General features: G+C 72.5%; 43 protein-coding genes and 3 pseudogenes (2 of these 46 cut by a window edge). 22 read left to right on the top strand and 24 right to left on the bottom strand.

The genetic code is table 11. The features are described from left to right. The 5 genes from OJ962_RS02240 to OJ962_RS02220 all read left to right on the top strand — a co-directional run. Positions 1–3,694, top strand: the 3' portion of a protein-coding gene (locus tag OJ962_RS02240; protein ID WP_202953231.1) for a HAMP domain-containing protein. 2,069 nt of this gene lie to the left of the window's left edge; only the last 3,694 of its 5,763 coding nucleotides appear in the window; its start codon lies off the left edge, out of view; it ends in the stop codon at positions 3,692–3,694. Continuing rightward, complete coding sequence (locus tag OJ962_RS02235; RefSeq protein WP_270006149.1) at positions 3,681–4,514, top strand: CheR family methyltransferase; 834 nt, start codon at positions 3,681–3,683, stop codon at positions 4,512–4,514. Before OJ962_RS02240 ends, OJ962_RS02235 begins: the two co-directional genes overlap by 14 nt. Next, positions 4,511–5,065 carry a chemotaxis protein CheB gene (locus tag OJ962_RS02230; RefSeq protein ID WP_202953230.1) on the top strand — a complete coding sequence of 185 codons (555 nt, stop codon included), beginning with the start codon at positions 4,511–4,513 and terminating at the stop codon, positions 5,063–5,065. Before OJ962_RS02235 ends, OJ962_RS02230 begins: the two co-directional genes overlap by 4 nt. Next, a complete protein-coding gene (locus OJ962_RS02225) occupies positions 5,062–7,497 on the top strand; it encodes a SpoIIE family protein phosphatase (protein ID WP_202953229.1) in 2,436 nt (811 codons plus the stop codon). The genes OJ962_RS02230 and OJ962_RS02225 overlap by 4 nt, the downstream gene beginning before the upstream one ends. 141 nt (positions 7,498–7,638) lie before the next feature. Beyond that, a complete protein-coding gene (locus OJ962_RS02220) occupies positions 7,639–8,403 on the top strand; it encodes a SigB/SigF/SigG family RNA polymerase sigma factor (protein WP_202953228.1) in 765 nt (254 codons plus the stop codon). A gap of 36 nt (positions 8,404–8,439) precedes the next feature. Here OJ962_RS02220 and OJ962_RS02215 read toward each other — a convergent pair whose 3' ends face one another. Further along, a complete protein-coding gene (locus OJ962_RS02215; RefSeq protein WP_202953227.1) occupies positions 8,440–11,382 on the bottom strand; it encodes a M64 family metallopeptidase in 2,943 nt (980 codons plus the stop codon). A 159-nt stretch (positions 11,383–11,541) separates the two neighbouring features. Here OJ962_RS02215 and OJ962_RS02210 point away from each other — a divergent pair, with 159 nt between their 5' ends. After that, on the top strand, positions 11,542–18,381 hold the full coding sequence (locus OJ962_RS02210; protein ID WP_202953226.1) for a S8 family serine peptidase: 6,840 nt from the start codon (positions 11,542–11,544) through the stop codon (positions 18,379–18,381). A 21-nt stretch (positions 18,382–18,402) separates the two neighbouring features. On the opposite strand, the gene OJ962_RS02205 is transcribed toward OJ962_RS02210, so the two are convergent. Further along, positions 18,403–18,756: a hypothetical protein gene (locus OJ962_RS02205; protein WP_270006148.1), complete on the bottom strand. Its 354-nt coding sequence runs from the start codon at positions 18,754–18,756 to the stop codon at positions 18,403–18,405. Positions 18,757–18,822: 66 nt separating this feature from the next. On the opposite strand from OJ962_RS02205, the gene OJ962_RS02200 reads away from it, so the two are divergent. Beyond that, on the top strand, positions 18,823–19,230 hold the full coding sequence (locus OJ962_RS02200) for an STAS domain-containing protein (RefSeq protein ID WP_202953224.1): 408 nt from the start codon (positions 18,823–18,825) through the stop codon (positions 19,228–19,230). Positions 19,231–19,385: 155 nt separating this feature from the next. Here the strand turns inward: OJ962_RS02200 and ilvD are convergent, their stop codons facing one another. After that, complete coding sequence (gene ilvD / locus OJ962_RS02195; RefSeq protein WP_202953223.1) at positions 19,386–21,248, bottom strand: dihydroxy-acid dehydratase; 1,863 nt, start codon at positions 21,246–21,248, stop codon at positions 19,386–19,388. 17 nt (positions 21,249–21,265) lie between these two features. Here ilvD and OJ962_RS02190 point away from each other — a divergent pair, with 17 nt between their 5' ends. The 3 genes from OJ962_RS02190 (at position 21,266) to OJ962_RS02180 (ending at position 24,365) form a co-directional block, all read left to right on the top strand. Beyond that, a complete protein-coding gene (locus OJ962_RS02190; RefSeq protein ID WP_202953222.1) occupies positions 21,266–21,811 on the top strand; it encodes a TetR/AcrR family transcriptional regulator in 546 nt (181 codons plus the stop codon). A gap of 20 nt (positions 21,812–21,831) precedes the next feature. Beyond that, a complete protein-coding gene (locus tag OJ962_RS02185; protein WP_202953221.1) occupies positions 21,832–22,755 on the top strand; it encodes a universal stress protein in 924 nt (307 codons plus the stop codon). A gap of 134 nt (positions 22,756–22,889) precedes the next feature. Continuing rightward, entirely contained in the window at positions 22,890–24,365 is a 1,476-nt protein-coding gene (locus OJ962_RS02180) for a multicopper oxidase family protein (protein WP_202953220.1), read from the top strand. Here OJ962_RS02180 and OJ962_RS02175 read toward each other — a convergent pair. Then, positions 24,362–25,456, bottom strand: a complete 1,095-nt coding sequence (locus OJ962_RS02175; RefSeq protein ID WP_202953219.1) for a helix-turn-helix transcriptional regulator — start codon at positions 25,454–25,456, stop codon at positions 24,362–24,364. The two genes, OJ962_RS02180 and OJ962_RS02175, sit on opposite strands and share 4 nt — an antisense overlap. Before the next feature lie 161 nt (positions 25,457–25,617). Here OJ962_RS02175 and OJ962_RS02170 point away from each other — a divergent pair, with 161 nt between their 5' ends. Then, positions 25,618–26,958 (top strand): FAD-binding oxidoreductase, encoded by a 1,341-nt coding sequence (locus tag OJ962_RS02170; RefSeq protein WP_202953218.1) that lies wholly within the window; start codon positions 25,618–25,620, stop codon positions 26,956–26,958. A gap of 3 nt (positions 26,959–26,961) precedes the next feature. Here the strand turns inward: OJ962_RS02170 and OJ962_RS02165 are convergent, their stop codons facing one another. Both OJ962_RS02165 and hisD read right to left on the bottom strand, forming a co-directional pair. Then, complete coding sequence (locus tag OJ962_RS02165) at positions 26,962–28,224, bottom strand: branched-chain amino acid ABC transporter substrate-binding protein (RefSeq protein ID WP_202953217.1); 1,263 nt, start codon at positions 28,222–28,224, stop codon at positions 26,962–26,964. Positions 28,225–28,243: 19 nt separating this feature from the next. After that, positions 28,244–29,551 (bottom strand): histidinol dehydrogenase, encoded by a 1,308-nt coding sequence (hisD, locus tag OJ962_RS02160; RefSeq protein ID WP_202953216.1) that lies wholly within the window; start codon positions 29,549–29,551, stop codon positions 28,244–28,246. A 76-nt stretch (positions 29,552–29,627) separates the two neighbouring features. Here hisD and OJ962_RS02155 point away from each other — a divergent pair, with 76 nt between their 5' ends. Both OJ962_RS02155 and OJ962_RS02150 read left to right on the top strand, forming a co-directional pair. Continuing rightward, the gene (locus OJ962_RS02155) at positions 29,628–30,554 is read left to right on the top strand and encodes a LysR family transcriptional regulator (RefSeq protein ID WP_202953215.1); all 927 of its coding nucleotides are present in this window, start codon (positions 29,628–29,630) and stop codon (positions 30,552–30,554) included. A gap of 16 nt (positions 30,555–30,570) precedes the next feature. After that, entirely contained in the window at positions 30,571–31,929 is a 1,359-nt protein-coding gene (locus OJ962_RS02150) for a calcium-binding protein (protein ID WP_202953214.1), read from the top strand. A gap of 4 nt (positions 31,930–31,933) precedes the next feature. On the opposite strand, the gene OJ962_RS02145 is transcribed toward OJ962_RS02150, so the two are convergent. After that, positions 31,934–35,245, bottom strand: a complete 3,312-nt coding sequence (locus OJ962_RS02145) for a choice-of-anchor M domain-containing protein (protein ID WP_202953213.1) — start codon at positions 35,243–35,245, stop codon at positions 31,934–31,936. Between the two features lie 70 nt (positions 35,246–35,315). Between OJ962_RS02145 and OJ962_RS02140 the strand changes: the two genes are divergently transcribed. Next, positions 35,316–35,762 carry a Fur family transcriptional regulator gene (locus OJ962_RS02140; protein WP_202953212.1) on the top strand — a complete coding sequence of 149 codons (447 nt, stop codon included), beginning with the start codon at positions 35,316–35,318 and terminating at the stop codon, positions 35,760–35,762. Positions 35,763–35,765: 3 nt separating this feature from the next. Here the strand turns inward: OJ962_RS02140 and OJ962_RS02135 are convergent, their stop codons facing one another. From OJ962_RS02135 to OJ962_RS02085, 9 genes and pseudogenes are all read right to left on the bottom strand, one after another. Next, the gene (locus OJ962_RS02135; RefSeq protein WP_202953211.1) at positions 35,766–38,720 is read right to left on the bottom strand and encodes a M64 family metallopeptidase; all 2,955 of its coding nucleotides are present in this window, start codon (positions 38,718–38,720) and stop codon (positions 35,766–35,768) included. Between the two features lie 41 nt (positions 38,721–38,761). Beyond that, positions 38,762–39,613: an anchored repeat-type ABC transporter permease subunit gene (locus tag OJ962_RS02130; protein ID WP_202953210.1), complete on the bottom strand. Its 852-nt coding sequence runs from the start codon at positions 39,611–39,613 to the stop codon at positions 38,762–38,764. Beyond that, positions 39,610–40,327, bottom strand: a pseudogene (locus OJ962_RS02125) (anchored repeat-type ABC transporter ATP-binding subunit). The gene OJ962_RS02130 and the pseudogene OJ962_RS02125 overlap by 4 nt, the downstream one beginning before the upstream one ends. Beyond that, the gene (locus OJ962_RS02115) at positions 40,324–41,094 is read right to left on the bottom strand and encodes a choice-of-anchor M domain-containing protein (RefSeq protein WP_202953209.1); all 771 of its coding nucleotides are present in this window, start codon (positions 41,092–41,094) and stop codon (positions 40,324–40,326) included. The pseudogene OJ962_RS02125 and the gene OJ962_RS02115 overlap by 4 nt, the downstream one beginning before the upstream one ends. Continuing rightward, positions 41,082–42,591 (bottom strand): annotated as a pseudogene (locus tag OJ962_RS34285) (anchored repeat ABC transporter, substrate-binding protein). Before OJ962_RS34285 ends, OJ962_RS02115 begins: the two are co-directional and overlap by 13 nt. Positions 42,592–42,603: 12 nt before the next feature. After that, positions 42,604–43,206, bottom strand: a complete 603-nt coding sequence (locus tag OJ962_RS02100) for a TIGR03773 family transporter-associated surface protein (protein ID WP_202953207.1) — start codon at positions 43,204–43,206, stop codon at positions 42,604–42,606. Between the two features lie 24 nt (positions 43,207–43,230). Continuing rightward, positions 43,231–44,252 (bottom strand): annotated as a pseudogene (locus OJ962_RS02095) (TIGR03773 family transporter-associated surface protein). Beyond that, a complete protein-coding gene (locus tag OJ962_RS02090) occupies positions 44,236–44,676 on the bottom strand; it encodes a Fur family transcriptional regulator (protein WP_202953205.1) in 441 nt (146 codons plus the stop codon). Before OJ962_RS02090 ends, OJ962_RS02095 begins: the two are co-directional and overlap by 17 nt. Positions 44,677–44,735: 59 nt before the next feature. Next, positions 44,736–45,101 carry a hypothetical protein gene (locus OJ962_RS02085; RefSeq protein ID WP_202953204.1) on the bottom strand — a complete coding sequence of 122 codons (366 nt, stop codon included), beginning with the start codon at positions 45,099–45,101 and terminating at the stop codon, positions 44,736–44,738. Between the two features lie 90 nt (positions 45,102–45,191). Between OJ962_RS02085 and OJ962_RS02080 the strand changes: the two genes are divergently transcribed. Then, entirely contained in the window at positions 45,192–45,362 is a 171-nt protein-coding gene (locus OJ962_RS02080) for a hypothetical protein (RefSeq protein ID WP_202953203.1), read from the top strand. Here the strand turns inward: OJ962_RS02080 and OJ962_RS02075 are convergent, their stop codons facing one another. Both OJ962_RS02075 and OJ962_RS02070 read right to left on the bottom strand, forming a co-directional pair. Beyond that, complete coding sequence (locus tag OJ962_RS02075; protein WP_202953202.1) at positions 45,363–46,142, bottom strand: TIGR03943 family putative permease subunit; 780 nt, start codon at positions 46,140–46,142, stop codon at positions 45,363–45,365. Further along, positions 46,142–47,488: a permease gene (locus tag OJ962_RS02070; RefSeq protein WP_202953201.1), complete on the bottom strand. Its 1,347-nt coding sequence runs from the start codon at positions 47,486–47,488 to the stop codon at positions 46,142–46,144. The genes OJ962_RS02075 and OJ962_RS02070 overlap by 1 nt, the downstream gene beginning before the upstream one ends. A gap of 184 nt (positions 47,489–47,672) precedes the next feature. Between OJ962_RS02070 and OJ962_RS02065 the strand changes: the two genes are divergently transcribed. Genes OJ962_RS02065 through OJ962_RS02050 form a run of 4 tightly spaced genes read left to right on the top strand, consistent with a single transcriptional unit; the run spans position 47,673 to position 51,057 of the window. Beyond that, complete coding sequence (locus OJ962_RS02065) at positions 47,673–48,497, top strand: metal ABC transporter permease (RefSeq protein WP_202953200.1); 825 nt, start codon at positions 47,673–47,675, stop codon at positions 48,495–48,497. Further along, positions 48,490–49,515: a metal ABC transporter substrate-binding protein gene (locus tag OJ962_RS02060; protein WP_202953199.1), complete on the top strand. Its 1,026-nt coding sequence runs from the start codon at positions 48,490–48,492 to the stop codon at positions 49,513–49,515. The genes OJ962_RS02065 and OJ962_RS02060 overlap by 8 nt, the downstream gene beginning before the upstream one ends. Next, positions 49,494–50,249, top strand: a complete 756-nt coding sequence (locus OJ962_RS02055) for a metal ABC transporter ATP-binding protein (RefSeq protein WP_202953198.1) — start codon at positions 49,494–49,496, stop codon at positions 50,247–50,249. Before OJ962_RS02060 ends, OJ962_RS02055 begins: the two co-directional genes overlap by 22 nt. Then, positions 50,242–51,057 (top strand): metal ABC transporter permease, encoded by an 816-nt coding sequence (locus OJ962_RS02050; RefSeq protein ID WP_202953197.1) that lies wholly within the window; start codon positions 50,242–50,244, stop codon positions 51,055–51,057. The genes OJ962_RS02055 and OJ962_RS02050 overlap by 8 nt, the downstream gene beginning before the upstream one ends. On the opposite strand, the gene OJ962_RS02045 is transcribed toward OJ962_RS02050, so the two are convergent. Together OJ962_RS02045 and OJ962_RS02040 are read right to left on the bottom strand one after the other, a co-directional pair. After that, on the bottom strand, positions 51,043–51,981 hold the full coding sequence (locus OJ962_RS02045) for a M48 family metalloprotease (RefSeq protein WP_202953196.1): 939 nt from the start codon (positions 51,979–51,981) through the stop codon (positions 51,043–51,045). The two genes, OJ962_RS02050 and OJ962_RS02045, sit on opposite strands and share 15 nt — an antisense overlap. After that, a complete protein-coding gene (locus OJ962_RS02040; protein WP_202953195.1) occupies positions 51,978–52,358 on the bottom strand; it encodes a BlaI/MecI/CopY family transcriptional regulator in 381 nt (126 codons plus the stop codon). The genes OJ962_RS02045 and OJ962_RS02040 overlap by 4 nt, the downstream gene beginning before the upstream one ends. 191 nt (positions 52,359–52,549) lie before the next feature. Between OJ962_RS02040 and OJ962_RS02035 the strand changes: the two genes are divergently transcribed. Beyond that, complete coding sequence (locus OJ962_RS02035) at positions 52,550–53,467, top strand: methyltransferase domain-containing protein (RefSeq protein ID WP_202953194.1); 918 nt, start codon at positions 52,550–52,552, stop codon at positions 53,465–53,467. Between the two features lie 50 nt (positions 53,468–53,517). On the opposite strand, the gene OJ962_RS02030 is transcribed toward OJ962_RS02035, so the two are convergent. Both OJ962_RS02030 and OJ962_RS02025 read right to left on the bottom strand, forming a co-directional pair. Continuing rightward, positions 53,518–54,720 (bottom strand): MFS transporter, encoded by a 1,203-nt coding sequence (locus OJ962_RS02030; protein WP_202953193.1) that lies wholly within the window; start codon positions 54,718–54,720, stop codon positions 53,518–53,520. Further along, a complete protein-coding gene (locus tag OJ962_RS02025) occupies positions 54,717–55,460 on the bottom strand; it encodes a DeoR/GlpR family DNA-binding transcription regulator (RefSeq protein WP_202953192.1) in 744 nt (247 codons plus the stop codon). Before OJ962_RS02025 ends, OJ962_RS02030 begins: the two co-directional genes overlap by 4 nt. Before the next feature lie 298 nt (positions 55,461–55,758). Here OJ962_RS02025 and OJ962_RS02020 point away from each other — a divergent pair, with 298 nt between their 5' ends. Next, positions 55,759–56,235 (top strand): DUF2243 domain-containing protein, encoded by a 477-nt coding sequence (locus OJ962_RS02020; protein ID WP_202953191.1) that lies wholly within the window; start codon positions 55,759–55,761, stop codon positions 56,233–56,235. Here OJ962_RS02020 and OJ962_RS02015 read toward each other — a convergent pair. Continuing rightward, positions 56,189–56,842, bottom strand: a complete 654-nt coding sequence (locus OJ962_RS02015) for a YcnI family copper-binding membrane protein (protein ID WP_202953190.1) — start codon at positions 56,840–56,842, stop codon at positions 56,189–56,191. The genes OJ962_RS02020 and OJ962_RS02015 overlap by 47 nt on opposite strands. 45 nt (positions 56,843–56,887) lie before the next feature. Then, positions 56,888–57,106, bottom strand: a complete 219-nt coding sequence (locus OJ962_RS02010) for a hypothetical protein (protein ID WP_202953189.1) — start codon at positions 57,104–57,106, stop codon at positions 56,888–56,890. Positions 57,107–57,147: 41 nt separating this feature from the next. On the opposite strand from OJ962_RS02010, the gene OJ962_RS02005 reads away from it, so the two are divergent. After that, a protein-coding gene (locus tag OJ962_RS02005; protein WP_202953188.1) for a type 2 periplasmic-binding domain-containing protein crosses the window boundary here: on the top strand, positions 57,148–57,671 show its 5' portion. It continues 148 nt past the right edge of the window; the window shows 524 of its 672 coding nt (coding positions 1–524); it begins with the start codon at positions 57,148–57,150; the stop codon falls past the right edge of the window.

Below are 57,671 nucleotides of genomic sequence, written 5' to 3'. Positions count from 1 at the left end.
CGTCGACGCGCGCGGCGAGGTGCTCGAGCTCAAGGAGACCATCAACACGATGGTCGACCAGCTGCGCGCGTTCGCGTCCGAGGTCACGCGCGTCGCGCGCGAGGTCGGCACCGAGGGCAAGCTGGGCGGCCAGGCCGAGGTCGAGGGCATCTCCGGCACGTGGCGCGGGCTCACTGAGAACGTGAACCTGATGGCGACCAACTTGACCGATCAGGTGCGCAGCATCGCCGGCGTCACCACCGCGGTCGCCCGCGGGGACCTCACGCGCAAGATCACGGTCGACGCGCAGGGCGAGATCCTCGAGCTCAAGGACACCATCAACACGATGGTCGACCAGCTGTCCTCGTTCGCCGACGAGGTCACGCGCGTCGCGCGCGAGGTCGGCACCGAGGGCAAACTGGGCGGCCAGGCCGAGGTGCAGGGCGTCTCCGGCACGTGGCGCGGGCTGACCGAGAACGTCAACCAGCTCGCGGACAACCTCACGAGCCAGGTGCGCAACATCGCGCAGGTCACCACGGCGGTGGCGCTCGGCGACCTGTCGCAGAAGATCACGGTCGACGCGCAGGGCGAGATCCTCGAGCTCAAGCGCACGATCAACACGATGGTCGACCAGCTCTCGTCCTTCGCCGACGAGGTGACCCGCGTGGCACGCGAGGTGGGCACGGAGGGCAAGCTGGGCGGCCAGGCCGAGGTCGAGGGCGTCTCGGGCACGTGGCGCGGCCTGACCGAGTCGGTCAACCAGCTCGCGTCCAACCTCACGACGCAGGTGCGCGCGATGGCGGACGTGGCCTCCAGCGTCACCCAAGGCGACCTCACCCGGCAGATCACGGTGGAGGCCTCGGGCGAGGTGGCCGAGCTCAAGGACCGCGTGAACCAGATGATCGCGAACCTGCGCGACACCACCCAGCAGAACGCCGAGCAGGACTGGCTGAAGACGAACCTCGCGCGCATCAGCGGCGCCATGCAGGGCCAGCGCGACCTGCAGACGGTCAGCCGCATGCTGATGTCGGAGATCTCTCCGCTCGTGAACGCCCAGCACGGCGCGTTCTTCATGGTCGCCGAGGAGCGGCTGCGGCTGATCGCCTCCTACGGCTACAACCGCCGCAAGAACCTCTCCAATGAGTTCCACTTCGGCGAGGGGCTGCCCGGCCAGGCCGCGCTGGAGATGAAGAGCATCCTCGTCACGAACGCGCCGCCGGACTACGTGAAGGTCACGTCCGGGCTCGGCGAGGCGCTCCCGGTCAACATCATGGTCCTGCCGATCCTGTTCGAGGAGCAGGTGCTGGCCGTGATCGAGCTCGCCTCGATCAACCCGTTCGCCGAGGTCAACCTCAGCTTCCTGGACCAGCTCAGCGAGACGATCGGCGTCGTGCTGAGCACGATCATCGCCAACAACCGCACCGAGGACCTGCTCGAGGAGCAGCGCCGGCTCGCGCAGGAGCTGCAGTCCCAGTCGGAGGAGCTGCAGAGCCAGCAGGACGAGCTCAAGCGCTCCAACACCGAGCTCGAGCAGCAGGCCAAGTCGCTGCGCGCGTCCGAGGAGCTGCTGCAGACCCAGCAGGAGGAGCTGCGCCAGACCAACGAGGAACTGCAGGAGAAGGCCGCGCTGCTGGCCCAGCAGAACCGCGACATCGAGGTCAAGAACGCCGAGATCGAACGCGCCCGCCTGTCGCTGGAGGAGCGCGCGGAGCAGCTGAGCCTCTCCTCCCGCTACAAGAGCGAGTTCCTGGCCAACATGAGCCACGAGCTGCGGACGCCGCTGAACTCGCTGCTGATCCTGAGCAAGCTGCTGTCCGACAACCCGGCCGGCAACCTCACCGACCAGCAGGTGGAGTTCGCGCGCACGATCAACCAGGCCGGCACCGACCTGCTCACCCTGATCTCCGACATCCTCGACCTCACGAAGGTCGAGGCGGGCAAGATGGAGGTCAACCCGGCGCCGCTGGACACCGCCGAGGTGCTCGACGGCCTCGAGCGCTCGTTCCAGCCCGTGGCCGAGGAGAAGGGTCTCGAGCTCGTCATCGAGGCGGCCGCCGACCTGCCCGTGGTCATCTCCGACGACCAGCGGGTCGCCCAGGTGCTGCGCAACCTGCTGGCCAACGCCGTCAAGTTCACCGAGCGCGGCAGCGTCAAGCTCACGCTGGAGCCGGCCCGCGAGCCGTACGCGGTCGCGTTCACGGTCACCGACACCGGCATCGGCATCCCGCAGGACAAGCTGATGCTGATCTTCGAGGCCTTCCAGCAGGCGGACGGCACGACCAGCCGGCGCTTCGGCGGGACCGGCCTCGGCCTCTCGATCAGCCGCGAGATCGCGCGCCTGCTCGGCGGCGAGGTGCGCGTCTCCAGCACGGAGGGGGAGGGGTCGTCGTTCACGCTCTTCCTCCCGGCCGAGCTGCCCGCGATCGCCGAGCCGGTCGAGCTCGAGCCCGACGCCTACGAGGAGCCGCTCCCGCCGGCGCCCGAGCCCGCCGGCCAGCCCGAGGCGCTCCCGGACGACCGCGAGCAGGTCAGCCAGGGCGACCGCGTCGCGCTGATCGCCGACACCGACGTCGACCGGGCCACGCAGCGGCTCGACGACGCCCGCGCCGCCGGCTTCAAGGGCCTGGTGGCGATGCGCCCGGCGACGACGCTCGCGCTCGCGCAGGAGCACCGCCCGGACGTGATCCTGCTCGGCCTCGGGGCGGGCGAGGAGCCCGAGACGCTCGGCCGCCTCAAGCGCGACCCGCGCACCCGCCACCTGCCGGTGCTCGTCCTCGCCGACGAGGGGCGCCGCCATGACCTGCTCGCCCACGGCGCCGCCGGCTTCCTCCCGCACGACGCGGGCCCCGAGACGCTGGCCGACGCGCTGCGAGAGGCGTCACAGCTCGGCGGTCAGCGGGTAAGGACGGTGCTCGTGGTCGACGACGACGACACCGAGCGCGGGAGCATCGCCGCCCTGATCGGCGGGGAGGACGTGCACGTGGAGGGCGTGGCCTCCAGCGAGGAGGCGCTGCAGCGGCTCGACGAGACCCGCTTCGACTGCATCGTGCTCGACCTCAAGCTCCCGAAGGCGTCCGGGTTCGCGCTGCTCGAGCGCGTGAAGGTGGACGAGCGCCACCGCAACGTCCCGGTGATCATCCACACCGGCAAGGCGCTCACGCGCCGCGAGGAGACGCGCCTGAAGCGCTACGCGGAGTCGATCATCGTCAAGGACGCCGGCTCGGCTGAGCGGCTGCTGGACGAGACGACGCTCGCGCTGCACCGCCCGCCGGAGTCGCTGGACGCCGGCAGCCGGCGGATGCTCGAGCAGATGCGCGACGCCGACGCCGCGCTCACCGGCCGCAAGGTCCTGATCGTCGACGACGACGTGCGCAACGTGTTCGCGCTCACGAACGCGCTCGAGATGCACGGGATGCAGGTCAGCTACGCCGAGAACGGCCGCGAGGCGCTGGAACGGTTGCGCACCGACACCGACGTCGACCTGATCCTGATGGACATCATGATGCCGGAGCTCGACGGCTACCAGACGATGGAGGCGATCCGGCAGATGCCCGCGTTCGAGCGGCTGCCGATCATCGCGCTCACGGCGAAGGCGATGAAGGGCGACCGCGAGAAGAGCATCACGGCCGGGGCGTCGGACTACATCACCAAGCCGGTGGACGTCGACCAACTCGTCTCGCTGATGCGCGTCTGGCTCTACGGTGACCGCGACTGATCACGACCGCGAGCTGGAGGGCCTCGAGCTCGACCTGCTGCTGGAGGCCGTGTACCGGCGCTACGGCTACGACTTCCGCGGCTACGCGCAGGCTTCGCTGCGGCGGCGGCTGTGGCGGCGGGCCGACCTGGAAGGGCTGCGCTCGCTGTCGGGCCTGCAGGAGCGCATCCTGCACGACCCGGGCTGCATGGAGCGCCTGCTCGCGGACCTCTCGATCAACGTCACCGCGATGTTCCGCGACCCGGGCTTCCACCGCGCGCTGCGCAGCGACGTGCTGCCGGAGCTGCGCACGCACCCGTTCGTGCGCGTGTGGGTCGCGGGCTGCGCGACCGGCGAGGAGGTCGTCTCGGTCGCGATCGCGCTGCGCGAGGAGGGCATGCTCGACCGCACGCGCATCTACGCCACCGACATGGACGCCGACGTGCTCGCCCGCGCCCGCACCGGCTCGTTCGCGCTCGAGAAGGTGCGCGACTACACGCGCAACTACATCTCCGCGGGCGGGACGGAGGCGTTCAGCGCCTACTACGCCGTGGCGGGCGAGCGCGCCGTCTTCGACCCCGAGCTGCTGCGCCCGGTGGTCTTCGCCCAGCACAACCTGGCCACGGACGGCTCGTTCAACGAGTTCAACGTCGTGCTCTGCCGCAACGTGCTGATCTACTTCGGGCGCGATCTGCAGGACCGCGTGCTGCGGCTGTTCGACGAGAGCCTGCCGCGGCGCGGGGTGCTCGCGCTCGGGCGCAAGGAGACCCTGCGCGGGACCGCGATCGAGGATCGCTACGAGCCGGTCGTCGAAGCTGAGAGGATCTACAGGCGGACATGACCGGGTACCGGCTGATCGTCATCGGTGCCTCCTGGGGCGGCCTGCACGCCGTCGGGGAGATCCTCGCGGGTCTGCCCGCGGACTTCGAGCCGACGGTGCTCGTCGTCCAGCACCGCGCCGAGGACGCCGAGGACCTGCTCGCCGGGCTGCTGGACCGGCGCGGGCCGCTGCACGTGCGCGAGGTCGAGGACAAGGACGCGCTGCACAGCGAGTGCGTTCTGGTCGCGCCGGCGGGCTACCACGTGCTCGTCGAGCCGGACCACTTCGCGCTTTCCACGGAGGCCGAAGTGCGCTTCAGCCGCCCTTCGATCGACGTCACGCTCGAGAGCGCCGCCGACGCGCTCGGCCCCGCGGTCGTGGGCGTCGTGCTCACGGGGGCCAACGACGACGGCGCCGAAGGCCTCGCCGCGGTGCGCCGCCGCGGCGGATACGCGATCGTGCAGAACCCGGCGACGGCCGAGGCGTCGACGATGCCCGCCGCCGCCCGCGGCTCGGCGTCCGTGGTCGCCGAGCTGCCCGATATCGCCGCGCTGCTGCGGGAGCTCGCATGACCGATCTGCCCGCCGTCCTGCTCGTCGACGACCGCGAGGAGAACCTGATCGCACTGCGGGCGGTCCTGGAGCCGCTCCCGTGCCGCCTGGTCTCGGCGATGTCAGGGGAGGAGGCGCTGAAGGCGCTGCTGCTGCAGGACTTCGCGGTCGTGCTGCTCGACGTCCAGATGCCGAACATGGACGGCTTCGAGACGGCCGAGCTGATCAAGGGCCGCGCGCGCACGCGGACGCTGCCGATCATCTTCGTCACCGCAATCTCCAAGGAGCGCGAGCACGTCTTCCGCGGGTACGAGACCGGCGCCGTCGACTACGTGTTCAAGCCGTACGACCCGGAGATCCTGCGCTCGAAGGTCGCCGTCTTCCTCGAGCTGGACGCCAAGTCGCGCGCGGCGGCCCGCAGCGAGGCGATCCTGCGCGCCGCGTTCGAGGACGCGCCGATCGGGATGGCGCGGCTGGACCTGGAGGGGCGCGTCGACGAGGCCAACCGGGCACTGGCGGCGCTGCTCGGCCAGCGGCCCGCCGATCTGCGCGACCGGCTGCTGGACTCGTTCGTCCACGGGCAGGACCGCCGCCTGGTCGCCGACGGAATCGCGCAGCTGGACGCAACCACAGCGTTCGAGTGCGAGGCGCGGCTGCTCGTGTCGCGCGACGAGCCGGTTCCGTGCCAGCTCAGCTGCTCGCGGGCGCGCCCGGGCGCGGGCATGGCGGACGTGATCGTCGTCCAGGTGCAGGACCTGCGTGAGCGCCGCCGCGCCGAGGCCGAGCGGGCCGAGCGGGTGCGCGCGGACGCGGCTCGCGTCGAGGCCGAGCGCACCGCGGCGCGGCTGGCGGCGATCCAGCGCATCAGCGACGCCGCGCTCGGGACGCTCGCGTTCGACGACCTGGTGCGGGAGCTGCTCAAGCGGATCGTCGAGGCGCTGGAGGCCGACACCGCCGCGGTCGTGCTCAACGAGGCCGACGGGACGGTCGTCGTCTACCAGGCGGGAGAGGCCTCCGCGCCCGTGCGCCGGCGCGCCCGCAGCGAGGCCGAGACGCCCACGAACGGCATCCAGGTCGGCTCGCTGCTCGCCGGCGCCGTCGCCACCACGCTCGAGGCGCCGCTCGTGGTCGACGGGCAGACGATCGGCGCGCTGCACGTCGGCACGCTGTTCGCGCGTTCGTTCAGCTCCGAGCACGAGGCGCTGCTGCGGCTGGCGGCCGATCGCGCCGCGACGGGCATCCAGCGCGCGCGCCTGTACCAGCGCGAGCACGGGATCGCGCAGGAGCTCCAGCGCAGCCTGCTGCCCGCGGCGGTGCCGCAGCTGCCCGGCTTCGCCACCGCCGCCCGTTACTTCGCCGCCGGGGACGGCTCCCAGGTCGGCGGCGACTGGTACGACGCGCTGGTCCGGCCCGACGGGCGGCTGCTGCTGCTCGTCGGCGACGTCGCCGGCCGCGGGATCGCCGCCGCCGCCACGATGGGGCAACTGCGCAGCGCGCTGCGCGCCTACGCGCTGGACGGGCACCCGCCCGCGGCGCTGCTCGAGCGCCTGAACGCGTTCCAGGTCGGCCTGCGCGACCGCGGCATGACGACGGTCTCGATCGTCGAGGTCGACCCGGGCAGCGGCGCGCTGCGCTACGCCAAGGCCGGGCACCCGCCGGCGCTGCTGGTCGACGCCGAGGGTCACGTCAAGTGGCTGCGCGAGGCGGCCGGCCCGCCGCTCGGGGCGCTCGACGATCCCGTCTTCACCGAAGGCACCGAGACGATCGAGGCGGGCGGCACGCTCGTGCAGTACTCCGACGGGCTCGTCGAGCTGCGCGGCGAGCCGCTGGACGTCGGCTTCGACCGGCTCGCGGCGGCGACGATCGCGGCGCCCGACGGGATCGACGAGCTCACCGACGGCGTGCTCGCCGGCACGCTCGCGAACCCGTCCGCCGAGGATGACGTCACGCTGCTCGTCCTGCGCCGCGACGGCGTCCGCCTGCGGCCCGTGGGCGAGCCGTTCCCGCGCCGGCGCACCGGCCTGCTCGCCCGCCAGCTGCGCGCCGGCTCGTGGCCGCACGAGCGCGTGCGCTCCGCCGCGGTCGAGCTTCCCGGCGGCCTGCAGGCCAGCGCGGCGGCGCGCGGCGTGGTCGCCGACACGCTGGCCGGCGTCGCCTCGCGCGGCGAGCTCGACGACCTGTTGATCATCGTCACCGAGCTGGTCAACAACGCGGTCGTGCACGGCGGCGCGACCGACGCCGGCGATCGCGTGCTCGTCCACGTCGCCGCCGCCGACGAGCGCCTGCGCGCCGAGGTCTCAAGCCGCGGCGCGCCGTTCGAGCTGCGCCCGCCGTCCGCCGTCGAGGAGCCGGGCGGGTTCGGCCTGCTGCTCGTCGATCAGCTCTCCAGCCGCTGGGGCGTCGACGGCGGCGACGACTTCTGCGTCTGGTTCGAGATCGACCGGTCCAACTAGCGCGCGGCGCGTAACGCCGCCGTACATTGGGCAGACCCATCGCTCCTCCCGCCTTTCGGACGGGATGAGACGGCGATCCGTCACTGTCGCATCTACGACATGGCCCGTCTAGTTCTCCGGCTGGCCGGACATGGCGGGAGTATGGCCCCAACTGCAGTATCCGGCCCAGAGCGCGTCCGTGCCCGCGACGAGGTCGCCGCCCTGTTCGAGCGCTACCGCGCCGAAGGCGACCCGTACGCGCAGGAGCAGCTCGTCGAGCGGTTCCTGCCGCTTGCACGGCATCTGGCCCGCAAGTACATCTCCGGCAACGAACGGGAGGACGTCGAACAGGTTGCGGCGCTCGGCTTGCTGAAAGCCATCGATCGCTTCGACCCCGGTCGCGGCCTCGCGTTCACGTCGTTCGCCGTCCCGACCATCCTGGGCGAGGTCAAACGCTACTTCCGCGACCTCGGCTGGACCGTGCGCGTGCCGCGCTCCGTCCAGGAGCTCGTGCCGCGCGTGGAGAAGGGCACGGAGGAGCTGACCGCCAAGCTCGGCCGCACGCCGACCGCAGACGAGGTGGCCGAGCGCTGCGGCGTCTCGGTCGAGGACGTGCTCGAGGCTCGCGGCAGCGCGAGCGCGCACCGCGCCGACTCGCTGGACCGTCCGGTGGCGGAGGAAGGCGAGGCCTCCCGCGGCGACCTGATGGGCGACGTCGATCCAGGCTTCGCGCACGTCGAGCAAGCCGTGGACGTACGCCGCATGCTCGCCTCGCTGCCCGAGCGGGAGCAGAAGATCGTGCGCCTGCGCTTCGAGGGCGACCTCACGCAGCGCGAGATCGCCGAGCACGTCGGCCTCTCCCAGATGCACGTGTCCCGGCTGCTCCGGGACGCGCTCACGCTGCTGGCCGAGCAGGCCCCGCGTTGAACGGGCGCCGGCCGAGGCCGGCGCCCGTAGCTCCCTTTACGGCTGGGTGGTGCTCAGCGTGAAGGTCAGCGTCTTGCTGTAGGTCCCGGTGCGCAGCGGGTCCTTGTCTTTGATGAGCTGCTTGTAGGTCACGTCGACCTTCTCGTTGGAGACCGGTCCGGTCCACATGGACTTGGAGAGCTCGACGCGCAGCGGCTCGGCGAGCGTGAACGCGCCGTTGGTCAGGTGACCCGGCTCGGACACGGTCAGCGCCGCGTTGCCGGCGGTGGAGATGACGTTGGCCTGCCCCGTGGTCGTGTAATCGCGCGTGACGCCCGGCACGAACGTCGGGAACGCCGGCACGCTGGCGAGCGTGAGCGAGAGCGTGGCCGGGACGGTGCCGCTGATCGGCAGCTCGGGGGAGACGGCGGTGGCGGCGCAGCCGTTGGAGGCGCCGGTGATGCGGTTGGCGGCGCCGAAGTCCTTGACGGCGGCGCTGTTGTTCGCGCACTCGAACGTGCCGTTGACGGTGTTGCCGGCCACGACCGGCCCGTAGGCACCGGCGAGCCGGCTGTAGCGCTCGTTGGCGGTGACCTGCGTGTTGCCGGTCAGCGACAGCCCGCCCTTGAACGCCGAGCCCGCGAGCGTGACGTCCTTGGTCGAGTTCGCGATCTTGGTCGCGCCGGTGACGGTGGAGCCGATGACCTGGACGGCCTCGGCGCCGTTCGCGTCGAGCGTGCCGCCGACCGTCGTGTTCTTGAGCAGGAGCGAGGCGCCCGCGGCGACCGTCACGGTGCCGCTGACGGTGGCGCCGTCGACGCAGGTGACGCCTTCGGCCGCGTTGATCGAGGCCTGGTTGCCCGTCACCGACGTGGCGCAGGTCAGCTGCGCCCCCGGCAGCGCCGTGGCGGTGTAGGACTCGGGAATCGAGTAGTTGCCGGCCGGGTCGATCGCGCGGTGTTCGACCGTGTGGGTGCCGAAGCCGGGGATGAAGCCACCGGACGGGTGGTCGTCCGGCAGCGTCTGCTCGAAGCCGGCCTTGGAGATGCCGCCCGTGCCGAGGTTGCCGTAGGTGAGCGCCTTGACGACCTGGCCGGAGTGGCGGAACTCGTACGGCGACTCGGGCATCGGCTTCTCCGGGAAGCCGAAGTAGACGAACCAGCCGTCGCGGTTGAGCCGGAACTGGCCCACGACGGCGGGCGTGCCCTCATACCCGGTGGTGTCGTCCTTCGGGTCCAGCCACATGTCCCAGCCGTTGAAGTAGATCCCGTGGTCGTCGCTGGTCGACTTGGCGGCCGGGGCCGACAGGCGGCGCGCCGCCGTCGGGTCGACGTTGTCGATCTTCCACTCGACCGAGTCCGAGAGCGCGCCGTCGGTGACCTTGGCCACCAGCGTGTGCGTGCCCGAGGGCAGGTTGAGCGACCCGAGGTCCAGCGTGCGGCGGTTCGCCGTGTTCGGCACCTCCGTGCCGTTGACCGTCCACGTCACGGGCAGCACCCGGTCGGCCGGGTGGTTGGTGTTCACGTACACGAACTCGTCGCCCGCGAGCGGACGCGTGTTGGCCGTGTGGGCGGTGATGTCCGCCGCGGCCGGGTCCGCCGTGACCGTGCTCTCGCCGACCGTCCACGTCCGCGTCTGCACGAAGCGCGGCCCGTTGAAGCCGGAGTCGGCGGCGGAGTTGTTCGTCGACGGGTTGCGCACCCAGTCGATGCCATCCGGGCCGACCGGGTCGCGGACCTCGGCGTGGATCGTCGTCCCGGGCGCGAGATTCAACGGCTCCAGGTCCAGGTTGCGGCCGGTGCCGATGACCGGCCCCGTCCCGCTGCCCGACCGCCAGGTCACGTCGACGGCGTGGAAGCGCGGGTTGCCGGGCTCGACCCAGAGGACCTGGTCCTTGGCCACGGCGTCCGTGGTCGGCGTGGTCTGCACGTTCATCTGGCCCGCGTTGCGCATGCCGGTGACGCGCGCGACCATGTGCTCGAGGCCGATCTGGTCGAAGTCGAAGCCGATCCAGCGCATCATCGAGTGCTGGGACGGGCGCTTCTGCCCGCACGGGTACGTGCCGCCGCCCTCGTGCGTCCCGATGATCCCGCCGGAGAGGCTCTCCTCGCCCAGCCAGCGCCACCACTTGACCTGACGCGTGAGCATCTCCGGCGCCGTGAGGAGCGTGTGGTGGAACGAATTCGGCTCACCGCCCGTGTAGCAGGGACGCACCACGTCGCGCGACGAGTACGGGTACTCGTCGGCCATCGTCCCGAGCGAATGCCCGAGCTCGTGCAGCGAGATCAGCGGGCCCTGCGGCGAGCCGCCGGAGGTCGTGGCCTGGGTGCCGCCGATGCCGCCGTAGGTGAAGGTGTTGAAGATCGCGAGCGTCTGGATGTTCTGCGAGGTGCGCGGGATGCCCAGAACCGGCGAGACGTAGTTCTCGATGATGCGGTTATGCGCCTGGTTGCCCGTCTCACACGGGTTCACGCCGGCGGGATAGTAGGCGGCGAAGTTCTCGCATCCGGGCGCGGGCGGGTTGGCGGGCGGGTTCGCGTACACCGTGCCGCGCGCCAGTGGATTCGAGCAGCCGCCGTCGAAAATCATCTTCAGCGCCGTCTGCTTGGTGTTGATGGGGCCCTCGCGCTCACCCGTGTCCCGGATCGTGCCGTCGGGATGCCGCTTGCGGCCGTCGGGGTCGCAACGGACGCCGTAGTCGATCGAGGCGAGTTCGACGGCGTAGACGTTGATGTAGTTGCGGTAGGTGCGGAACGGCTCGGTGGCCCACATCACCGCGAGGTTGCGGTCGAGGTCGGCGCGGAAGAGGCTCTGCTGGTCGGCCTGGTAGCCGTCGCCCATGACGATCAGGTTCAGGCGCTGGGTCGGCGGGCCCGTGACCTGGATCGGGACGACTTTTGGTTCAGGCAGCGGCGCCGGTGGGTCCTGCGCCTTCGCCGTCCCGGCCCACAGTCCGAACAGCAGCGCAGCGGCTACCAGCGCTTTCAGCGTCCTGCTCATGCAACAACCCCCATCCCTCGAAACCAATCCCTCTGATGCGACGCTAACCGGCGGAACGGCGTATCCGCATCGGACAAGTGCCTGAAGTGCGGGCCACGAACGTCGGACACTCGCTGAGCCGGAGTCCGTTGACGGGGGCAACCTGCCGATGACTCAGGCGTGGTCATACGTCTCCGCCTGTCCGTCGCCCTGCTCGCGCTCGTCGCGGCGTGCGCGCCTGCCGCCACCGCGCAGGCCGCGGTCCCCCCGCAGCAGGTGGAGGCTCTGGACCGCCAGGGCGCCACGGAGATCGTCGTCCGGCGCGAACCGGGGCTGACCGCCGCCGAGCGCGCCGACGTGCGTGCGGACGCCGGCGTGGAGCTCGAGCGCCGCAGCACGCTGCCCGACACCGAGCTCGTGCGCGCCGAGCGGGGCGACCTCGCGGAGGCCGTCGCCGAGCTCAACCGCGACCCGGACGTCGTCTTCGCCGAGCCCGTCACCGTTCAGACGGCGCAGACCGCCGACCCGTACTTCGGCTACCTCTGGGGCCTGGAGAACACGGGCCAGAAGATGTACGTGCCCAACGGCGGCGGCAGCTATTACCCGGCGGGCTACCCGGACGCCGACATGGACGTCCCGGAGGCGTGGACGCGCGCCACCGGCGCCGGCGTGTCGGTCGGCATCGTCGACACCGGCGTGCTCACCACCCACCCGGACCTGCTCGCGCAGCTCGCGACCAACGCGGGGGAGACCGGTACCGACGGCTCCAACCGCGACAAGCGCTCCAACGGCGTCGACGACGACGGCAACGGCTACGTCGACGACTGGCAGGGCTGGGACTTCGTGCGCGAGTACCCGCAGATCGGCGTCTCCGAGGGCGACTCGACGCCCGGCGCGGACAACGTCCCGCAGGACAATCACGGGCACGGCACGCACGTCGCCGGCACCGTCGCCGCGCAGGCCGACAACAACGAGGGCATCGCGGGCGTCGCGCCCGGCGCCAAGATCGTGCCGCTGCGCGCGCTCGGCGCCAGCGGCCGCGGCTCGAGCTTGAACATCGCGGAGGCCTTCGACTACGCCGGCAAGCTCGGCGTGCGGATCGTCAACGCCAGCCTCGGCGGCCCCGGCCTGGACCAGTCCCAGCTCGCCGCCATCCAGGCGCACCCGAACACGCTCTACGTGATCGCCGCCGGCAACGACAACACCAACGTCGACGCCACGCCGTACGGCCCGTGCGCGCTCCCGGCCGACAACATCCTCTGCGTCGGCGCCTCCGACGAATACGACCGCAAGGCGTCGTTCTCCAACTACGGCAACGCCAAGGTCGACGTCTTCGCGCCGGGCACCGCGATCCTCTCCACCTACGTCGGGCCCGCGTACGCCTACCAGCAGGGCACGTCGATGGCGTCCCCGAACACGGCGGGCGTCGCCGCGCTCGTGCTCTCGGCCCGCCCCGGGCTGAGCGCGCTGGACGTCAAGAGCGCGATCATGGGCTCCGTCGACGCCAAGCCCGAGCTGGCCGGCAAGGCGCTCACCGGCGGCCGCGTGAACGCGGACCGCGCCGTCTCCGGCGCGCTCGGCGGGCGGCCCGTGAACGTCTCGCCGCCGATCATCACCGGCACGCCGCGCCAGGGCGCGACGCTGAGCACGTCCCCCGGCATGTGGAACCCCGCCGGCTCGACCTACACCTACCTGTGGCAGCGCTCGCTCGACAACGGCGCGAGCTGGACGACGATCCCCGACGCGGCCGCCTCCACCTACGTCCCGGGCGTGGCCGACATCAACGCGCTGGTGCGCGTGACGGTCGTCGCCACCAACCCGTTCGGCGCCGACAGCGCGACGTCCGCGCCCGTCGGCCCGATCGGCTCCGGCGCGCCGGTCAACACCGTGCGCCCGGCGATCGCGGGCACGCCCCGGCGCGGCCAGACGCTGACGATCAACCAGACCTGGAACCCGACCGGCACGACCTACAACTACCAGTGGGAGCGGTCCGCGGACGGCGTCACCTGGGACCCGATCGGCGCGGACACCGCCAGCTTCACGCTCACCAGCGCCGAGCGCGAGCTGCTGATCCGCGTCACCGTCAAGGCCACCAACCCCTACGGCCAGGCGACGGTGACGAGCGACCCGGTGGGCCCCGTCACCTGGGACCCGCCCGTCAACAACGTCGTGCCGTCGATCTCCGGGTCGAGCCTCCAGCGCTCCTCGACGCTGTCGGCGAACCCGGGCACGTGGAGCGGCGCGGGCAACGGGGTCCGCTACCAGTGGCAGTCCTCGCCCGACGGCACGACCTGGACGGCGATCGGCGGCGCGACGGCGTCGACCTACCAGCTGGCCAAGGCCGACGAGGGCCTGTTCGTGCGCGTGCTCGTGACGATGACCAACCCGGACGGGACCGCCGACCGCGCGAGCGCCGCGACGACCGCGATCGTCGCGCCGTTCCCGCCGGCCAACGTGAGCAAGCCGACGATCAACGGCACGCCGCAGCGCGGGCGGGCGATGACCGCCACGCGCGGCACCTGGACCGGCCCGGACAACGTGTACGCGTTCCAGTGGCAGCGCGACTTCGGCGAGGGCTGGGTCGCGATCGACGGCGCCACGGGCGGCTCCTACACGCTCAAGGCCGAGGACGTCGACGCGCTCGTGCGCGTGCTCGTGACCGCCTCCAACCCGGACGGCGTGATCGTCGAGGCCAGCGACCCGACGCCGCCCGTGCTCGCCGCCGGCCCGCTCAACCAGACGCCGCCGGCGCTCACCGGCACGGCGCAGCGCGGGCTCACGCTCACCGGCACCACCGGCACCTGGAGCGGCACCGGCAACGGCTACAGCTACCAGTGGCAGTCCTCGGCGGACGGCACGACGTGGACGGACGTCCCCAACGCCAAGGCGACGACGTACACGCTGGTGACCGGCGACGTCGGACGCTTCCTGCGCCTGCAGGTCACGGCCACCAACGCCGACGGCACCCTGCGCGCCACCACCCCCGCGAGCGCGCGTGTTATCGCCGCGCCGCCCGTCAACACCGTCGCGCCGAGCCTCACGGGCACGGTCCAGCGCAACGGCGCGCTGCTCGCCAACCGCGGCACCTGGAGCGGCAACGGCAACGTCTACGCCTACCAGTGGCAGCGCGACGGGGTCGACATCGCGGACGCCACCGGCGCCGGCTACACGCTGACCGTGGACGACGTCGGCAAGCGCGTGCGGGTCGTCGTGACCGCGACCAACCCGGACGCGACGGCCACCGAGGTCAGCGCGGCGTCCGTGCCCGTGCCGAGCTCACGGCCCGCCAACACCGCGCCGCCCACGATCAGCGGGACCGCCCGGCGCGGCTCGACGCTCACGGGCGCGGCGGGCAGCTGGGAGGGCATCGACAACAGCGTCAAGTTCCAGTGGCAGTCCTCGCCCGACGGCACGACGTGGACGAACATCGCGGGCGCGACCGGCTCCACGCGCGTGCTCGCGACGAGCGACGTCGACAAGTTCGTGCGCCTGTCGGTGACCGTCACCAACGCCGAGGGCAGCGCGACGGCCGTGAGCGCGGCGACGGCCAAGGTCCTGCTCAGCCCGCCCGTGAACACGGTCCGCCCGGTCGTGAGCGGGAGCGCGCAGCGCGGCCAGACGCTCGTCGGCACGCTCGGCACCTGGACCGGCGCCGACACGGCCTACGACTACCAGTGGCAGCGCTCCACCGACGGCACGACGTGGACGAACATCTCCGGCGCGACCCGGCTCACGTACGAGCTGGCCGCGGGCGACGTGGGCGCGGCCGTGCGCCTGCGCGTGACCGGCACCAACCCCGACGGCACCGCCGCCGCGATGAGCACGCCGACCGCGACGGTGCCGGCCGCCCCGCCCGTCAACACGTCCGCCCCGACGATCAGCGGCACCGCCAAGCGGGGCTCGATCCTGCAGGGCACGTCCGGCACCTGGAGCGGGATCGGCAACGGCTGGACCTACCAGTGGCAGCGCTCGACCGACAACGGGACGACGTGGAGCAGCATCGAAGGCGCCACCCGCACGACGTACACGCTGGTCGCGGCCGACGTGGGCGCGATCGTGCGCCTGCGCGTGACGGCCGCCAACGCCGAGGGCACCGAGAACGCCGTGAGCCTCCCGACCGCGGCCGTGACCGGCGAAGGGCCGCTGAACACGGTCGCGCCCGTCATCAACGGTGCCGCGCGGCGCGGCTCGACGCTCACCGCGCTCGCCGGAACCTGGAGCGGGGCCAACAACGCGTACGCCTACCAATGGCAGCGCTCGGCCGACGGCACGACGTGGACCAACATCCAGGGCGCGAACGGCTCGACCTACGAGCTGCTGCGGGCCGACGTGGGAGTCGCGATCCGCGTGCTCGTGACCGCGAGCAACCCGGACGGCAGCAACGCCCGCGCGAGCGCCGCGACCGCGGTGATCGAAGCCACGCCGCCGGCCAACGCCGGGATCCCGAACGTGACGGGCGCCGCGCTGCGCGCGACCACGCTCGTCGGCACGCGCGGCACCTGGACCGGGCCGGACAACATGTACGTCTACCAGTGGCAGCGCGACTCGGGCTCGGGCTACACCGACATCGTGGGCGCGCTCGGCCTCACCTACAAGCTGACCGTGGCCGACGTCGGCGCGCGCGTGCGCCTGCGCGTCACCGCCACCAACCCGGACGGCAGCGTCTCGGCCTTCAGCCTCGGGACCGCGACGGTCCAGGGCAGCCCGCCGCAGGCGACCCAGGACCCGGAGATCTCCGGCACCGCGCGCCGCGCTTCCCGCCTCTCGTCCCGGCTGGGCGAGTGGCTGGGCATCGAGAACTCCTACGCCTACCAGTGGCAGCGTCGCGTCTCCGGCACCTTCCAGGACATCCCGGGCGCCACCGCGACCGTCTACGACCTCGCGGCCGCCGACGTCGGCACCGAGGTCCGCCTGAAGGTGACCGCGACCAACGCGGACGGCTCGGCGTTCGCCGTCAGCCAGCCCACGAGCACGGTGGCGGTCGCGCCGCCGGTGAACCTCGCCCCGCCGACGCTCAGCGGCCCGCCGCGCCTGGGCGGCAACCTGTCCGTGCGCCGTGGCGACTGGGCGCCGGAGGCCGAATACGCCTACCAGTGGCAGCGCAACGGCAACGACATCCCGGGCGCGACCGGCATCAGCTACCTGTTGGTCGCCGACGACGTCGGGGCGGTCGTGCGCGTGAAGGTGACCGCGTCCAACGAGGACGGCCGCACCACGGCCGTGTCCGCGCCCACCGCCACCATCGGGGCGCCGCCGGTGAACCTGGTCGCGCCGGGCGCGCCGTCCGGCACGCCGCGCCAGAGCGCCACGCTGACCGCCGAGCCCGGCACGTGGGACCAGCAGAACGTGACGTTCACCTACTCGTGGTTCCGCTGCACGGCCGCGCACGGGACGATCGTCACGGGCTGCGAGCCGGTCGGCGTCGGCACCGAGTACCTGCTGTCGGCGCAGGACATCGGCATGCGGATCGGCGTGCGCGTCCGCGCCGCCACGACCGGCGGCGAGGCGACGATCGACAGCGCCCTGACGGTGCCCATCGCCATGCACGCCCTGAGCAACACGACTCGGCCCGCGATCGGCGGCGACGGGTACCCGGGCGAGACGCTGCTCGGCGATCCCGGCCGCTGGACGTTCCCGAACGTCGACCTCACCTTCGACTGGCGCCGCTGCGACGCGGACGGCGTCACCGGCTGCCTGTCCGTCGGCGACGGCACGCCGCGCTTCCCGGTGACCGGCGCCGACGAGGCTCACACGATCGTGCTCGTGATCACCGCGACGTTCGCCGGCCAGACCGCGACGGCACAGAGCGTTCCGCTGGCGATCCGGCCGCGGCCCGTGCCCGTGTCCGTGGCCCCGCCGGTCGTGACCGGCCTGGCCAAGCGCGGCCAGGTGCTGACCGCGACCACCGGCACATGGTCGAACACCCCGTCCCGCTTCGCCTACCAGTGGCTGCGCTGCCTGAACGGCGACTGCCAGCCGATCTCGGGCGCGATGCTCGACAGCTACCGCGTGACCAAGGCCGACGAGGGCCACACCCTCGCCGTGCTCGTGACCGCCACCAACAGCTGGGGCTCCGGCTCCGAGCGCTCGGCCGAGACGGGCGCCGCGGTCGCCGGCCCGCCGGTCAACACCCACGTTCCCGTGATCCAGAGCTCGAGCCCGATCATCCAGCAGGGCGTGACGCTGACCATGACGAGCTACACCTGGGTCGCGACCGACGACACCAACTACAGCTTCTCGTGGGAGCGCTGCGACGCCAACGGGTGCGCGGCGATCCCGGGCGCGACCGGCGACCGCTACACGCTCGTCGCGGGCGACGTGGACTTCAAGATCGTCGGCGTGAGCACCGCGGCCAACGAGGACGGCACCGTCACCGCGCGCTCGGCCGAGACCGACGTGGTCTCGATCGCCGGCCCGCGCTGGAAGACGCTGCCGCTGCTGTCCACCAGCGCCGGCCGCGTCGGCGACACGCTGACCATCACCCCCGGCGTCTGGACCGGCCCCGCGCTTTCCAGCAACACGGTCGAGCTGATGCGCTGCACGAACGTCTGCGTCGCGCGCGCCGCGGACGTGCCCACTTACAAGATCGTCGACGCCGACATCGGTGCGATCCTGCGCGTGCGCGAGTCCGCCTCCAACGCAGGCGGCTCCACCGTCGTCTGGTCGGCCCGCTACGTCGGCCCGGTCGTCGGCGCCCAGGGCGCCTCGGCGGTCCTCTCCAGCCGCGAGGCCCCGCTGCGCAACGCCCGCGGCGAGACCCTCGCATTCGCGAGGCTCTCGGGCGGCACCGCCAAGGCCTCCGCCGCGGCGGCGAAGCCCAAGGGCGGCCGGAAGGTCGCGCTCCGTCGCCCGGCGAAGACCAAGGGCAAGCTCGTCGCCTGGGCCTGCCCGGCCGCGATCGAGGGCGCAACCACGCCGCCGCCGTGCTCGAAGCGCGTCACGCTCAAGAAGAAGGCGACGCTGGCGCTCCCGGCCGGCACGGACGGCAAGGTCCGCGTCGTCGTGATCCGCTCCCGCTAGCTCGCAGCGGGGGCGGTGCGCTCACACGCCCTCGCTGCGGAACCGGATCTTGTAACGGGTGGTGAAGCCTGGGCCCTTGTACACGACCGTCGTCGGCCGGCACTCGCCGTCCATGCCGGAGGGCAGATGCCAGTAACGCCAGTCGTCGAAGGGCGCCTTCGCCGTCTTGCGCCACCAGACCTTGCCGGTCCGGTCGTCGATCGCGCGCATGCGGACCGTGCGAGAGCCTCGGGTGCCGGCCTGCGCCCAGATCCCGGGGGCGATGGCGTCGCCGCAGACCAGCGTCCGCGGGATGGCCGAGATGAGCACGTCCGCTGACGCGGCCGGAGCCGAGAACGCGAGGACGAGGGCAACGACGAGTCCGATTCGCAGCATCGGCAGACCGTACGGGATCAGGACGAGGTTGGGCCGCGCGTCCGGAGGCATTCGAGCGTCTCGGCCATGGCCGCCTCGAACACGTCGCTGCGCAGATCGGTCGTCTGGATGACGGGCGCGTATCCCACCGGCGGCCCGTGGGTACCGTCGAGCCGGGTGCCCGACCCGAGGATCATCGCTCCACCCGCGGAGCTCGACATCGCGACGGTGGACGAGTTCCGCGTCGCGCTGGCCGACGCGCTCTCCGACGGCGCCGACGGGCTCGTGATCGACCTCAGCGAGGTGAAGTTCATCGACTCCACCGGGCTCTCGGCGATCCTGCACGCACAGTCCAAGCTCAAGCGCGACGGCCGCCGGATGGCGATCGTCGCGCCGCGCGGAACGGCCGCCGCGATGCTATTCACGCTCTCCGGCCTGCGCCATCAGCTGAGGATCTTCGACTCCACCCGGGCCGCCCTGCGAGACCACTCCTAGGGAAAGATTGGGGTGCTTGTTGGGGTGATCCCTGATGTAAGGGAGCCGCTGACCCACCACTATCCAGGTCATGCTTCTGAGCCCCCCGCGAACGGCTCCCCGGCCCCGGCCTCAGCGCCGGGACCGTGTGCCCGAGCCCAACGACGAGGCGCCCGTCAGGACGCGTTCGCGCGCACGCGCTCTTCGATGAGCGACACGTCGCGCACCGCGCCGCGGTCGGCCGAGGTGGCCATCGCGGCGTACGCCCGCAACGCCGGTGAGACCACACGGTCGCGACCCACCGGCGCGAACTCGGTCATCGCGTCGCGCCGCTCCTGCAGCTCCGCGTCGGTGATCGCCAGCTCGATCGAACGATTCGGGATGTCGATGTTGATGGTGTCGCCCTCTTCGACGAGGGCGATCGCACCCCCGGCCGCCGCCTCCGGCGAGATGTGGCCGATCGACAGGCCCGAGGTCCCGCCGCTGAAGCGCCCGTCGGTGATCAGCGCGCACGCCTTCCCGAGCCCGCGGCCCTTCAGGTAGGACGTCGGGTAGAGCATCTCCTGCATGCCGGGCCCGCCCTTCGGCCCCTCGTAGCGGATGACGACCACGTCGCCCTCGCGGACGCCGCCGCTCAGGATCAGCTCCACCGCGGCGTCCTGGGAGTCCACGACCCGCGCCGGCCCGGAGAACTTCAGGATCGACTCGTCGACGCCCGCCGTCTTCACGACGCAGCCGTCGAGCGCGATGTTGCCGTACAGGATCGCGAGCCCGCCGTCCTTGGAGTGCGCGTGCTCCACGGAGCGGATGCAGCCGTGCTCGGCGTCGGTGTCCAGCGACTCCCAGCGCTCGGACTGGCTGAACGCGGAGGCGCTCCGCTTGCAGCCCGGCGCGGCGTGGAAGAGCTCGATCGCCTGCTCGGACGCGGAGCCGCCGCGGATGTCCCACTCGGCCAGCCACTGCTCGAACGTCGAGTGGACCGTGAACACGTTCGTGTGCAGCAGCCCCGCGCGGTGCAGCTCGCCGAGGATCGCCGGGATCCCGCCCGCGCGGTGGCAGTCCTCCATCAGGTAGGTGCCGTTCGGCGCGAGCTTGCTGAGGCACGGCACGCGACGCGAGATCGCGTCGATGTCCTGCATCGTGAACTCGAGCTCGGCCTCCTGCGCGGCCGCGAGCAGGTGCAGCACGGTGTTGGTGGAGCCGCCCATGGCGACGTCCAGCGCCATCGCGTTCTCGAACGCCTCGCGGGACGCGATGCTGCGCGGGAGCACGGACTCGTCGCCGCCGTCGTAGTAGCGGCGCGTGATGTCCACCACGGCGCGGCCGGCGGCCTCGTAGAGGTCCTTGCGCGCCGTGTGCGTGGCGAGCGTGGAACCGTTGCCGGGCAGCGCGAGCCCGAGCGCCTCCGTCAGGCAGTTCATCGAGTTCGCGGTGAACATGCCCGAGCACGAGCCGCACGTCGGGCACGCGGACTCCTCGATGATCGCGATGTCCTCGTCGGAGACCTCGTCCGCGACGGCGTCGGCGATCGCGGTGATGAGGTTCACGCGCGTGCGCACCGTGCCGTCCACCAGCACCGCCGTGCCGCCCTCCATGGGGCCGCCGGACACGAACACCGTCGGGATGTTCAGCCGCAGGGTGGCGTTGAGCATCCCGGGCGTGATCTTGTCGCAGTTGGAGATGCAGATCAGCGCGTCGGCGCAGTGCGCGTTGACCATGTACTCCACGCTGTCGGCGATCAGGTCACGCGAGGGCAGCGAATAGAGCATCCCGCCGTGGCCCATGGCGATGCCGTCATCGACCGCGATCGTGTTGAACTCGCGCGGGATGCCGCCTGCGGCCTTGATCGCGTCCGCCACGATCTCGCCCACCGGCTTCAGGTGCGTGTGCCCGGGCACGAACTGCGTGTACGAGTTCGCTACCGCGATGATCGGCTTGCGACCGAGGTCCTCCTTCTCGACCCCCGCGGCGCGCAGCAGCGCGCGGGCGCCGGCCATATTCCGGCCATGGGTGACGGTGCGGGAACGGAGCTCGGGCATGGCGGTAAGGTAGCGGAATGGCCATTCCGCCGTGGTCCGAGCTCACGCTCGAGGAGAAGCGGGCGCGCACGCTCGCCGCCGCCGACGACCTCTTCGCCCGCGAAGGGCTGGACGTCGCGATGCCGCGCCTGGCCTCGGCGGTCGGCGCCGGCGTGGGCAGCATCTACCGTCAGGTCGGCGCCAAGGAGGACGTGATCGACGCGCTCGTCATCGAGCGCGCCCGCGCGCTGGTCCGGCGCTTCGAGGCCGCATCCCGCGAGCCCGACGCCTGGGCCGCCCTCGAACGCGCGACCTACGAGACCGCCCAGGACGGCGCGACCGACTTCCTCTCCCAGACCGCGTGGGACGACGCCGCCCAGCGTCGCCCCGCCGTGGCCGAGGCGCGCCAGGCCGCGACGGACGCGCTCGAAACGCTCGTCGAGCGCGCCCGCCCGTTCCTGCGCGACGACGCCACCCACGAGGACCTGCGGCTCGTGTTCAAGTCCACGCGCGAGGCCGGCCAGCTGGACCCGGCCGGCGCCCGCCGCCTCGCCGAGCTCGTGCTGCGCGGCATGCGCCGGTGACCGCCTTGTAGGTTGAGGGGATGGCCGCCGCTCAGCTCGCCATCGCCTACGACGGATCGCCCAGCGCGGTCACCGCCGTCCGCGTCGCCGGCGCGCTGCTCGCCGGCGCGAAGGCCACGATCGTGACCGTCCCCGAGCCGCCGCCGCAGCCGGTGCGCGGTGCGTCGCGCTTTTTGATGAACGTGCCGTCGGGGACGCTCGAGCGCGCGCTCGAGGAGATCGCCGCGCAGGCGGTGCAGGAGGCGCGCACGATCGCCGCCGAGGGGGTCGGGCACGCCGCCGGCCTGGACGCCGAGCCGCTGGTCACCAAGCCGCACACCCCCGCCTGGGAGGCGCTGCTGGACGCGGCACGCGGCGCCGACGCGCTCGTGTGCGGCGCCCGCGGGCGCAGCGAGCTCGCCCGCACGGTGCTCGGGTCCACCTCGACGAGCCTGCTTCACCACGCCGAGCTGCCGCTCCTCGTGATTCCCGATGACTGCGAGCCGGCGGACGGCCCGGTCTTGATCGCCTATGACGGCTCGCCCGCCGCGGACCGCGCGATCGACCTCGCCGGGCGCCTGCTGGCGGGCCGCGCGGCGGTCGTCGTCCATGTCTACGAGTCCCAGTACCGCGACAGCCGCGCCGTTCGGGCGCTGGCGCACGGTGAGGTCAAGGAGATCGTGCAGGCGCTCGACGAGGCGCTCACCGACGAGGCCGGCGCCACGACCGAGCAGGGCGTCGTCCGCGCCCGCGCGGCAGGCCTGGACGCGACGGGCGAGACGATCGAAGCGTCCCAGGGCGTGTGGCGCACCATCTCCGCGCTGGCCCGCGACCGCGACGCCGGGCTCGTCGTCACCGGCTCACGCGGCCAGGGCGGCGCGCGCTCGGTGCTGCTCGGGTCGGTCTCGTCGGGTCTCGTGCACCACGCCGAGGCGCCGGTGCTCGTCGGGCACGCCGATCAGTAGGCGCTCACCGCAACACCACACCCGCGCGTGTGGTGGTCACGAATCTGTCCCTCCAGGAAGTTGCTCGAGACAGATGGCAAACGATTGCCTACCTTGCAGCAGCGCGAGTGCAGCTGAGGGAGGGGAGCAGGACCGTGGCGCAGCCACAGACGATCGACGGCGACGTGACGCGACGTGGCTTCATGGGGGTCGCCGCAAGCGCCGCCGCCGTCGCAGGCAGCGGCGGGCTCAGGCACTGGGGAGCGCCGAGCCCGCCGCCGCGCGTCGAGTCGCTGGTCGAGCCGCCGCGCATCCACAGCTGGCGAGGCCGGCTCTCGGCCACGCTCGTGATCGAGGAACGCGAGTGCTTCTGGGCCGGTGCCCGCCGCACCGCGGTCACCTACAACGGCGGCGTGCCCGGCCCGACGCTCGTCGCCGACCCGGGTGACCGCGTCCACGTGCGGCTGGTCAACCGGCTGTCCACGCCGACCAACCTGCACACGCACGGCTTCCACGTGCCGCCCGGCGGCAACGCCGACAACGTGATGATCGACGTCCCCGCGGGCGGCACGTTCGACTACCAGTTCGACATTCCGCGCGACCATCCGGCGGGCCTGAACTGGTACCACCCGCATCCGCACGGCGACGGCTCACGGCAGCTGTTCGGCGGCGCGGCCGGCGCCGTCATCTTCCGCTCGGAGGCCGAGCGGCGCGGCGCGGCCGCGTCCGCGCGCGACCGCGTGCTGGTCCTGCAGGCGCCGGAGTGGGCCGCGGACGGCTCCCTCAAGCCGTGGTCGGCGAACCTGCTCGCCAGCCAGGTGCGGCTCGTCAACGGCCAGCAGAACCCGCACGTGGCGCTCAAGGCGGGGGAGACCGAGCGCTGGCGGATCGTCAACGCGTCGGTCAGCGACTTCTTCGACCTGCGCCTCGACGGCCACCGCCTGACGCAGATCGCCGCGGACGGCAACCCGTTCTCGCACACGGTCGAGACCGACGTCGTCCACATCCCGCCGGGCGGCCGCGCCGAGGTGCTCGTGCGCGCCGGCGCGCCCGGCCGCTACGCGCTGCACGCGCTGCCGTCCGACCACGGCGCCGGCTTCGTCTCACCCGACCTCGTGCTGGCGACGCTGGACGTGCTGCCGGATCGCCGCCCGCGGCGCGCGCTGAACCCGCAGCCGCTGCTGGAGCCGTTCTGCGACCTGCGCACGCTCCCGCTCGACAAGCAGCGCACGATCACGATGTCGATGACCGGCGGCTTCAAGATGGACGGGAAGCTGTTCGACCACGACCGCGTCGACCACGTCGTCGAGCTGGGCGCGGTGGAGGAGTGGACGATCGTCAACGACAGCGTGCTCGCGCACCCATTCCACATCCACGTCAACCCGTTCCAGGTGACGCACGTCAACGGTCAGCCGGTCGACGAGCCGGGCTACCGCGACACGGTCACGGTCCACCCGCGCCAGAGCATCACGTTGCGCACGGTGTTCGCCGACTTCACCGGCACGTCGCTGTTCCATTGCCACATCACGCCGCACTCCGACCTGGGCATGGTGGGCGTGTTCGAGATCGTGCCGCCCGGCGAGGGACGCGCGCCGCGCCCGAAGCCGCCCGGGTTCCTCTGCCGCCTCTAGGCGGCGCGGTGGACCGACGCGCTGAGGTCGTCGTAGTAGTGGTCGGCGAAGACCTTGGCGACGAGCTCGCCGCGGCTGCCGACCCCAACCTTCTCGTAGACGGCCTTGAGGTGGTCCTGGACCGTGTAGCGGGAGAGGTGCAGCTCGCGCGCGATCTCGCTCGTGGTCAGACCGCGCGCGAGCGCGCGGGTGACGTCGAGCTCGCGCGGTGTGAGCTCGTAGGCGTCGACGATCAGCGGCGCGACCTCGCTCGCCTTGGCCGGCTCGATCACGACCGCGGTGCCGTCGCCCGAGTGCAGGCGGTTGGCGTGGATGAGCAGCCACACGCCGCTGCGGGTGCGGGCGCGCGAGCGGCTGGCGACGCCGCGGGCGCGCGCCTCGGCGGCCGCGACCATCACCTCGCTCGGGACGATCGCGCCGTGCACCGGGTCAGGAAGCTCGTAGGCGGTGTCGATGTCCTGGAACCACGCGTAGGCCTCCGGCGTGGCCGTCTGCACGAAGCCGTCGCCGTCGACGATCGCCATCCCGACGCCGCGGCCGGAATCCGGCTTGGCCGGGTGCGAGATCAGTGACGCCCGCAGCGCGCGGCCGATCATCGGCGCGATCGCGTCCAGCAGCGCGATCTCGTCCGGCGCGAAGCCGGATGTGCCGGCACGGTTGGCGTGCAGCATGCCCCAGGTGCGCCCGCCGGCGTTGAACACCGCGCGCAGCTCCGCGTCGGCGTCCATGTGCGTGCGGATCTCGCGCCAGCGCGCGCTGCGCTCCGGCCGCCCGCCCGTCGCGGCGTGCAGGTCGGCGACCTGGTGCGGCCCGCGCGCGAGCTCGTCGAACTTGTTGAAGTCGGGCACCTCGAACTCGTACTCCCAGAACGGCCGGCACACCGTCTGCGGCATCTGGTGCACCACGCCCGCGCCCATCGCCAGCCCCGTCTGCGGATCGGTCGCGGCCATGAACAGCGCGTCGATCGGCACCGCCGCGCGGAGCTCCTCGGAGACCCGGTCGAGCAGCGCCCGGGCGGGCAGCCGCTCGTCGGCCAGGGCGTCGATCCGGCGTGCCGTTCGCGCGAACGCGAGGGAGGGGCTCGCAGTCATGCGCGGACCCTACGGACGGCCCGTGCGCGCCGCGATGCGGGTAGCTTCACCCGTGCAGGGTGGTTGACCGGCCTCCCCCTCAAACGTGGGGGTGCGGCGCGTCGACGTTCCCGCATCTGCGGGATCGACGGCCCAGCGCGCGATCCGCACCATCTCGCGGCATGCTCTCCGCGACGCTCCCCTCCCTGAACGCCGGCTTCGTCCTCCCGGGTGATCCCAGCTGGGATCACGCCCGCTCCGCCTTCAACCTCACGCTCGACCAGCACCCCGCGGCGGTCGCGCTGCCCGCCGACGCGCGCGATGTCGCCGCGGCCGTGGCCTACGCCCGCGCCGCCGGGCTGCGCGTCGCGCCCCAGGGCGCGGCGCACAACCAGGGCCCGCTCGGCAACCTGGAGGGCACGCTGCTGCTCAACACCAGCGCGCTGCAGGAGGTGAACGTGGACCCGGCCGCGCGGCGCGTGCGCGTCGGCGCGGGCGTCAAGTGGGAGCGCGTTCTCGGGCGCCTGAACGCGTACGGGCTCGCGGCGCTGCACGGCTCCTCGCCCGACGTGGGCGTGGCGGGCTACTCGCTCGGCGGCGGCATCGGGTGGCTCTCGCGCAAGTTCGGGCTGCAGTCGAACGCCGTCACCGCGCTCGAGCTCGTCACGGCGGACGGCACGCTCATCCGCACGGACGCCGAGCACGACCCGGACCTGTTCTGGGCGCTGCGCGGCGGTGGTGGCAGCTTCGGCGTCGTGACCGCGATCGAGTTCGAGGTCCAGCCGCTCGACCGGCTCTATGCCGGCGCGATGTTCTTCGAGCTCGACCGCGCCGGGGACATGCTGCACACGTGGCACGAGCTGCTGCCGGAGTTCCCGGAGGAGCTGATGTCGTGGGCTTCGGTGATCCACTTCCCGCCGGCGCCGTTCGTGCCCGAGTTCGCCCGCGGCCGCTCGCTCGCGATCATCATGGCCGCGCACTTGGGCGCGGAGGCGGAGGGCCGCGACCTGCTCGCGCCGCTGCGCGCGCTCGGCCCGGTGCGCGACACGTTCGCGATGGTCCCGCCGATCGTCCTCAGCGATCTCGCCATGGACCCGCTCGACCCGCTTCCGTTCCGCCTCACGTCGGCGCTCGTCGACACGCTCCCGGTCGACGAGCTGATGACGACGATCGAGACGGCCGGGCCCGCGCTCACGGTGGCGCAGTTCCGCCACATGGGCGGTGCGATCGCCCGCGAGACGCCCGGCGCGGGCGCCCGCGCCACGCTGCCCGGCGAGATCTGCGCGATGGGCCTCGGCGTCGTCATGGACGAGGACGGCGACGCCGCGGTGCGCGGGGCGCTGGCCGAGTTCGACGCGCACCTGCGCCCGCACCGCGCCGGCGACTACGCGAACTTCGTCGAGGTCCCGGTCGACGCGAGCGCGTTCTTCACGCCGGACGTGTGGACGCGGTTGCGCGCGGTCAAGGCCACGTACGACCCGACTGACCTGTTCAAGGGCAATCACCACGTCCCGCCGGCCTGAGGCTCAGAGCGTCGGCTCGATCCCGCGGTCGAACACCATCGCCCCGTCCTCGATCTTGAAGACGCCGTACGGCGTGAGCGTGATGTCCCCGTTCTCGTCGATCGAGTACGTGCCGAAGACGCCCTCCCGGTCCTTGGTCGCCATCAGCTGGTCGACCACGGCCGCACGGTCGTTCCCGTTCTCGCCCGCCCGCTTGATCGCGTCGAGCAGCAGCATCATCGACTCGTAGCCGTAGACGGCGTACCGGTCCGGGTTCTTCTCGCCGAACTTGGCGGTGTAGGCGGCCAGGAACTCCTTGCCCGCGGGCGGGTACTGCTCGGGCGCGACGCCCGGGATGGTGATCAGCACGCGCGAGGCGACCTCGGCCGGCAGGCCGCCGTCCTCCGGGTCGAAGAAGCCCGACTCGCCGACGCCCTCCGGCCCGAGCAACGGCGCGTCGGGCAGCGCGACGGCCATGTCCTTGAAGATCTGGACGGCGTTGTTGGCCGTGATCCCGCTGTAGATGAAGCACTGCGCGCCGGTCGTCTTGATCTTCGCGGCCAGCGAGCGGTAGTTGGCGGCGTTCTTGTCGATCCCGTCGTTGCCCTTGATCTCGAGCCCGACCTTCTCGGCGGACATCTCGATGTTGCGCGCGAGCCCCGCGCCGTACACCTCCTTGTCGTTGAGGATGTAAGCGCTTGCGCAGCCCTCCTCCTTGGCGAGGGCGGCGAGCGCGGCCCCCTGGTAGGTGTCCTTGGGCAGCACGCGGGCGTAGGTCCGCTTGCCCGTCGGGTAGTACTTGTCCGGCTCGCCCGGTTCGGCGCCCGGATCGTCGGTGGTGATGCCGACCGCCGTGTTGCCCGGGCTCACCTGCGCGATCCCGGCCTCGTTGAGGATCGGCAGCGACACCGCGGTCGCGCCGGAGTTGAACTCGCCGATATAGCCGATGGTGGAGTCGTCACCCGCCGCCTTGAGCGCGTTGGCGGAGGTCGCGCCCGGTTCCCAGCCGCCCTGCTGGGCGGTGGAGTCGTCGAGCGACTCGTACCTGACCTTGAACTTGCCGGCCTTGCCGCCGGACTGCTCGAGCGCGAGCTTGGCGCCGTTCACCGCGGCTTCGGACTGCGCCCGCGCCGCGCCCTGCAGCGGCAGGCTCGAGTAGATCGTGAGCCTCTCGCCGCTGTCGCCGCCCGTGCTCGACTCGCCGGGGCCGCCCGCTTCGTCCTCGCCACAGGCCCCCAGCGCCAGTGCCGTTCCCGCCAGCAAGGCGGTGATCGTGCGCTTGCTCATCGTCTTCCCTCTCTCGAGTTCAGCTCGCGACCCGCGCGAGCCGCTTTGCCGCCGTGGCCCCGTGGGCCGCCAGCCCTTCCTCGGCCGAGATCGCGACGACCGCCTGCGCGATGCTCGCCTGAGCCCCGTCGTGATCGATGCGCTGGTAGGTGAGCGGCTTCAGGAACCGCGCCACCGACAGCCCGCCCGTATAGCGGGCGGCGTGACCCGTCGGCAGCACGTGGTTGGTGCCCGTCGCGCCCTTGTCGCTGAACGCCACCGTCGCCCGCGCCCCGAGGAAGATCGACCCGTAGTTGCGCAGCCGCGCGTGGAACCAGGCGTCGTCGCCGGTCTGCACCTCCAGGTGCTCAGGCGCGAGCTCGTCGCTGACCGCGGCCGCCGTCTCTCGATCCGGTGCGACGATGATCGCGCCGCGGTCACGCCACGCCGCTCCCGCGACCTCGGCGGTCGCCAGGTCCTCGAGCTGCCTCGCCACCTCGGCCCGCACGGCCCGGCCGAGGTCCTCGGATGTCGTGACGAGCGCCACGGGGGAGGTGGGGCCGTGCTCGGCCTGGCCGAGCAGGTCGGCGGCGACGAGCTCGGGCTCGGCGCTGTCGTCGGCGATGATCGCGATCTCCGACGGGCCGGCCAGCAGGTCGATGCCGACGCGACCGTAGAGCTGGCGCTTGGCCTCGGCCACGTACGCGTTGCCCGCGCCCACCACCATGTCCACCGGGTCCATGCCGCCGAGGCCGAACGCCATCGCGGCCAGCGCCTGGACACCGCCGATGGCGAAGATGCGGTCCGCGCCCGAGAGCGACGCGGCGTAGACGACGCTGGGGTGCACCGTGCCGCCGCGCTGGGGCGGGGCGCACGCGACAACGGTGTCCACGCCCGCGACCTTCGGGACGAGCACGGTCATGAAGGCGGACGCCAGCAGCGGGAAGCGGCCCGCGGGCAGGTACGCGCCGACGCGGCCGACGGGCACGAGCCGGTGGCCGGCGACCACGCCGGGCGCCACCTCCAGTTCGAGGTCGGTCAGCGTGCCGCGCTGGGCGAGCGCGAAGGTCTCGACCCGCTCCCGCGAACGTTGCAGATGCTCGCGTACGCGCTCGTCGACCTGGTGCTCGGCGGCGGCGATCTCCTCGCGCGTGAGCTCGAACGCAGCGCCGTCCCAGCCGTCGAGCTCGCGGGCGTAGCGGCGCAGCGCGCGTTCGCCGTCGCACTCGAGGTCGAGCAGCATCTCGCTCACACGGATCGCGACCGCCGCGTCCTCCTCCTCGCGCCCGGCCTCCGGGCGCTTGAGGAACAGCAGCTCCTCGTCGTCGAGCAGTCGCCTCGTGATCATGGCCGCGATCGTGCCGCGTCGTCCGGTTCGGCACAATCCTGTCTTGCCACTGCCCAGCACAGGCTGAGCCTTTGTCATGACCCTGCAGCAGCTCCGCTACTTCCTCGCCACCGCCCGTCACGGCTCGTTCGCGGGTGCGGCTGACGAGCTGCTGCTCAAGCAACCGTCCGTGGCCGAGCAGATCCGCCGGCTCGAGGCTGAGCTCGGCGTGCCGCTGTTCGCACGCACCAGGCGCCGGCTCACGTTGACCGCGGCGGGGCTCGCGCTGCGCCCGTACGCCGAGCAGGCGCTCACGACCGCGCAGGACGGCGCCGACGCCGTCCGGGCGCACCGCACGCTGCGCGGCGGGATCGCCTCGTTCGGGCTGCCGCGCAACGCGGAGCTGTACGCGCTGACGGATCTCGCGGCCGAGATGCACACGCGCCATCCACTCGTGGGCATGCGGCTGATCGGCCAGAACTCCGTCGAGGTGGCCGATGCGATCCGCGAAGGCGCGTTGGAAGCGGGACTGGTCGTGCTTCCGGTGGACGACGAGGGCCTCGACATCGAGCCCGTGATCCGCGACGAGGTCCTGTACGCGACCGCGGACGCCGGCCGGGCCGCTGCACCGATTTCGGTCGAGGCGCTGCGTGACGCCCGGCTCGTCCTCTACGACGCGCACTACGGCAACGGCGATCCCACGCGCCGCCAGCTCAACGACCGCCTGCAGCAGCTCGGCGGGCGGCTGGAGCCGCACATCGAGGTCGAGTACCTGGCGGGCGCGCTGCGGCTCGCGGCGCTCGGCGTGGGCGACACGATCGTCGCGCGCGCCGCGGTCGACGGCGGGCTGGTGCCGGACGGGCTGCTGACCACGCCGTTCGCGGACCCGCTCTACGACACCCTCGCGGTGGCCAAGCAGCGCCAGCTGCCGCTGTCACCGGCGACCCGGGAGCTGTTGTCGATTGCGCTCGAGCGCTTGGCAGCGTTCGACCGCCGACGCAACCGGACCGGTCCGCGCGCGTGAATGCAATGCTGGACGCATGACGTTCTGCCGGACCGTGCTCCTCTCGCTGGCGGCGTGGGCCGCCTTCACCCCGACCGCCCAGGCGGGTGAGATCTCCGCCTCCGGAACCACGATCACGTACCGGGCGGCGCCCGGCGAGTCGAACTTCGTCACCGTGAACTGGGGCAACGTGGGCGCCGGGCCGGACTTCATCCCGTCGCTGGACGACCACGCGGACATCGTCGCCGGCGCGGGCTGCGAATACAGCATCAGCCTCAACGCCCGCTGCCCGTCGGCCGGGCCGAACCCGACCTACGTCGTCTACCTCGGCGACGGCAACGACTTCGCCCAGTCGATCAACGACAAGGCCGTCGGCCACAGTGTCACCTTCTACGGGGAGGACGGCGACGACGACATGGACAGCGACGGCAGCTCCGACGTCCTGGACGGCGGGCCCGGCAACGATGAGTTCTCGCCCGACGACAACGATCCCGGGCCGGGGGACGTCGTCCGCGGCGGCCCCGGCGTCGACACGCTGCAGACCGGCAACCCGACCGGCGGCAACGCGCCGATCACGGTCGCCTTCGACGACGTCGCCAACGACGGGTACGTCGGCGAGGGCGACAACTACGCCAGCGACCTCGAGAACCTGTCGGCCACCGGCTCTTCGCCGTCGGTCCACTTCACCGGCAACGCCGCCCCGAACGTCGTGCAGCTGCGCAGCGAGTCGCCCGACATCGCCATCGGCCTGGGCGGCAACGACACCATCGACGGCGCCAACGGCAACGACCGTCTCGACGGCGGCGAGGGCGACGACACGATCTTCGGCGGCGGCAACGACGACGTGATCGTCGGCGGTCCGGGCACGGACTCGCTCTCGGGCGAGGGGTCGGCCAGCGGCCTGTTCATCTCGGTCGCCGGCAACGACACCATCGACGCCCGCGACGGCATCCGCGAGGCGCTCAACTGCGGACCGGGCGCGGACACGGCGATCATCGATGCGCTCGACGTGATCCCGCAGGACCCGGGCTCGCTGTGCGAGGCGGTCGACCGGCCGCCGGTCCTGGCCGCGGCGACCGTCAGCTCCTCGAGCCTGAAGGTGCAGAGCCGCAAGCGCGTCACGGTCAAGCTCGCGTGCCCGAAGGACGTCGCGACCTGCACCGGCAAGTTCACGCTCAAGACGGCGTCGAAGGTGCGCGTGGGCAAGCGGCGCAGCGTCGTCACGCTCGGCGGCGCGAACTACTCCGTCGCGGCGGGGACGACCAAGAGCGTGCGCCTGAACCTGTCGTCGAAGGGCCGCGCGCTGATGCGCACGGCCAAGAAGGTGCGCGTGAAGGTCACGGTCTCGCCGGCCGGCGCGGCGGCGACGACGAAGACCGTGACCCTGCGGCGCTAGCCCGCTACGGCTGCGTGGTGCTCAGCGTGAACGTCAGCGTCTTGGCGTAGCTGCCGGTGCGCAGCGGCTCGTCCGCTGCCACCGCCTGCTTGAACGTGATGTCCACGGCGTCGTTGGCGACCGGGCCGGTCCACGCGGACTTCGAGAACGCGACGCGCAGCGGCTGGGCGAGCGTGAAGGCGCCGTTGGCCAGATGGCCGGGCTCGCTCACCGCCAGCGTTGCGTCACCCGCGCTCGAGGTGACGGTCGCCCGCGTGGACGCCGTGTACTCCTGTGCCACGCCCGGCACGAACGGCTCGAAGCGCGCGGGCGCGCCCAGCGTCAGCGACAGCGTCGGCGGGACCGTCCCGCCGATCGGCTGCTGAACCACCGGCTCGACCGTCACCGTGATGGGCTCCGATGGCCCGTACGCGACGCTTCCGTCCGGCTCGAGCACCGCGACCGTGAGCGTGCGCGAGGCGGCGGCGGTGAACGCGTAGGTGGCCGCGTCGGCGCCGGCGATCGGCTGGCCGTTCTCGTACCACTGGAAGCGGTCGAGCACGGTCGCGGGCGCGACGGCCGCGGTCAGCGTGGCGGTGGCGCCGGTCGGCACCGACGTGTCGCCGGCCACCGTGACCTTCTGGCTCGGCGGCGCGCCGTGGTCGTCGATGTGGATCGCGACGGGCTCGGCGAGCATCGGGTCCCCGCCGCCCGCGCGGACGAGGGCGGCGCGCAGCTGCACCCCGTCGAGCGCCTGCTCGGCCGTCAGCGTGTGCGTGAGGCCGCTCGCACCGGGCACCGCGCGCCAGGACGCCTCACCCGGCCAGCGCCACTGCCAGTCGACGCGGTCGCCCGCGGCGAGGCCCGGCTCGGCCCGCAGTTCGACCGCGATCGGACGGCCCTGGTGGTAGTGGTCGCGAAGCGGGGTGAACACGAACGTCGGCACGGCCGCGACGTCGAGCGCGACGGCCGGGGAGGGCCCGTAGGCCACGCTGCCGTCCGGCTTGACCAGCGCGGCGCGGTACTCGGCGCCGTCGTCGGCCGCGGCCGCCGTGAACGCGTACGTTGCGCCGGTGGCGCCGGCGATCGTCGTGAACTCGCTGGCGCCGCGGGCCTTGCGCTCCCAGCGGTAGGTGCTCAGCACCGAGGAGGGCACGACCGCGGCGGTCAGCGTGGCCGTCTCACCCGCGTCGTAGGTCGTCTCGCCCGTCACGGTGACCTGCTGGCGCGGCGCGGCGCCGTGGTCGTCGACGTGGATCGTCCGCGTCTCGGAGATCGCGGGCGGGACCTGCGGGTCGGCGTAGGTCAGCTTCGCGCGGATCTCGACGCCGTCCAGCGCCTGCTCGGCGGCCACGGCGTACACGTTGTCGACCACGCCGGGCAGCGGCGCCCACGTGTCCGCGCCGGGCCACTTCCACTCCCACACGAGCGTGTCGCCGGCTGCGGGCGCCGGGTCGACCGTCAGCTGCAGGCGGACGTTGTCGCCCTGGTGGTAGTGGCCGGCGAGCGCGTTGAACGCGAGGATCTGGGAGGTCACGTCTTCGGTGACCTTGATCGGGAACGTGATCGACTGGGCCGGCTCGCCCTGGTTGCGGAGCGTGAGCGTCAGCGTGCCGCCGTCGTGCGCGGCCTTGGTCAGGCCGGTCTTGGTGAGCTCGGCTCCCTCACCCCAGGCCTCCGTCACCTCGCCCTTCGTGAAGCTCCAGCTGTACGTGAAGCGGTCGTTCTCGCGCACCGGGAACGCCGTCGCGTCCATGTGGACGGTGCCGCCCTGGCGGTAGAGCTGCTGGTGCCCCTGCGCCTGCAGCTCGCGCCGCCCGGTGGTGAGCGTGGCGAGCGCCGACTTGGCGAGCGTCACGCCGTCCTTGAGCACGCGCACGCCGAAGCCGTACGGGTACGCCCCGGCCGCGTTGCCCTTGTACTTCAGGCGCGCGGCGGCCGCGTCCGGGAACGCGTACGACCAGTCACCACCGAGCTGGCGCGGGATGTCGATCCAGGACACCCCGGACTGAAAGCCCCACTGCAGCGTCTCGCCGTTGCCCAACTCGCGCCCGCCGAAGGCGAACTCGGCCACGTCGCCCGGGAGCAGCGTCGCCCCGCCGCCCGTGACCGTCGGTACCGCGCCGACCGGCGTCACGCGCACCGGCACCCACGGCGTCTGGGCCAAGACGGTCGTCCCGGCGCGGACCGCGACGCTGAGCTCGATGCCGTCCCACAGTGCGTCGAGGGGCGCCGAGAACGTGTCGCTCGTGCTCGTCTGGCGGTTGGAGCCGGTCGAGGTCGAGCCGATCGGCCGCACGAGCCAGCGGAACTGCTGGCCCTCGGCCAGCGTCGCGCCCACCACCTTCGCGCTCAGCGTGTCGCCGACGGCGTAGGCGGCCTTCACGCCCGTGACCGAGAACGGCGGCTCGCCGGGTTCGTTCACCGTGACCTCCACCGGCGTCGAGGTGGAGCCGTCGGCCAGGTTCGCGACCGCGGGCACGAACGTGGCCGTCAGCGACCGCTTGCCGAGACCGAGGTTCGCGACCTCGAGCGTGGCCTTGCCGTCGGCGATCGCGCTGTGACCGAGGACGGTGGCGCCGTCGCGGAACTCCGCGTAGCCGGCCAGGCCGGGGGACACCGTGGCGGTCAGCGTGACGGTCTCATCGGCCGTGATCTCGCTGTCGGAGGCGGCCACCGTCGTGGTCGTGGCGACGTCGGGCGGGAGCGCGCCGACGACGAACGTGTACGTCGCGGACGCGGCGTGGTTCGGGCCCGCTGTCGCCTGGACGGTCAGCCGGTACGTTCCGGGCTTCGTGAACGCCCAGTTCGCGTGCGCGTGCGTGCGGCCGAGCCGGAACGTGTCGATGCCCTCGTCCGAGGACCACATGCGGGTGCGCTCGCCGAAGCCGCCGATCGTGAACAGCTCGAGCGTCCCCGGGCCCTCGAAGCCCGCCAGGCGCAGCGTCGTCTGGTCGCCCGTGATCGCGCCGGCCGGAACGGATTCGGTGGAGAAACCGGGCCACAGCTGCGTGCCGCCCGGGTTGCTCTGGGGCGCGATCCACACGTCGGAGCCGGCGGGCCCGAGGAAATCCCAGCCCCCCGGGACGCTCAGCTTGGACGCATCGTCCACGTGGAACCACAGCTTGTCGGGATCCAGTCGTGTCCCGAGCCCTTCGAAGACGTCGGCTTTGGAGCCGAGCGCGAACACGCCGTTGTCGAGGAAGGTCGAGATCGCATCGGTGTGGAGCTTCTGCAGGACTCGGTACTCCTTCGGTGCTGGAGCTGGACCGGGATCGGCGAATGCCGGTGGCGCGAACGCCAGCATCAGCGCGAGGACAACCGTAAGTCGTTTCATGGCCCGGACAATATCGGGACTCAGTCTCGTTAAGCAAGCGAGGGGGCGGAGCGGGCTACCATCGAGCGCCATGCCGCACGCCGAGGCGCCGCGATGGACGACGTATGCGAACGAGCGCCTCGCCAGCGAGGGGTTCAGGCGCGGCGGCGGCCGCGCGGCCGTGATCGACCTGCTGGACTCGCAGGAGTGTGCGCTGTCGGCGCAGGAGATCGAGGACCAGCTGCGCTCAGGCGAGCGCAAGGTCGGCCGCGCGACGGTCTACCGCGTCCTCGACGAGCTCGTCGAGCTGGGGCTGCTCAACAAGGTGGAGATCGGCGACGGCGTCGCCCGCTTCGAGGCCGCCTTCCCGGAGGGCGCCGACCACCACCATCACTTCGTCTGCAGCAACTGCGGGAAGCTGATCCCGTTCGAGGACGACGAGCTCGAGCGGGCGCTGCGCCGGGTCGCGCGCCGCGAAGGCCTCGTGATGGAGTCTCACGAGGTCACCCTTCGCGGGCGCTGCCCCGACTGTGACTGACCCTTACGGCTGGGTGGTGCTCAGCGTGAAGGTCAGCGTCTTGCTGTAGGTCCCGGTGCGGAGCGGGTCCTTGTCTTTGATGAGCTGCTTGAAGGTCACGTCGACCTTCTCGTTGGAGACCGGTGCGCTCCACGCCGTCTTGGAGAGCTCGACGCGCAGCGGCTCGGCGAGGGTGAACGCGCCGTTGCTCAGGTGGCCGGGTTCGGAGACGCTCAGGGTGGCGTTGCCGGCGGTGGAGATGACGTTGGCCTGTGCGGCCGTCGTGTATTCGCGGGTGACGCCGGGGACGAACGTCGGGAACGCGGGCGCGGTGCCCAGCGTCAGGGCCAGTGTCGCGGGGACGGTGCCGCCGACGGGCAGCTCGGGTGAGACGGCGGTGGCGGCGCAGCCGTTGGAGGCGCCGGTGATGCGGTTGGCGGCGCCGAAGTCCTTGACGGCGGCGCTGTTGCCCGCGCACTCGAACGTGCCGTTGACGGTGCTGCCGGCCACAACCGGCCCGTAGGCGCCGGCGAGCCGGCTGTAGCGCTCGTTGGCGGTGACCTGGGTGTTGCCGATGAGGCTCAGGCCGCCCTTGAACGTCGAGCCCGCGATCGTCACGTCACGCGTCGACCCCGCGACCTTCGCCGCGCCGTCGACGGTCGAGCCGAACACGTGCACCGCGTCGGCGCCGGTCGCCGTCAGCGAGCCGATCGTGGAGCTCTTGACCACCAGCGAGCCGCCCGAGGCGACGGTCACCGCGCCGCTGACCGTCGCGCCCGACAGGCACGTCACGCCACTGGTGACGTTCACCGCGCTCTGCGCGCCGCTCAGCGTGGTGCCGCAGGCGAGCGCGCTGCCCGGCAGGACGGTTGCCTTGTAGGACTCGACCTTGCCGTAGTTGCCGGCCGGGTCGATCGCGCGGTGCTCGACGGTGTGGGTCCCGAAGCCGGGGATGTGGCCGCCGATCGGATGGTCGTCGGGCAGCGTCTGCTCGAACCCGGCCGTCGAGAGCCCGCCGGTGCCGAGGTTGCCGTAGGTCAGCGCTTTCACGACCTGGCCGGACGGCCGGAACTCGAACGGCGAGTCCTGCTTCTCCGGGAAGCCGAAGTAGTTGAACCAACCGTCGCCGTTGAGCTGGAACTGGCCCACCACGGCGGGCGTACCGGTGTAGCCGGTGGTGTCGTCCTTCGGATCCAGCCACATGTCCCAGCCGCCGAAGTACACGGGGTGCTCGAGGCTGCCGCCGGCGAGCGTCGTGAGCGGCTCCGACAGGCGACGGGCGGCGGTGGGGGCGACCTTGTCGATCTTGAACTCGACGCTGTCGGAGACGACGCCGTCGGTGACCGTGGCGACCAGCGTCGAGGTCCCGGCGGGCACGTCGAGCGCGCCGAGGTCGAGGTTGCGGCTGTTCTTCGGGTTCGGGAGCGCGGTCCCGTTCAGCGTCCAGGTGACCGGCAGCACGCGGTCCGCCGGGCGGTTGGTCTCGACGTACGCGACCTCGTCCGCGGCCAGCGGCTGTGTGGTGGAGCTGTGCGCCGTGATCTCGGCGGCCGGTGCGGAAGGCGTGACCGTCGTGTCGCCGACCGTCCACGTGCGCGTCTGCACGAAGCGCGGCCCGTTGTAGCCCGAGTTCGGGGGCGTGTTGCCGGTCGACGGGTTGCGGACCCAGTCGATGCCGTCGGGACCGACGGGATCGCGCACCTCGGCGTAGATCACGGTGCCGGCCGGCAGATTCAGCGCCTCCAGGTCGAGGTTGCGGCTGTCCTGCGCGGCGGTGAGGACCTCACCGGCCGGACCGCCGACGCGCCACGTGACCTTCTGCTCGTGAAAGCGCGGATGGCCGGTCTCGACCCAGATGACCGAGTCCTTGGCCACCGCGCCCGCGGGCGTGTTCTGCACGTTCATCTGACCCGCGTTGCGCAGGCCGCTGATGCGGGCGACCATGTGCTCGAGGCCGACCTGGTCGAAGTCGAAGCCCAGCCAGCGCATCATCGAGTGCTGGCTCGGGCGCCGGACACCGCACGGGAAGTACTGGCCGCCCTCCCACAGGCCGATCTTGCCGCCTGACAGCGAGTCCTCGCCGAGCCAGCGGAACCACTTGTGCTGCGCCGCGATCATCTGCTCCGCGCTGGTCATGAGCGTGTGGTGGAAGCCGGAGTTCCCGCCCGGCTCGGTCGTGCTCGTGTTGCACGGGTCCACCCGGTCGCGGACGAAGTACGGATACTCGTCGGCCAGTGTGCCGAGCGAGTGGCCGAGCTCGTGCAGCGAGATCAGCGGACCCTGCGGCGAGCCGCCGGACGTGGTCGCGTCGACGCCGCCGATGCCGCCGTACGTGAACGAGTTGAAGATCGCGAGCGTCTGGATGTTCTGCGACGTGCGCGGGATGCCGAGCACCGGCGCGACGTAGTCGTTGAGGATGCGCATGCGCGCCTGGGAGCCCGTCTCGCACGCCCGAGCGACGTTCCCGCCGTAGTAGGGCGCCGCGGCCTCGCAGCCGACCGGCGCGGTGCTGTAGACGACGCCGCGCGCGAGCGGGTCGGTGCAGCCGCTGCCCGAGGAGTGCGAGTAGTGCAGGCGCAGCGCGGTGTTCTTGCCGTCGATCGGGCCTTCGCGCTCGCCCGTGTCGCGGATCGTGCCGTCGGCGTGGCGCTTGCGGCCGTCGGGATCGCAGCGCACGCCGTAGTCGATCGACGCCAGCTCGACGCCGTAGACGTTGATGTAGTTGCGGTAGGAGCGGAACGGCTCGGTCGCCCACAGCACGGAGAGGTTGCGGTCCACGTCCTTCCAGAACAGGCTCTGCTGGTCCTTCTGGTAGCCGTCGCCCAGCACGATCAGGTTCAGCCGCTGCGACGCGGGGCCTGTGACCTGGATCGGGACCACTTTCGGCTCCGGCAGCGGCTCCTGCGCCCGTGCGCTGGCCCACGGCAACGCGGCCAGCATCAAGACCGCCACTAACAGCGTCCTCAGCGTCCTGCTCATCGCACTTCCCCCTCGTCGGTTCGGAACCCTCGCGCGCGACGCTAGCTGCGCGCCAGCGTGGCGACGCGAGGCTTGGCCGAACGGGCGGTCCAGACCAGCAGGAAGCAGGCCGTCAGCACGAGCACGATCGTGCCGCCGGTCGGGAAGTCCCACGACCACGAGACGTACAGGCCGATCAGCGCGGCGAGGCCACCGATCGCGGGCGAGAGCAGCATCATCGCGCCGAGCCGGTCGGTGAGCAGGCGCGCGGTCGCGGCGGGCGTGATCAGCAGCGCGAGCACGAGGATGTTGCCGATCGTCTGCACGCTGATCACGACGGCCAGCGTCACGAGCACGTACAGCGCGAGGTCGAGCCAGAACACGCGCAGGCCGAGCGCGCGCGCCGTCTCGCGGTCGAGCGAGATCGTCACCAGCTCCTTATGCAGCGCGAACAGCGCGGCGAGGACGGCGAGCCCGGTGCCCGCGACGACGTACAGGTCCTCGTCCGGGATGCCGGTGATGGAGCCGAACAGGAAGTCCTGCAGCGAGCCCGCGTAGCCCGGCGCGCGCGAGATGATCACGATCCCGAGCGCGAACGCGGCGACGAAGAACACGCCGATGACGGAGTCCTCCTTCAGGCGCCGGTTCTGGGAGCACACCGCGACGAGCACCGCGGTCACCACGCCGGCGACGATCCCGCCGACGATCAGGTTGCCGCCGATCACGAACGCGACGGCGAGGCCGGGGAAGACGGCGTGGGCGACCGCGTCGCCGATGAACGCCATTCCGCGCAGGACGACGTAGCAGCCGACGACGCCGCAGATCAGCGACGACATCACCGCGATCGCCAGCGCCTTCCACAGGAAGCCGAGGTCGGGGTTGAGCAGGTCGCGGACGAACTCGACCGGGCTCACGCGACCGCCCTCAACACGCGCAGCAGCGGGCTGTTCGTGGAGATCCCGAACGTGCGCATCCACAGCTCGTCCTCGTCGGCCAGCTCGGCGGGCGTGCCGACGGCGACGACGGTGCGGTTCAGCAGCGCGATCCGGTCGCAGCCGTACATCGCGCCCGCGAGGTCGTGCGTGGTCATCAGCACGGCGCGGTCCTCGCGCGCGAGGTCGGTGAACAGCGCCGACAGCAGCTCTTGGGTGGGGACGTCGAGGCCGCTGAACGGCTCGTCGAGCAGCAGCGCGGTGGGGCGGAGCGCCAGCGCGCGGGCGACGAGCACGCGCTGGCGCTGGCCGCCGGAGAGCTGGCCGACGGGGCGGGCGCGCAGGTCGGTCATGCGGACGCGCTCGAGCGCCTCGTCGACCGCCTCCCAGTCGGCGGTGCCTGGGCGGCGGAAGAGCCCGAGGCGGCCGGCGCGCCCGGTCATCACGACGTCCTCCACGGAGATGGGGAAGTCCCACGCGAACTCGTGGCGCTGCGGCACGTAGCCCGCGAGGCCGTCGATCGTCACGGTGCCGCGGCTCGGCTTGAGCAGATCCAGCGCGGTGCAGCAGCGTGGTCTTGCCGGCGCCGTTCGGGCCGATCAGCCCGACGAGCTCGCCCCGAGGGACGGTGAGCGTGACGTCCTCCAGCACGAGCCGGCCGCCGAGCCGCGCGGCCAGCGCCTCGAACGCGATCACGCGCGCGCCCTTCGCTTGGCGCCGCGCCCGCGGGCGACGACGAGGCCGGATGCGGCGGCCAGCAGCAGCGCGCCGGCGGCGATCAGCACCCCGGTCGAGACGCCGCCGGACTCCTCGGCGGTGCCCGCGCGGGCCGGCGTCGCGGCGGCCTTCACCGGGCGCCAGGTCGCTGCGCGCGCGTCCTCCGGGCTCGTGCCGGACCCGACGGCGAAGCGCAGCTCGCGCGTGTCGGAGACCGTGCGGCCGTCGATCAGGTCGGCTTCGAGCTTGAGCTGGACGAGGTAGACGCCCGGCTCGGTGAAGACCCAGTTCGCGTGCGTGTGCGTGTTGACGTCCACCCAGATCGGCTTGGGCCACAGCACCTGCGGCTGCTCGAAGTCGCCCGACTGCAGGTACACGGTCAGCTCGCCGGGGCCTTGGACGCCGGTCAGCGTCATCGTCACGCCGCGGTCGATCGTCTCCATCACCTCCGGGTCCTGCGTGTTCCAGCCCAGCCACACCACGTCCGGGTTCTGGGTCTGCGGGATGACGTAGACGTCGCTGCCCGGCTTCGCGGGCAGGAACGCGTACGCGGGGTCGTCGGGGACCGTCAGGAGCGCGTCGTCGGTGACCTGCAGGACGGTGCTGTCGGCGTCACGCCAGGTCGGGTCGTCGTAGACCTGCAGCGTCCAGCGGTCGTCCACGAAACGCGGGCCGATGTCGACGTGGCCGGTGGAGATGACCGTCGTGGCGAGCGCGCTCACCAGCAGCGTCTTCAGGACAGGCAACGGCGCAGGGAGTCGGCGTTGAATCGCATCATGGCCTCGTAGGTGGTGACGGTGTCGTCAAGGGCGTCGGAGTAGATGGGGCAGATGCGTGCGCCCGTCTCCGCCGCGAGCTCGCGCAGCGTCGTCGAGCGCGCGGCCAGGCCGGGCTCGAGGAAGACGGACGGCACCTGCAGCGTGCGGATGGTCTCGGTGAGCTTGCGGCGGTCGGACAGCGACGGCTCCGCCGCGGGGTTGGGCGTGACGAAGCCGGCGACCTCGATGCCGTAGGCGGCGGCGAGGTAGCCGAACGCGTCGTGCGTCGTGACGAGCTGGCGCCGCGGCGGCGGGATCTGCGCGATCGCGCGCCGCACGTGGCGGTCGAGCGCGTCCAGGCGGGCGAGGTAGGCGTCGGCGTGCGCACGGTAGGCCTTCGCCCCGTCCGGGTCCTGCGCGATCAGCGTGTCGCGGATCAGCTCCGTGTAGGCCATCGCGTTGCGGACGTTCTGCCACAGGTGCGGGTCGATCTCGCCGTGGACGTGCTTGCCGAGCACGGCCTGCGGGAGCTGGTAGATCTGCTCGCCGGCGCGGCCCAGGAAGCGGAACTCGCGGCCCGCGGGCACCTCGGCGATCGCCTTCGGCGGAACCGCGATCACCACGTCGCCGGCCTCGTGCTCGTGCTGGGTGTGCTCGCCGCCGCTAGAGGACGAGCACGCGGCCGCGGTCGAGGTCGGCGGTGATGTCGGCGTGGCCCCGGTCGAGGACTGTCGCTCCCGCGGGCGCGCGGACGCCGACCGCGAAGGTGAAGGTCGCCTCGCCGAGCGGGATCGGCTTGGCGGTGGCCCTGACGCGCAGGGCGGCCGTGAAGGTGGCGCGGTAGATGCCGGGCCGCGTGAACACCCACGACATGTGCGTGTGCGCGTCCGCGGGCAGTGTCGCGGTGTCGTCCTTGTAGCCGTCGCCGGCGTCGAAGCCGTCGCTGGAGTCGAAGTAGCGCTCGGTGGACCCGAACGTGCCGGTCAAGTAGCCGTACATCGCGCCCGGGCCGTCGACGGCGGTCGCCGAGAGCAGCACGTCACTGGACCGGTTCGTGCCGTGCCGGGCTCCGGTGCCACGAGCGCGCAGGCCGAGCCAGATCGTGTCCAGGTTGACGTTCTCGACAAGCGGGATGACCTCCGCCGCGTACTTGGTCGCGTCCTCGGCCAGCGAGACGTTCGGCACGCCGGCGCGCAGGTTGGCGTCGAGCGTCTTGATGATGCTGTGCTGCTCGAGCAGCATGTAGTTGCTGAAGGAGACGTCGGCGTACACGACGTCCCGCACGTCGCGCAGCGTCGGCTCGTACGCGTGCGGGTCGGCGCCGTCGGGCACGAGGCTGGTCACGTGCACCCGCTCGCGGCCGACCTGCTCGACCAGGTCGCGCAGCAGGCTCGTGGTGGTGACCACCTGCAGGCGACCGTCCGTGCTCGAGAGCCCTTCGGGGGCGCCGCAGCCGGCCACGAGCAGCCCGAGCGCGGCGAGCAGCGCCCACCGCACTCAGCTCACCCGGACGGTCAGCGTCGCGGTGTCCGACAGTCGCCGGCCGGAGCGGGCCGTGGCGGTGGACGTGAAGCGCAGGCGGTAGGTCCCCGCGCGCGTGAACGCCCAGTTGCCGTGCGCGTGCACGCCGAGCCGGATCGCGCGCGAGCCGGGGCGCGACCGGTGGCTGTCGAACAGCACGTCGGCCTTGCCGAACGAGCCGGTCTGGAACACGGCGACGCGCCCGGGCCCGTCCACGCGGTCGAGCGTCCACGTGAGGTTCGACCGGACCTGGCGCGAGCTCAGCTCCTCCGTGTTCCAGCCGAGCCAGATGACGTTGGAGCGCTGCGTCTGCGGGATCATCCACACGCGCGCGCCCTTGCGGCCGAGGAAGCTGCCGCCGGGCAGCGTGTGACGCGCGCTGGCGCCGAGCGCGATCACGACGTCGGACGGGTCGCGCCAGACGGTGCGGCCGCGCGTGCTGTCCTTGACCTGCGCCTGCAGCCGGCCGCCGACGATCCGGGCACCGTAGTCGGCGTGCCCGGAGCTGAGTGTGACCGCGGCCTGCGCGGGGGAAGCGCCGGCCAGCAGGGCGGCGACGGTGAAGAGGACGGTTCTCATGGTGAGGCTCCAGCGGGGGTGGGTTCAGCGCGCGCGGACGCGCAGCGCGAGCGAGCGCGTGCGCGCGCGACCGTCGGCGGTCGCGGTGACGCGGACGGTGTGACGCCCGGCGGCGAGGGGCCGGTCCAGCCGCAGCTTCAGCGTGCGCGTCCCGGCGGCGACGGTGCGCGCCTTGGCCGTCGCCGAGACACGCCCGCCACGGCGGACCGAGACGGTGAGGCGCGCGCGGCGATCGACGCGCGCGCGCAGCGTGAGCGTGCGCCCCGCGACGCGTGCGGAGAGCACGCGCAGCGCCGGCGCGTGATCCTGTGGCTTGGCCGCACCGGGCGTGGGCGTCGCGGTGGGCTCGGGTGTGACGGAGCCGCCGGGGGTCGGCGTCGGAGTGGCCGACGGCGTAGGGTCCGGCACGTTGCCGACGTGCACCGCGAGCGTCTGCGTGTCCTGCGCGGCGGCGCCGCCGCGCAGCCGGGCGCTCAGCGTGAACGTGAGGCGGTAGGCGCCTTCGCGGCTGAAGGCCCAGTTGCCGTGGGCGTGGGTGCCGAGCGGGATCGTGTAGCTGTCGGGCAGGCCGTCCGCGCTGCGGAACACGAACTCGGGGTCGCCGAACACGCCCTCTGGAAGACGGTGACGGCGCCCGGGCCATCGACCGCGTCCAGGCGCCAGGTGACCGGGCCGTCGACGGTCGCGCTCGAGAGCTCCTCGGTGTTCCAGCCCGGCCACAGCAGGCCGGCGCGCTGGGTCTGCGGGAGCAGCCACACGGCCTCGCCAGGCGCGCCGAGGAACGGAGCGGAGGCGGGGACGGTGGTCTTGGCCGCCTCGCCGACGCCGAACGTGACGGCCGGAACCTCGCGCCACACGGTGGTGCCGCGGGTGCCGTCCTTGATCTGCGAGCGCAGCTGCCCGTCGACGATCCGGGCCGCGTAGTCGACGTGCCCGTCGGAGAGCACCTGCGCGCTCGCCGGCGTGGAGGAGAGGAGGGCGCCGGCGAGCGCTGCTGCGGTGAGTGCCTGTCGCACGGCGGTCACCTTATCAGGACTGAGTCCCATTTGTGGATCGGCGCCCGCGGATGACGACCTCGTGGCCGGTGAGGCGGACGCCGAGGCGCCGGGCGGCCGCCTCGATCGCCCGCTCGAGCTCGTCGTCGGTGAACGGCCGCGCCGCGCCGCTCGCCTCGTCGATGAAGTGATGGTGGTGGCGCAGCGGGTCGGCGATCTCGTACCGCGCGACGCCGTCCTGGCCGTGGAAGCGGTGCAACAGGCCGAGTGCGAACAGTTCGTCCAGCGTGCGGTACACGGAGGACGGCGACCCTTGAGGGAGGCGGTCGAGCACGTCCTGTGCGGTCACCAGGCACTGGCCCTCGCGGGCGAGCCACTCGACGATCGCGGTGCGGGCCGCGCCGGCGCGCCGGCCGGCGCTCGACAGGGTCGCGTCCGCCTGGGCCAGCCAGCGGTCGCGGAGCGCCTGGTCCATCAGGGCGCGGGAGGTTCGGCGTGAGCGGTCACGCCGAGGACCGTATCAGCGAATGGGACTCAGTCCCAGTGAGATGAGGCGCTCATGACCCGCGCGGGGCCATGGTCGTCGCAATGGTCGCCGTGCGGGTGGTGGAGGTGGTCGCCGACCAGGAAGTCGGTGTGGTCGCCGTGCGGGACGGCCTCGTGGCCGCAGCCATCGCCGTGCTGGTGCTCGTCGCCGTGGGCCGCGCAGGCGTGCGCGGGTGTGCATCCTTCGGGGTGCTCGCCGTCGACCGCGATGACGTGCTCGTCGACGTGGTCGCCGTGTGGGTGGTGCAGGTGCCCGTCGTGCAGGTAGTCGACGTGCCCGTCGTGCTCGAGCGCCACGTGGCCGCAGTCCGGGCCGTGCGCGTGCGAATGTTCTTCGTGCGTCTGGTGCGTCATGCCCACCAGGGTTCCCGTTCCCGGACGGCGGCGGCAACTCGATGCGAGCAGGACCGATTCTCAGACGCGCCGTAGGAGTACGCTGGAGGCATGTGCGCGAACTGTGCCTACACCGCCTCGGTCTCGGCCGCGGCCGGGGCCACTGGCCTGCGGGTCTGGCTGCAGACCCGGACCTGGAGCTGGCTCACGCCGCGCCGGCTGCGCCGCATCACGATCGTGTCCGTGATCGCAGCGTTCGCCGGCGCCACTGTGACCTTCTGATCAGCTGTAAGGGTTGTCCGGCGGGGCGACCTCGTCGACCTTGCTGGCGACGACCTTGAGGTCCTGGCCCGGCGTGCCGGCCAGCTTGCCCTTGATCTGCACCCAGGTGTCAACGGGCAGCTTCGGCGCGTTCTGCACCATCACGGTGAAGCTGTTGGCGTCGGCGGCGCAGCAGCCGACCATGAAGCGCGCGACCTCGAGCTCGCCGTTGGCGTCCTGCTCCTTGGAGACGAACGCGACGAAGTCCACCGGCGTGCCGGCGCCGATCTCGTTGTAGTCGGCGTACTCGGCCGAGTCCTTGGCCCACGCGATCTCGAACAGGCGGATGTCGCCCTCGATCGCGGTCTGCAGCGGCGCGGCGACCTTGTCCGTGCGCTTGGCCGACACGGCCTGGGCGCCGAGCGACGGCGCGGGCACCATCAGCGTCAACAGGATCGGCGCGACGAGCAGGCCGTTGGCCCCGAACTCGCGCACCGTGGGCGTGCGCCCGTTCCCGCGCGACCCGTACAGGTAGACGAGCGCGACCAGCGGCAGGGTGATCGCGCCCAGCCAGACGACCCACTCGGTCTTCGGGCCGATGTAGGTCGTGGCGCGACCGCTCACCCACAGGTAGACGAACAGGCCGCCCCAGGACGCGATCGCGAGCGCGCGTAGCGTCCGCGTCCAGTCCCAGCCCTTGCCGGCCGGGGCCGCGTGGTCGTGCCCGTGGTCGTGGCCGTGGTGCGCGTGCGTCTCGGAATCGGTCTCCGGTCCGCCGCAGCCACAGGAATCAGCACTCACTAGATCACCGCCTGGAAGAGCATGGAACCCGCCACCACGACGGGCACGATCACGAGCGCCAGCTTCACGACGAAGGCGCGTCCGAAGGCGCTGCCGTAGAGCAGCACCAGCTTGGTGTCGAACACCGGCCCGGCCACCAGGAACGCGAGTTGCGGCCCGGGCGGGAATTGGATGAAGGACACGGCCACGAAGGCGTCGGCCTCCGAGCACAGCGACAGGAAGAACGCGAGCGTGATCATCAGCAGCGCGCCGACGAACGGCGACGTGAGCACGCCGGTGAACACGCTCTGGGGGACGATCGTCTGCAGGGCGGCGGCGATCGCGGCGCCGAGCACGATGTACTTGCCCATCAGCAGCAGGTCGGACATCAGGTGGTCGATGAAGCCGCGCAGGCGGCCCTGGCTGTGGTCGTGCTCGCTCGCCCCGCGGCCCTTGCGCGCATGCGCCGCGAGGGCGGCGCCGCCGCCGCGGCTGGCGATCAGCGCGCCCGCGACCATCGCGAGGACGAGCCCGAGGCCGAGCCGGCCGAGCACCATCTCGGTCGCACCGCGCCCCGAGTAGGCGACCGCGGTCGAGAACAGCACGATCGGGTTGATCACGGGAGCGGCGAGCATGAACGCGATGCCCGCCGCCGGGTGGACGCCGCGCATGATCAGCCGGCGCGCGACGGGCACCGAGCCGCACTCGCAGACCGGCATCGCAACGCCCGACAGCGCCACCGCGGGCACCTGCAGCGGGAGCGGCAGCCGGGCGATCCGCTCGAACCAGCGCGACGGGACGAAGACCTCGATCGCCGCCGAGACGGCCGCGCCGAGCAGGACGAACGGCATCGCCTCGAGCGCGATCGACGTGCCGATGACCAGGAACGTCTGGGCGCGCGCCGCTTCGCCGAGCTCGCCGATCCGCCCGCCGATGATCACGAGCGCCAGCAGCGCCACGACCGCGATCACCAGCTGGCGGCTGATCCGGCCGTTTCCGCGCGGGTGCGCCTTCAGGCCCCAAGCGCCGATCACCGCGAGCGAGAGCAGCCCCGGCAGGGCGAGCCCGAGCCGCTCGGAGCCGTCGTCGAGGGCCTGGGTGAGCTCGACCGTCGCGACGGTGCCCGCCATCAGCCCGGCGGCGAACAGCCCGCCGGCGACGCGGCCGAGGCGCCCCGCGGCGAACGCGAGCACCACGAACGGCAGCCAGCACCACAGGTGGAACGGGACGTAGCCGAACGAGAAGCCCGTGTCGCGCCACGTCGAATGCCACAGATACGGGGACAGCACCGTGACTGCCCCCAACAAGGCGATTCCCGGCCCGAGCATCTTGATGCGCCGGCCGGCCGCCACCGAAATCGTCGTCATGCTTGATCGCCTCAGCGTGTCCGTGCCCAGACGCCCTCCAGTCGTCCACGGCAGGTCGGCACTGTAATCCGACGACCTGTAGGGATCAAGCGAAAAGTGCTGTAACCTGGCCGACTGTACGGTCGAGGACGTCTCCTAGGCATCGTCGGAGACGGTTTTCCATGGCCACGGCTACAGTCTAGGAATGAATCTCATCGCGCTCTACGCGTTCGAGCAGCGCGCGATGCTCGAGGTGCTGCTCGTGAGCGCGGGTGCCGGGCTGCTCGGCACCTGGATCGTGTTGCGCGGGCTGGCCTTCTACACGCACGCCGTCGCGGCCGCCGCGTTCCCGGGTCTGGTGCTCGCGGCGGGCCTGGGCTTTGCGCCGATGGCCGGCGCGATGGGCACCGGCGCGCTCGTCGCGGCCGGGGTCGGCGGGCTGTCGGCGCGCCGCCGCGCGGGCTACGACGTCGCCACCGCGCTGACGCTCGTCGGAGCGCTCGTGATCGGCGTCGTGCTCGCGTCCAACGTCTTCCATTCCGGCTCGGAGGTCGACTCGCTGCTGTTCGGCAGCCTCTTCGCGCTGACGAACACCGACCTCCTGCTCGGCGCCGTGGCGTCGGTGCTCGCGCTGATCGCAACGGTCGTGCTCGGGCCGCGCTGGCTCGCCACCGGGTTCGACGCGACGGGAGCCCGCGCGCTCGGCGTGCGCTCGCGCTGGCCCGACCTGGTGCTGCTCGCGCTGGTCGGCTTCGCCTCGGTGGCGACGCTCGCCGCGGTCGGGGCCCTGCTGGCGACCGCGCTGCTGGTCGTGCCCGCCGCGACCGCTCGGCTGTGGACGAACCGGCTGCTCGCCTGGCAGCTCGCGAGCGTGGCGCTCACCGCGGCGCTCGGGCTCGCCGGCGTCTGGCTCTCGGTGCGCACCAACGCGCCGCCCGGCGCGACGGTCGCGGCGCTGGGCGGCGGCACGTTTCTCCTCTCGGCGCTAGTAAATGAGAGTCAGTCCCGGTATGGTCGTCGGGATGCGTAAGTCAGCCGCTCTTCTTCTCGCCCTGCCCGTGTTGTTCGCCGCCTGCGGGGGTGAGGACGAGCCGTCCGCCGGCGGCGCGCCCGCCCGCGGGGAGCGCCCGGTCGTGGTCGCGTCCACGACCCAGCTCGGCGACATCGTGCGCAACGTCGCCGGCGACGGCGCCGAGGTCCACCAGATCCTGCAGGCCAACAGCGACCCGCACGAGTACGAGCCGCGTCCGGACGACGTCAAGGCCGTGGCGGGCGCGAAGCTCGTCTTCGAGTCCGGCAACGAGCTCGACCACTGGATGGAGGAGCTCGTCCAGCAGGCCGGCGGCCAGCCCGCCGAGGTCGCGATCGCGCCCGACCACACGCCGCACAAGGTCGAGGCCGCCGAGGGCGGGCATGGTCACGGCGAGAAGGAGGAAGAGCACGCGGGCGAGGAGGAAGCGCACGCCGAGGAAGGCGAGGAGCACGAGCTCGACGCCCACTGGTGGCACGACCCGCGTAACGTCGCGGCCGCGATCCCGGTGATCCGCGACCAGCTGATCAAGGCCTCGCCGGCCAACGCCGCGACCTACCGCGCCAACGCCGACGCCTACCTGCAGAAGGTCCAGGCGCTCGACCAGGGCATCGAGGCGTGCATGAACCAGGTTCCGGCCGCCGAGCGCAAGCTCGTCACCAGCCACGACGCGTTCGGCTACTTCACCGAGCGCTACGGGATCACGGTCGTCGGCGCGGCGACGCCTTCGCAGTCCGCGCAGGCCCAGCCGTCCGCGGGTGAGCTGGCCGAGCTGGCCGAGGTCGTCCGCCGCGAGAAGGTCAAAGCGATCTTCCCGGAGAGCTCGGTCAACCCGGAGCTGGCCAAGACGATCGCCCGCCGGACGGGCGCGAAGGCCGACTACGTGCTCTACGGCGACTCGCTGGGCGCCGAGGGCACGCCCGGCGCGACCTACCTCGGCATGGAGGCGGCGAACGCCGACGCGATGGTCAAGGGCTTCACGGGGGAAGCGCAAGGGTGCACGATCGCGGGCCTCTGATCGACGCTCGCGGCCTGGCCGTCGGCTACCCCGGCGGGCCGCCCGTCCTCGAGGACGTGACCTTCGCGGTCGCACGCGGTGAGCGCGTCGGCGTCCTGGGACCGAACGGCGGCGGCAAGACGACGCTGATGCGGGCGCTGCTCGGCGAGCTGGCGCCACGCGCCGGGTCGCTCGCGGTGAGCGGGACGACCGGTACCGTCCCGCAGACCGAGCGCTCGCGGCTCGACTACCCGGTGTCCGCACTCGACGTCGTGCTGATGGGCGCGCTCGCCCGCGGCCCGTGGTGGCGCCGGCCGGGCCGGCGGGAGCGGGCGGAAGCGCTCGCCGCGCTCGACCGCGTCGGCCTCAGCGACCGCGCGGAGACGACGTTCGGTGAGCTCTCCGGCGGCCAGCGCCAGCGTGTCCTGGTCGCCCGCGCGTTGCTGCAGGACGCCGACCTCGTCCTGTTCGACGAGCCCTTCACCGGCCTGGACACGCCGTCCGCCGAGCGGCTGACGACGCTGATCGACACGCTCGCCGCTGAGGGCCGGGGCGTCCTGGTGAGCACCCACGACGTCGGCCAGGCTCGCGCCTGGGACCACGTGCTGTGCCTGAACCGCCGCATGGTCGACTTCGGCCCGCCCGCGCTCGCGCTGACCGAGCCCGTGCTGGCCGCGACCTACGAGCACGCGGTGATCCGCGTCCCGGTGGACGGCGACGGCCCTCGTCGTGCGGCCGCGCCCGCCCGTGCTTGACGCGCTGCTGGACCCGTGGCGGGAGCCGATCCTGCGCGAGGCGCTGCTCGAGGTCTCCCTGGTCGGGCTGGCGTGTGGCGCGCTGGGCGTGTGGGTCGTGCTGCTCGGACGGGCCTACAGCGCGGAGTCGCTGGCGCACGGGATGTTCCCCGGGCTCGTGGTCGCCGCGATGCTCGGCGTGCCGCTCGCGCTCGGCGGGGCGGTCGGGCTGCTCGTCGCCGCGCTCGCCATCGCCGCGGCCGCGCGGCTGCGCTCGCTCGGGGCCGACAACGCGGTGGCGGTCGTGATCACGTCGCTGCTGGGCGTCGGGACGCTGGTCGCGCTCTCGGCCGACTCGCCACCCGGCCTGCAGGGCCTGCTGTTCGGCGATGTGCTCGCCACCAGCCCGACGAGCCTCGCGCTCGCCGCGGCGCTGGCGGCGGTCGTGCTCGCCGGCAGCTGGGTCGCGTACCCGCGGCTGCTGACGTACGGCTTCGACCCGGTCGCGGCGCGCTCGCTCGGCGTCGGGTCTCGCGTGGCGGAGGCCCTGCTGGCGCTGCTGCTGACGGCGGCGGTGCTCGTCGGCGTGCAGGCGCTCGGCAACCTGCTCGTGATCGCGGCGCTGATCGGCCCGGCGGTCGCCGCGCGGGCGTTCACGCAGCGTGTTCCGCCGCTGATCGTGGCCGCGTGCGCGCTCGGCGTGGCGTGCGGCGTCGGCGGGCTCTACCTCTCCTACTACACGGACGTGGCCGCGGGCGCCGCGATCGCCGGCCTGCTCGTGGTCCTACCGCTTGTGGGAGTGACGAGCCGGCGCCTACGCGGCGTCTGAGGCGTGGCAGGTGTGCGGCGTGCCGAGCCGGTGCTTCTCGTGGTAGCCGGCGTGCGCCGCGAACGGCAGCGCGAGCGCGCCGACGAGCACGAGCGCGACCATCAGCGGCGCGAGCGCGAACAGGCCCGGGTGGGCGCGCGGCGGCTTGGCCTCCGGGTCGGCTTCCAGCAGGAGCCGCGCGCGGCGCGCGACGACGCCGCCGCCGAGGCTCAGCGCCGGTGCCCGTAGCGAGCCGCGGGCGGTCTTGCAGATCGCGCTCGCGAGCACCGCGGGATCGTGGCGGCGCGAGAGCGCGTAGAGGTCCGCGTGGCGCTCGAGCGCGAACGTGAGCTCACGCGCGGCGGCGCTGGTGCCGGGCACGAAGCGCGCGACGGCTCGTGCCAGCTCACCCGCGATCAGCAGGTAGCGGTGGCGCAGGACGATGTGGCCCCGTTCGTGTTCGAGGCCGGCGCGCAACTCGGCGTCGTCGAGCGTGACCAGCGCCCCGGCGGACACGAGGACCCGCGGTCCGGCGGCCGCGATCAGCAGCTCGCCGTCGCCCAGCACGACGCTTCCGTCCGGGCCGGTGCCGACGGCGTACTCGCGCACGAGCGCGTCGACGTGCCGGTGCGCACGCACGAGCGCGACGATTCCGGCCACCAGCGACCCGGCGAGCACGAGCGCCGGCAGCGCGAACAGCGCGTCCGTGAGGGTGTGGCTGGACAGCGCTCCGGCACACCAGGCGCCGAACGGCTCGAGCGGTCCGGTCACCGGCAGGTAGACCTCGATCGCCACCACCGCGCCGATCGAGGCGAGCGCGCGCAGCAGCAGCGCGCTGAGCCAGATCGCGGCGGCGAAGCCTGCCGGCGCGTGGTCGAGCCGCAGCGCGTGGGGCAGTGCGATCGCGCAGACGGCGAGCGCGGCGGCGACGAGCAGCGCGGTCACTTGCGCGGTTCGCGTGCCTCGCGCGCGAGTTCCTCGAGCTCGGACAGCTCATCGGGTCGCAGGCCGCCGATGATGCTGGCCAGCGCGGCCTGGCGCGCGCCGCTCGAGGCTCCGGCGAGCGTGCGCCGGATGCTGCCCGAGAGATACTCGGCCTCGGTCACCTTCGGGCGGTACACGTACCCGCGGCCTTCCCGCTCGCGCTCGAGCAGGCCGCGCGTCGTGAGCCGGTTGAGCACGGTCTGGACGGTGTTGTACGCGCCCTGATAGCGCGGCGGCAGTTCCTCGCGCACCTGCTCGACCGTCCCGGAGCCGACGCGCCACAGCGCCGCCATCACCTGACCCTGCAGCTCGCCCTGGATCGACCCGGAATCCGTCACGCGCCCATCATAAGTCCTACGACGTGTAGAGATCGCTGGACATTCGTCCGGCGCGGCCTTGATCCCTACGACATGTAGGACTACAGTCCGTCGCTCCGGGCGAACTGGAACCCCGCTCGGTGACCGTGGACTGCGCCGAACCGACCACGGCGCAGTTCACGGTTCCCCTTTTCCGCGGCTAGGCTCGGGGCATGTCCGTCCCGGCGCCGCACGCGCGCGGTGCCACGTTGCTCCGCTGTCCCGTCTGCGCCGGCGGCCTGCGCATGGCCGACCGCTCGCTGGTGTGCGATCAGCGCCACACGTTCGACGTCGCGCGCCACGGGCACGTGACGCTGCTGCGCGGGGCGCCGCCGACCGGCGACGACGCGGAGATGGTCGCGGCGCGCGCGGCCGTGTTCGACGCGGGCCACTACGCGCCGCTCACGCGCGCGCTGGCAGCCGCGGCCGGCGAGACGCGCGGTGGGGGCAAAGGCCGCGGCGACGCCGCCTCCGCGGGCGCGGCCGCCGAGCGCGTCGTGCTCGATCTCGGCGCGGGCACGGGCCACCATCTCGCGGGCGTGCTCGACGCGCTGCCCGGCGCGCTCGGGATCGCGCTGGACACCTCACGACCCGCGCTGCGGCACGCCGCGCGGGCGCACGCGGACATCGCGGCCATCGTCGCGGACGTGTGGGCGCCGCTGCCCTTGCGCGACGACACGGTCGATCTCGTCCTGGACGTGTTCTCGCCGCGCAACGCGGCGGAGATGGCCCGGGTGCTGCGTCCCGGCGGGACCGCGCTCGTGGTCATCCCGACGCCCGAGCACCTGGCGGAGCTGTCGGAGCTGCACGGCGTGCACGTCGATCCCGCGAAGGTCGAGCGGCTCGAGCGGACGGTCGGCGCGCACCTCGAGCTCGCCGGCCGGGAGGCCGTGCGCTGGACGATGGAGCTCGACGCCGAGGACGTCGAGCGCGTGCTTGAGATGAGTCCGGCGGGGGCGCACCGGCGCGAGGGTGTGACGCCTCGCGCCGCGACCGTCAGCGGCTCGGTCGAGCTGTGGACGTTCCGGTCACCAGACGTCGGCGGCCGCGCCGGCTTGTGGCCGGGCGATCTCGCGGACGACGGGGGTTGAAAAGGCGTGGCTCGCGGGGCGGCGGCGGGCGGTGGGGGTGGCGAGGACGGTCATCGTGGGCTCCGTTCGGTGGGTTCGGAGATAAGACGACCGGGGACCGCGGAACTCATCGCTCCCGGACGCAACGCGCCCGAGACGAGCAGGCCGAGCGCGACCAGGCCGCCGGCGGCGGTCAGCGCCCGCAGCGTGCCGGTCTCGTCCGCGAGAAAGCCGATCAGCGGCGGGCCGGCGAGGAACGCGACGTAGCCGAGCGTCGCGACGACGCTCACGCGCCCCGCGGCGAGCCGCGGATCGTCGCTGGCGGCGCTCATCCCGACCGGGAAGCCGAGCGAAGCGCCAAGGCCCCACAGGACCGCGCCCGCCATCGCCACCGGCAGGCTCCCGCCCCAGACCACGAGCGCCAAGCCGGCCACGGCGGTGATCCCGAGCGCGCGCAGCGTCAGCACGCGGCCGTAGCGGTCCAGCACCGCCGGACCGAACCAGCGGCCCAGGGTCATCGCCGCCAGGAACAGCGCGAACGTGAACGAGCCGAGCGCCGCGGCGGCGTCGTAGCCGTCGATCGTCGCCACCGCGAGCCAGTCGATGCCTGTGCCCTCGGTGAAGGCGGCCGCGAACACGAACACGCCGATCAGCAGCGTGCGGGGCTCCGTCCACGCCTTCAGCGGGCTGCCGCTCGCTTCGGCGTGCTCGTCCTGACCGGCCGCGAGGAAGTCGCGCACCGCGTACGGCGCGGCGACCGCGATCAGCGCGGCGACGCCCAGCAGGTGCGCGGCGGGCGAGACGTCGACCGCGATCATCCCGGAGCCGATCAGCGCGCCCGCGACCGTGCCGACGCTGAACCCGGCGTGGAAGCGCGGCATGATCGCCTTGCCGAGCTGCTGCTCGACGGCTGAGCCCTCGACGTTCATCGCCACGTCCCAGGTGCCGTTGCCGGCCCCGAACAGGAACAGGCCGATCACGACCGGCAGCACGCCGACGGTCTGCCCGAGGCCCGCCGTGATGAGCCCGGTCGCGGCGACCAGCGCCATGATTGCGATCGTCCGCGCGGCGCCGAAGCGCGAGACGACGACGCCCGCGAGCGGCATCGAGATCACCGAGCCGACCGCGATCGCGAGCAGGACGAGCCCGAGCGAGCGCGGTGAGAGCTCGAGGTTGTCGCGGACCTGCGGGATCCGCGAGGCCCAGTTGGCGAACGCGAAGCCCGACAGGATGAAGACCGCGTAGACGGCCCGGGTGGCGCGGGAGAGGCTCACGGGCGCACCAGCTCGATCCCGGCCTGGGCGTACGGTTCGAGCTCCGCGGCCGGCGCGTCGCTGACGAGCGCGTCGATGCGCTCGGAGACGACGTGCGGAGCCGCCGTTCCGAGCTTCTCGGCCGTGGCCAGCACGACGAGGCGGTGCGAGCGCTCAACCAGCGCGCGCAGCACCTGCGCCTCCTCGCGCTCGCGCAGCGTGATGCCGTACTCGGGGTGGACGGAGCAGGCGCCGATCACGCACAGGTCGGGCCGCAGCGTCTGGATCTGCGCGATCGTCTCGGCGCCGACGAGCGTCTGAGACGTGCGGTCCAGCCGGCCTCCGGGCACGATCACGTCCACGTCCGGGAGGTCGCGCAGAGCGACCGCCACATCCGGGCTCGTCGTGACGACGGTCGCGCTGAGCTCGGGGGACAGCGCGCGGGCGAGCTCCAGCGTCGTGGTCCCGCCGCCGACGGCGATCAGCTGGCCGGACCGCAGCAGCTGCGCCGCGAGCGCGCCGACGACGGCCTTGCCGCTGGCGCCCTCGGCGACCCGGTCGACGAAGCGCCGCTTGCCCGGCGCCGGCCGCACCGCACCGCCGTGCACGCGGCGCAGGTGGCCGCTGTGCTCGAGCTCCAGCAGGTCGCGGCGGACGGTGTCCACGGACACGCCGAGCCGCTCCGCGAGCTCAGTCGTGGCGACGGTGCCGTGCGCGGCGAGCGCGTCGAGGATCGCGTCGTGGCGGGTGGCTGCAAGCATGCCGCAACTTATAGCAGCATGCCGCAAATTCCTGCACGAAACCGCAGAAAGCTGCGGCTGGGCGGAGCTACGTCGTGCGCTTGCTCTTCGGCTTTGCTCGCCGGTAACCGGCGAGCAGGCGGCGAACCTCGGTCAGCGGCAGCATGGGCCGCAGGTCGCGGGGCGGAAGCGGCGTGGTGGGGACGGGTCCGGCGGGCATGCTGTGCTGGTACCCACGAACCGGACGTGAGCGTCCACCGCCCGTCCTGGAGCTGACCGTTGCACTCGCATCGGCGCGTTGACGGGGTAGCGCGACGGCATGGAGAGAGCACCGGGGCTGTTGCTCGGGATCGGTCTGGGCGGGTTCGTGGACGGCATCGTCCTGCACCAGCTGCTGCAGTGGCATCACCTGCTGACGGGGACGGACGAGCACCCGATGACCACCGTCGCGGGGTTGGAGGCGAACACGCTCGCCGACGGGTTCTTCCACGTGGCGACGTGGATCTGCGTCGCGGTCGGCTCCTGGCTGATGTACCGCGCGTGGGTGGCGGGGCGGATCGCGCCGCCGTGGAGCGCGCACGTCGGGCTGCTGCTGGTCGGCTGGGGGGCCTTCAACCTCGTCGAGGGCGTGGTCGACCACCACATCCTCGGCGTGCATCACGTGCGCGACGACCTGGGCGCGCCGCTCGGCTGGGACCTCGCGTTCCTGGCCTTCGGCGCGCTGCTGGTCGTGGCGGGCTGGGCGCTGATCAGGCGCGCGCGCGTCGCGCCGCGAGCAGTCCCGCAACGCCCGTAGCGAGGCCGAGGGCGCCGACGATCAGGGCGATCACGGCGAGCGTGTTGCCGCCGTCGTCGGTCGTGGTCGTCGCGGCCGTGCGCTCGGCGGGCGTGGGCGTGGCGGCCGCCTCGCTGTGGTCAGCCCCGTGGCTCGCCTCGTCCGTGGGCTCGGTGACGGAGACGATCGGCGCGGGGTTGTCGGAGTCCTCGGCGCCGATCCAGCGCACGACCTCGCCGCCCGTGTACGTCTGCAGCGCCTTGAACGCGAGCTTCGCGCCGGGCTCCTCGGGGATGCGCAGCGAGAGCCCGAAATCCTGGAACGCGCCGGGCGGGATCGCGTCCTCCTCGTCCTCCGCGGTCCACGTGATCGTGCTCACGCGGTCACCGTCCATGGTCACCTCCGCCGTCCACCCGGGTACGGGCGCGTAGGACGCCGACTCGAAGCCCTCGGGGAACTGGAGCTCCACCTTCTGCGTGGAGGCGTCGTCGCGTTCGTTCGGGACGCGGACGTCGAGGCGGGTGTAGCCGCCCGCGGCGGCCGAGCTGGGCTGGAGCGTGACGTGGGCGTGCGCGGAGGCGGGCACGAGGAGGGTCGCGGCCAGAGCGGCGACGATCGGCTTGCGCATGACGAGAGTTCCTTCTGTGAGGCGTGGACGGTCCGGTTGAGGCGTTCAGGCGAACGCCGGCGGACCGCGCAGCCGGTGGCTCGTGCGCTGCAGCGATGCGAGCGGGTGCTCGACGGCGGGCGTCCAGCGCACGGCCGCGGGGCGCGGGCGAGCCGCGGGAGGCCGGCGACGGGCCACGATCGCCTGCTCGCCCGGGAAGCGCCCGACGGCCAGCAGGCCGAGGACCAGCAGGTAGGGCGCCGCGAAGAGCGCTACCTCGAACATCGGCAGTCCAAGGTAGCCGCCGGAGTGGGTACTGGGGGGATATGCGCCTGATCGCGGTGTTGCTGGCCGTGGTGGTGGCCGGATGCCAGTACCCGCGCGACCCCGAGGGGACCCTGGAACGCGTCCGCGGCGGCACGCTGCGGGTCGGTGTCGCCCCCGTGGAGCCCTGGGAGGCGGTGGAGCGCCAGCTGATCTCCGAGTTCGCGCGCACCCTGGACGCGCGGATCGAATGGGTGGAGGGCTCCGAGAGCGAGCTGATGGAGGCGCTCGCGGGACGTCAGCTCGACGTCGTGATCGCCGGGCTCGACCGCGCCTCGCCGTGGATGAACGAGGCGGCGCTGACGCGGCCGTACGTCACGGTCCAGTCCGTGATCGGGGCGCCGGACCGCGCGACCGCGGAGCGTTTGTCGGACGAGCTGGGCGGCGAGCGGATCGCGGCCGAAGCGAACTCGCCAGAGGCGGCGAAGCTCGAGACGGACACTGACGCCGTGGTGGTCCCGGTGGATCAGCTCGAGCCGGGCGTCGCGGCCGCGGTCGAGGACTACCTGCTCGACGACCTCGGGCT

It is taken from the genome of Solirubrobacter deserti (genome assembly GCF_027587175.1).
Lineage (GTDB): Bacteria > Actinomycetota > Thermoleophilia > Solirubrobacterales > Solirubrobacteraceae > Solirubrobacter > Solirubrobacter deserti.
The sequence above is the reverse complement of the archived record's forward strand: the minus strand, read 5'-3'. Positions and strand labels throughout refer to the sequence as shown.

Coding starts and splice junctions, on each gene's coding strand:
- OJ962_RS02230 (WP_202953230.1), top strand. CDS start 4,511: ATGACCGGGTACCGGCTGATCGTCATCGGTGCCTCCTGGGGCGGCCTG.
- OJ962_RS02225 (WP_202953229.1), top strand. CDS start 5,062: ATGACCGATCTGCCCGCCGTCCTGCTCGTCGACGACCGCGAGGAGAAC.
- OJ962_RS02220 (WP_202953228.1), top strand. CDS start 7,639: ATGGCCCCAACTGCAGTATCCGGCCCAGAGCGCGTCCGTGCCCGCGAC.
- OJ962_RS02215 (WP_202953227.1), bottom strand. CDS start 11,382: ATGAGCAGGACGCTGAAAGCGCTGGTAGCCGCTGCGCTGCTGTTCGGA.
- OJ962_RS02205 (WP_270006148.1), bottom strand. CDS start 18,756: ATGCTGCGAATCGGACTCGTCGTTGCCCTCGTCCTCGCGTTCTCGGCT.
- OJ962_RS02200 (WP_202953224.1), top strand. CDS start 18,823: ATGGCCGCCTCGAACACGTCGCTGCGCAGATCGGTCGTCTGGATGACG.
- ilvD (WP_202953223.1), bottom strand. CDS start 21,248: ATGCCCGAGCTCCGTTCCCGCACCGTCACCCATGGCCGGAATATGGCC.
- OJ962_RS02190 (WP_202953222.1), top strand. CDS start 21,266: ATGGCCATTCCGCCGTGGTCCGAGCTCACGCTCGAGGAGAAGCGGGCG.
- OJ962_RS02185 (WP_202953221.1), top strand. CDS start 21,832: ATGGCCGCCGCTCAGCTCGCCATCGCCTACGACGGATCGCCCAGCGCG.
- OJ962_RS02175 (WP_202953219.1), bottom strand. CDS start 25,456: ATGACTGCGAGCCCCTCCCTCGCGTTCGCGCGAACGGCACGCCGGATC.
- OJ962_RS02170 (WP_202953218.1), top strand. CDS start 25,618: ATGCTCTCCGCGACGCTCCCCTCCCTGAACGCCGGCTTCGTCCTCCCG.
- OJ962_RS02165 (WP_202953217.1), bottom strand. CDS start 28,224: ATGAGCAAGCGCACGATCACCGCCTTGCTGGCGGGAACGGCACTGGCG.
- hisD (WP_202953216.1), bottom strand. CDS start 29,551: ATGATCACGAGGCGACTGCTCGACGACGAGGAGCTGCTGTTCCTCAAG.
- OJ962_RS02155 (WP_202953215.1), top strand. CDS start 29,628: ATGACCCTGCAGCAGCTCCGCTACTTCCTCGCCACCGCCCGTCACGGC.
- OJ962_RS02150 (WP_202953214.1), top strand. CDS start 30,571: ATGACGTTCTGCCGGACCGTGCTCCTCTCGCTGGCGGCGTGGGCCGCC.
- OJ962_RS02145 (WP_202953213.1), bottom strand. CDS start 35,245: ATGAAACGACTTACGGTTGTCCTCGCGCTGATGCTGGCGTTCGCGCCA.
- OJ962_RS02140 (WP_202953212.1), top strand. CDS start 35,316: ATGCCGCACGCCGAGGCGCCGCGATGGACGACGTATGCGAACGAGCGC.
- OJ962_RS02135 (WP_202953211.1), bottom strand. CDS start 38,720: ATGAGCAGGACGCTGAGGACGCTGTTAGTGGCGGTCTTGATGCTGGCC.
- OJ962_RS02100 (WP_202953207.1), bottom strand. CDS start 43,206: ATGAGAACCGTCCTCTTCACCGTCGCCGCCCTGCTGGCCGGCGCTTCC.
- OJ962_RS02090 (WP_202953205.1), bottom strand. CDS start 44,676: ATGGACCAGGCGCTCCGCGACCGCTGGCTGGCCCAGGCGGACGCGACC.
- OJ962_RS02085 (WP_202953204.1), bottom strand. CDS start 45,101: ATGACGCACCAGACGCACGAAGAACATTCGCACGCGCACGGCCCGGAC.
- OJ962_RS02080 (WP_202953203.1), top strand. CDS start 45,192: ATGTGCGCGAACTGTGCCTACACCGCCTCGGTCTCGGCCGCGGCCGGG.
- OJ962_RS02070 (WP_202953201.1), bottom strand. CDS start 47,488: ATGACGACGATTTCGGTGGCGGCCGGCCGGCGCATCAAGATGCTCGGG.
- OJ962_RS02065 (WP_202953200.1), top strand. CDS start 47,673: ATGAATCTCATCGCGCTCTACGCGTTCGAGCAGCGCGCGATGCTCGAG.
- OJ962_RS02060 (WP_202953199.1), top strand. CDS start 48,490: ATGCGTAAGTCAGCCGCTCTTCTTCTCGCCCTGCCCGTGTTGTTCGCC.
- OJ962_RS02035 (WP_202953194.1), top strand. CDS start 52,550: ATGTCCGTCCCGGCGCCGCACGCGCGCGGTGCCACGTTGCTCCGCTGT.
- OJ962_RS02025 (WP_202953192.1), bottom strand. CDS start 55,460: ATGCTTGCAGCCACCCGCCACGACGCGATCCTCGACGCGCTCGCCGCG.
- OJ962_RS02020 (WP_202953191.1), top strand. CDS start 55,759: ATGGAGAGAGCACCGGGGCTGTTGCTCGGGATCGGTCTGGGCGGGTTC.
- OJ962_RS02015 (WP_202953190.1), bottom strand. CDS start 56,842: ATGCGCAAGCCGATCGTCGCCGCTCTGGCCGCGACCCTCCTCGTGCCC.
- OJ962_RS02010 (WP_202953189.1), bottom strand. CDS start 57,106: ATGTTCGAGGTAGCGCTCTTCGCGGCGCCCTACCTGCTGGTCCTCGGC.